Origin of the sequence: Evansella vedderi (assembly GCF_030813435.1) — a bacterium.
Lineage (GTDB): Bacteria > Bacillota > Bacilli > Bacillales > Salisediminibacteriaceae > Evansella > Evansella vedderi.
This window is the reverse complement of the sequence record NZ_JAUSUG010000012.1, coordinates 115,344-173,014: the sequence shown is the minus strand read 5'-3', so window position 1 is coordinate 173,014 and position 57,671 is coordinate 115,344. Positions and strand designations below refer to the sequence as shown.

At 38.1% G+C, this 57,671-nt stretch carries 52 protein-coding genes, 1 other RNA gene and 1 pseudogene (2 of these 54 cut by a window edge); 35 read left to right on the top strand and 19 right to left on the bottom strand.

All coding sequences use genetic code 11. From position 1 onward, the window contains the following. Positions 1 to 2,600, top strand: partial view of a GNAT family N-acetyltransferase gene (locus J2S74_RS15635; protein WP_307327007.1) — the 3' portion only. 505 nt of this gene lie to the left of the window's left edge; only the last 2,600 of its 3,105 coding nucleotides appear in the window; its start codon lies off the left edge, out of view; the stop codon is at positions 2,598 to 2,600. Between the two features lie 296 nt (positions 2,601 to 2,896). Beyond that, positions 2,897 to 3,763 (top strand): amidohydrolase family protein, encoded by an 867-nt coding sequence (locus J2S74_RS15630; RefSeq protein WP_307327005.1) that lies wholly within the window; start codon positions 2,897 to 2,899, stop codon positions 3,761 to 3,763. Positions 3,764 to 3,780: 17 nt separating this feature from the next. Here J2S74_RS15630 and J2S74_RS15625 read toward each other — a convergent pair whose 3' ends face one another. After that, complete coding sequence (locus tag J2S74_RS15625; RefSeq protein WP_307327003.1) at positions 3,781 to 4,143, bottom strand: YhjD family protein; 363 nt, start codon at positions 4,141 to 4,143, stop codon at positions 3,781 to 3,783. 145 nt (positions 4,144 to 4,288) lie between these two features. After that, positions 4,289 to 4,996, bottom strand: coding sequence for an iron-sulfur cluster repair di-iron protein (gene ric / locus J2S74_RS15620; RefSeq protein ID WP_307327001.1), 708 nt, complete (start codon positions 4,994 to 4,996; stop codon positions 4,289 to 4,291). Between the two features lie 118 nt (positions 4,997 to 5,114). On the opposite strand from ric, the gene J2S74_RS15615 reads away from it, so the two are divergent. Next, positions 5,115 to 5,906, top strand: coding sequence for a peptidylprolyl isomerase (locus J2S74_RS15615; RefSeq protein WP_307326999.1), 792 nt, complete (start codon positions 5,115 to 5,117; stop codon positions 5,904 to 5,906). A 147-nt stretch (positions 5,907 to 6,053) separates the two neighbouring features. Continuing rightward, complete coding sequence (locus tag J2S74_RS15610; RefSeq protein WP_307326997.1) at positions 6,054 to 6,305, top strand: hypothetical protein; 252 nt, start codon at positions 6,054 to 6,056, stop codon at positions 6,303 to 6,305. A 231-nt stretch (positions 6,306 to 6,536) separates the two neighbouring features. On the opposite strand, the gene J2S74_RS15605 is transcribed toward J2S74_RS15610, so the two are convergent. The 3 genes from J2S74_RS15605 to ilvD all read right to left on the bottom strand — a co-directional run bounded on the left by J2S74_RS15605 (position 6,537) and on the right by ilvD (position 9,410). Then, positions 6,537 to 6,986: a YndM family protein gene (locus J2S74_RS15605; RefSeq protein ID WP_307326995.1), complete on the bottom strand. Its 450-nt coding sequence runs from the start codon at positions 6,984 to 6,986 to the stop codon at positions 6,537 to 6,539. Positions 6,987 to 7,131: 145 nt separating this feature from the next. Beyond that, positions 7,132 to 7,503 (bottom strand): DUF2512 family protein, encoded by a 372-nt coding sequence (locus J2S74_RS15600; RefSeq protein WP_307326993.1) that lies wholly within the window; start codon positions 7,501 to 7,503, stop codon positions 7,132 to 7,134. 212 nt (positions 7,504 to 7,715) lie between these two features. Continuing rightward, a complete protein-coding gene (ilvD, locus tag J2S74_RS15595) occupies positions 7,716 to 9,410 on the bottom strand; it encodes a dihydroxy-acid dehydratase (protein WP_307326992.1) in 1,695 nt (564 codons plus the stop codon). A 269-nt stretch (positions 9,411 to 9,679) separates the two neighbouring features. Here ilvD and J2S74_RS15590 point away from each other — a divergent pair. From J2S74_RS15590 to J2S74_RS15570, 5 genes and pseudogenes are all read left to right on the top strand, one after another. Beyond that, positions 9,680 to 10,255: pseudogene (locus J2S74_RS15590) on the top strand (peptide-methionine (S)-S-oxide reductase MsrA); the annotation flags it as partial. 23 nt (positions 10,256 to 10,278) lie between these two features. Beyond that, positions 10,279 to 11,232, top strand: a complete 954-nt coding sequence (msrB, locus tag J2S74_RS15585; RefSeq protein ID WP_307326990.1) for a peptide-methionine (R)-S-oxide reductase MsrB — start codon at positions 10,279 to 10,281, stop codon at positions 11,230 to 11,232. A 223-nt stretch (positions 11,233 to 11,455) separates the two neighbouring features. Then, entirely contained in the window at positions 11,456 to 12,211 is a 756-nt protein-coding gene (locus J2S74_RS15580; RefSeq protein WP_307326988.1) for an exodeoxyribonuclease III, read from the top strand. 624 nt (positions 12,212 to 12,835) lie between these two features. Further along, positions 12,836 to 13,234: an IS200/IS605 family transposase gene (gene tnpA, locus J2S74_RS15575; RefSeq protein WP_307326986.1), complete on the top strand. Its 399-nt coding sequence runs from the start codon at positions 12,836 to 12,838 to the stop codon at positions 13,232 to 13,234. A gap of 11 nt (positions 13,235 to 13,245) precedes the next feature. After that, positions 13,246 to 14,361 (top strand): RNA-guided endonuclease TnpB family protein, encoded by a 1,116-nt coding sequence (locus J2S74_RS15570; RefSeq protein WP_307326984.1) that lies wholly within the window; start codon positions 13,246 to 13,248, stop codon positions 14,359 to 14,361. Between the two features lie 67 nt (positions 14,362 to 14,428). On the opposite strand, the gene J2S74_RS15565 is transcribed toward J2S74_RS15570, so the two are convergent. Then, positions 14,429 to 14,605: a hypothetical protein gene (locus J2S74_RS15565; RefSeq protein WP_307326983.1), complete on the bottom strand. Its 177-nt coding sequence runs from the start codon at positions 14,603 to 14,605 to the stop codon at positions 14,429 to 14,431. A gap of 365 nt (positions 14,606 to 14,970) precedes the next feature. Further along, entirely contained in the window at positions 14,971 to 15,510 is a 540-nt protein-coding gene (locus J2S74_RS15560; protein ID WP_307326981.1) for a hypothetical protein, read from the bottom strand. 217 nt (positions 15,511 to 15,727) lie between these two features. Between J2S74_RS15560 and J2S74_RS15555 the strand changes: the two genes are divergently transcribed. The 7 genes from J2S74_RS15555 (at position 15,728) to J2S74_RS15525 (ending at position 20,814) form a co-directional block, all read left to right on the top strand. After that, complete coding sequence (locus J2S74_RS15555; RefSeq protein ID WP_307326979.1) at positions 15,728 to 16,246, top strand: hypothetical protein; 519 nt, start codon at positions 15,728 to 15,730, stop codon at positions 16,244 to 16,246. A gap of 123 nt (positions 16,247 to 16,369) precedes the next feature. Next, positions 16,370 to 16,615 carry a DUF3231 family protein gene (locus tag J2S74_RS15550; protein ID WP_307326977.1) on the top strand — a complete coding sequence of 82 codons (246 nt, stop codon included), beginning with the start codon at positions 16,370 to 16,372 and terminating at the stop codon, positions 16,613 to 16,615. A gap of 193 nt (positions 16,616 to 16,808) precedes the next feature. Further along, a complete protein-coding gene (locus tag J2S74_RS15545) occupies positions 16,809 to 17,048 on the top strand; it encodes a DUF3231 family protein (protein WP_307326975.1) in 240 nt (79 codons plus the stop codon). 163 nt (positions 17,049 to 17,211) lie between these two features. Next, positions 17,212 to 17,412: a cold-shock protein gene (locus J2S74_RS15540; RefSeq protein ID WP_307326974.1), complete on the top strand. Its 201-nt coding sequence runs from the start codon at positions 17,212 to 17,214 to the stop codon at positions 17,410 to 17,412. Between the two features lie 384 nt (positions 17,413 to 17,796). Beyond that, entirely contained in the window at positions 17,797 to 18,969 is a 1,173-nt protein-coding gene (locus tag J2S74_RS15535) for a PstS family phosphate ABC transporter substrate-binding protein (RefSeq protein WP_307326972.1), read from the top strand. A gap of 442 nt (positions 18,970 to 19,411) precedes the next feature. Beyond that, positions 19,412 to 20,197: a peptidoglycan amidohydrolase family protein gene (locus J2S74_RS15530; RefSeq protein ID WP_307326970.1), complete on the top strand. Its 786-nt coding sequence runs from the start codon at positions 19,412 to 19,414 to the stop codon at positions 20,195 to 20,197. Between the two features lie 137 nt (positions 20,198 to 20,334). Next, entirely contained in the window at positions 20,335 to 20,814 is a 480-nt protein-coding gene (locus tag J2S74_RS15525) for an RDD family protein (RefSeq protein WP_307326968.1), read from the top strand. Between the two features lie 103 nt (positions 20,815 to 20,917). On the opposite strand, the gene J2S74_RS15520 is transcribed toward J2S74_RS15525, so the two are convergent. Continuing rightward, on the bottom strand, positions 20,918 to 21,094 hold the full coding sequence (locus tag J2S74_RS15520; protein ID WP_307326965.1) for a hypothetical protein: 177 nt from the start codon (positions 21,092 to 21,094) through the stop codon (positions 20,918 to 20,920). Positions 21,095 to 21,594: 500 nt separating this feature from the next. Here J2S74_RS15520 and yhfH point away from each other — a divergent pair, with 500 nt between their 5' ends. Then, complete coding sequence (yhfH, locus tag J2S74_RS15515) at positions 21,595 to 21,726, top strand: protein YhfH (RefSeq protein WP_307326963.1); 132 nt, start codon at positions 21,595 to 21,597, stop codon at positions 21,724 to 21,726. A gap of 235 nt (positions 21,727 to 21,961) precedes the next feature. Here yhfH and hcp read toward each other — a convergent pair whose 3' ends face one another. Further along, the gene (gene hcp, locus J2S74_RS15510; protein ID WP_307327027.1) at positions 21,962 to 23,260 is read right to left on the bottom strand and encodes a hydroxylamine reductase; all 1,299 of its coding nucleotides are present in this window, start codon (positions 23,258 to 23,260) and stop codon (positions 21,962 to 21,964) included. Between the two features lie 428 nt (positions 23,261 to 23,688). On the opposite strand from hcp, the gene J2S74_RS15505 reads away from it, so the two are divergent. Further along, the gene (locus J2S74_RS15505; RefSeq protein WP_307326962.1) at positions 23,689 to 24,447 is read left to right on the top strand and encodes a DUF3891 family protein; all 759 of its coding nucleotides are present in this window, start codon (positions 23,689 to 23,691) and stop codon (positions 24,445 to 24,447) included. 62 nt (positions 24,448 to 24,509) lie between these two features. Here the strand turns inward: J2S74_RS15505 and J2S74_RS15500 are convergent, their stop codons facing one another. Continuing rightward, complete coding sequence (locus J2S74_RS15500; RefSeq protein WP_307326959.1) at positions 24,510 to 26,810, bottom strand: thiamine pyrophosphate-dependent enzyme; 2,301 nt, start codon at positions 26,808 to 26,810, stop codon at positions 24,510 to 24,512. Then, positions 26,810 to 27,823, bottom strand: a complete 1,014-nt coding sequence (locus tag J2S74_RS15495; RefSeq protein ID WP_307326957.1) for a 2-oxoacid:ferredoxin oxidoreductase subunit gamma family protein — start codon at positions 27,821 to 27,823, stop codon at positions 26,810 to 26,812. The genes J2S74_RS15500 and J2S74_RS15495 overlap by 1 nt, the downstream gene beginning before the upstream one ends. Before the next feature lie 283 nt (positions 27,824 to 28,106). On the opposite strand from J2S74_RS15495, the gene J2S74_RS15490 reads away from it, so the two are divergent. Next, entirely contained in the window at positions 28,107 to 28,745 is a 639-nt protein-coding gene (locus J2S74_RS15490) for an HD domain-containing protein (RefSeq protein WP_307326954.1), read from the top strand. A gap of 206 nt (positions 28,746 to 28,951) precedes the next feature. On the opposite strand, the gene J2S74_RS15485 is transcribed toward J2S74_RS15490, so the two are convergent. Further along, positions 28,952 to 30,394: a C40 family peptidase gene (locus tag J2S74_RS15485; RefSeq protein WP_307326952.1), complete on the bottom strand. Its 1,443-nt coding sequence runs from the start codon at positions 30,392 to 30,394 to the stop codon at positions 28,952 to 28,954. Between the two features lie 167 nt (positions 30,395 to 30,561). On the opposite strand from J2S74_RS15485, the gene J2S74_RS15480 reads away from it, so the two are divergent. Beyond that, the gene (locus tag J2S74_RS15480) at positions 30,562 to 31,092 is read left to right on the top strand and encodes a type 1 glutamine amidotransferase domain-containing protein (protein WP_307327025.1); all 531 of its coding nucleotides are present in this window, start codon (positions 30,562 to 30,564) and stop codon (positions 31,090 to 31,092) included. 405 nt (positions 31,093 to 31,497) lie between these two features. Then, a complete protein-coding gene (locus J2S74_RS15475) occupies positions 31,498 to 32,475 on the top strand; it encodes an alpha/beta hydrolase (RefSeq protein ID WP_307326950.1) in 978 nt (325 codons plus the stop codon). Here J2S74_RS15475 and J2S74_RS15470 read toward each other — a convergent pair. Continuing rightward, positions 32,426 to 33,577: an MFS transporter gene (locus tag J2S74_RS15470; protein ID WP_307326948.1), complete on the bottom strand. Its 1,152-nt coding sequence runs from the start codon at positions 33,575 to 33,577 to the stop codon at positions 32,426 to 32,428. The two genes, J2S74_RS15475 and J2S74_RS15470, sit on opposite strands and share 50 nt — an antisense overlap. A 133-nt stretch (positions 33,578 to 33,710) precedes the next feature. On the opposite strand from J2S74_RS15470, the gene J2S74_RS15465 reads away from it, so the two are divergent. After that, a complete protein-coding gene (locus J2S74_RS15465; protein ID WP_307326946.1) occupies positions 33,711 to 34,835 on the top strand; it encodes a cysteine desulfurase family protein in 1,125 nt (374 codons plus the stop codon). 224 nt (positions 34,836 to 35,059) lie between these two features. Here the strand turns inward: J2S74_RS15465 and J2S74_RS15460 are convergent, their stop codons facing one another. From J2S74_RS15460 to J2S74_RS15450, 3 genes are all read right to left on the bottom strand, one after another. After that, a complete protein-coding gene (locus J2S74_RS15460) occupies positions 35,060 to 36,325 on the bottom strand; it encodes an L-lactate MFS transporter (protein WP_307326944.1) in 1,266 nt (421 codons plus the stop codon). Between the two features lie 830 nt (positions 36,326 to 37,155). Continuing rightward, positions 37,156 to 37,336: non-coding RNA, 6S RNA (gene ssrS, locus J2S74_RS15455), on the bottom strand. Positions 37,337 to 37,542: 206 nt separating this feature from the next. Beyond that, positions 37,543 to 37,674: a hypothetical protein gene (locus J2S74_RS15450; protein ID WP_307326943.1), complete on the bottom strand. Its 132-nt coding sequence runs from the start codon at positions 37,672 to 37,674 to the stop codon at positions 37,543 to 37,545. A 124-nt stretch (positions 37,675 to 37,798) separates the two neighbouring features. Between J2S74_RS15450 and J2S74_RS15445 the strand changes: the two genes are divergently transcribed. The 3 genes from J2S74_RS15445 (at position 37,799) to J2S74_RS15435 (ending at position 39,646) form a co-directional block, all read left to right on the top strand. Continuing rightward, positions 37,799 to 37,990 carry a hypothetical protein gene (locus tag J2S74_RS15445; RefSeq protein WP_307326940.1) on the top strand — a complete coding sequence of 64 codons (192 nt, stop codon included), beginning with the start codon at positions 37,799 to 37,801 and terminating at the stop codon, positions 37,988 to 37,990. A 118-nt stretch (positions 37,991 to 38,108) separates the two neighbouring features. Beyond that, positions 38,109 to 38,495 (top strand): DUF1360 domain-containing protein, encoded by a 387-nt coding sequence (locus tag J2S74_RS15440; protein ID WP_370876019.1) that lies wholly within the window; start codon positions 38,109 to 38,111, stop codon positions 38,493 to 38,495. Between the two features lie 83 nt (positions 38,496 to 38,578). Next, a complete protein-coding gene (locus J2S74_RS15435; protein ID WP_307326938.1) occupies positions 38,579 to 39,646 on the top strand; it encodes a C40 family peptidase in 1,068 nt (355 codons plus the stop codon). 527 nt (positions 39,647 to 40,173) lie between these two features. Here J2S74_RS15435 and J2S74_RS15430 read toward each other — a convergent pair. Next, positions 40,174 to 40,671, bottom strand: coding sequence for an erythromycin esterase family protein (locus J2S74_RS15430; protein ID WP_307326936.1), 498 nt, complete (start codon positions 40,669 to 40,671; stop codon positions 40,174 to 40,176). Between the two features lie 237 nt (positions 40,672 to 40,908). Here J2S74_RS15430 and J2S74_RS15425 point away from each other — a divergent pair, with 237 nt between their 5' ends. From J2S74_RS15425 to J2S74_RS15390, 8 genes are all read left to right on the top strand, one after another. Beyond that, positions 40,909 to 43,659 carry a response regulator gene (locus J2S74_RS15425; protein WP_307326935.1) on the top strand — a complete coding sequence of 917 codons (2,751 nt, stop codon included), beginning with the start codon at positions 40,909 to 40,911 and terminating at the stop codon, positions 43,657 to 43,659. Next, the gene (locus J2S74_RS15420; protein ID WP_307326933.1) at positions 43,652 to 44,524 is read left to right on the top strand and encodes a CheR family methyltransferase; all 873 of its coding nucleotides are present in this window, start codon (positions 43,652 to 43,654) and stop codon (positions 44,522 to 44,524) included. Before J2S74_RS15425 ends, J2S74_RS15420 begins: the two co-directional genes overlap by 8 nt. Before the next feature lie 20 nt (positions 44,525 to 44,544). Next, positions 44,545 to 46,140 carry a response regulator gene (locus tag J2S74_RS15415; RefSeq protein WP_307326931.1) on the top strand — a complete coding sequence of 532 codons (1,596 nt, stop codon included), beginning with the start codon at positions 44,545 to 44,547 and terminating at the stop codon, positions 46,138 to 46,140. Positions 46,141 to 46,163: 23 nt separating this feature from the next. After that, entirely contained in the window at positions 46,164 to 47,657 is a 1,494-nt protein-coding gene (locus J2S74_RS15410; RefSeq protein WP_307326929.1) for a helix-turn-helix domain-containing protein, read from the top strand. 164 nt (positions 47,658 to 47,821) lie between these two features. Then, entirely contained in the window at positions 47,822 to 49,489 is a 1,668-nt protein-coding gene (hutU, locus tag J2S74_RS15405) for a urocanate hydratase (protein ID WP_307326927.1), read from the top strand. Between the two features lie 71 nt (positions 49,490 to 49,560). Further along, positions 49,561 to 50,850, top strand: coding sequence for an imidazolonepropionase (hutI, locus tag J2S74_RS15400; RefSeq protein WP_307326925.1), 1,290 nt, complete (start codon positions 49,561 to 49,563; stop codon positions 50,848 to 50,850). A gap of 209 nt (positions 50,851 to 51,059) precedes the next feature. Next, positions 51,060 to 52,382: an amidohydrolase family protein gene (locus tag J2S74_RS15395; RefSeq protein WP_307326923.1), complete on the top strand. Its 1,323-nt coding sequence runs from the start codon at positions 51,060 to 51,062 to the stop codon at positions 52,380 to 52,382. 136 nt (positions 52,383 to 52,518) lie between these two features. Further along, a complete protein-coding gene (locus J2S74_RS15390; protein WP_370876017.1) occupies positions 52,519 to 53,856 on the top strand; it encodes a YjiH family protein in 1,338 nt (445 codons plus the stop codon). A gap of 595 nt (positions 53,857 to 54,451) precedes the next feature. On the opposite strand, the gene J2S74_RS15385 is transcribed toward J2S74_RS15390, so the two are convergent. After that, a complete protein-coding gene (locus J2S74_RS15385; RefSeq protein ID WP_307326921.1) occupies positions 54,452 to 54,973 on the bottom strand; it encodes a hypothetical protein in 522 nt (173 codons plus the stop codon). Positions 54,974 to 55,121: 148 nt separating this feature from the next. Between J2S74_RS15385 and J2S74_RS15380 the strand changes: the two genes are divergently transcribed. Further along, on the top strand, positions 55,122 to 55,979 hold the full coding sequence (locus tag J2S74_RS15380) for a polysaccharide deacetylase family protein (protein ID WP_307326919.1): 858 nt from the start codon (positions 55,122 to 55,124) through the stop codon (positions 55,977 to 55,979). A 117-nt stretch (positions 55,980 to 56,096) separates the two neighbouring features. Continuing rightward, on the top strand, positions 56,097 to 57,329 hold the full coding sequence (locus tag J2S74_RS15375; RefSeq protein ID WP_307326917.1) for a CapA family protein: 1,233 nt from the start codon (positions 56,097 to 56,099) through the stop codon (positions 57,327 to 57,329). A gap of 12 nt (positions 57,330 to 57,341) precedes the next feature. Here the strand turns inward: J2S74_RS15375 and J2S74_RS15370 are convergent, their stop codons facing one another. Beyond that, positions 57,342 to 57,671, bottom strand: the 3' end of a protein-coding gene (locus J2S74_RS15370; protein WP_307326915.1) for an ATP-binding protein. 768 nt of this gene lie beyond the right edge of the window; 330 of the gene's 1,098 nt are visible here — the last part of the coding sequence; its start codon lies off the right edge, out of view — the gene reads right to left on this strand; its stop codon occupies positions 57,342 to 57,344.

The following is a 57,671-nucleotide window of genomic DNA, read 5'->3' as shown; positions in this document are numbered from 1 at the left end:
ATTGGTATCGTGATAGCGTCCGTGAAATTAAGGTGGAACCTGATGGGAGAAAACAAAATGATTTTGAGATTTATGAGTACTGTTGGAAAAAGGATGCTCGGTTTTTAAATGTAGCCATTGAGAAGACAAGTCGTGGGATTTGCGCTTTAGAAAACGAGGAATTTACACTTCGCATGGAACTGGATCAACATAAATTGGTATTTGGTAAATCCTATCCCGTTCGGTTCTTGGTTGAAAACCATACAAATAAAGCCATATCTATTTCTATCAAAGGGGAAGCTCACCGCAATATTCAATTTGATTTTGCTGCTTCTACTAGGGTGTCAGAAGCGAAGTGGATAGAGGGGAGCTTTTATATTGATCCAACCCATGATGAACAGGGTAGTAGAAAAACGCACCCTTCGGTAACAGCTGTTGTTACCGTTAATGGGAAGGCAATTACCTTAAAGACTGGTATTTTACCTATGGCACCAGTAAAATGCCGAGGGAAATTAGATGGTATGTTCAGCCCATTACATGTTAAACAAACGGCATATGTTGAGCTGGAAAATAACTGTCCTTCTCCAGTGAAAATGAAGTTTCAGCTTCCTGCCAAGGAAAATGTACGGTTTGAGCAGCTTCATTGGGAGGTGCCATTGAGTGAGAAGGAGAAATACACACTGTCTATTCCTTATATTCTTGAACAGAGCGCTTTTTTTGATGAGGAGCTTGAAATAGAGGTTCAGCTTGAAAATGGAGAGGTAATAACCTATCATCAACGGCTTAGTTTTCCATTTAACGCTATTGGGAGTAAAATTTACGGAGAATGCCACGAGTATTATCATTTATTCAGCGGGATGACCCACATTGCCTTGAAGAAGGAAAATAACGGCCTTTTATATGAACGGGGACGATTAAATAAAAGTGATTACTGGCTTTTTTACCCGAAGCTTGGGAAACCTTTCTCAGAAGAGTATTCCATCATGAAGCCGGATAATGTTTCCTTTTACGAGGATCGTAATAAGGTAGGCATGAAGCTAACGTATCCTTCCCATGACTTCCCCGGGGCAGTTCTCCATCGAATAATTGAGCTTTCAGGGGAAGGATTAATGAGTCAACATTATGTGATCGAAAATACGGGGAAAACCTCTTATGCCGATGTACATTTGAACTTTCAACTTTCCTTTCCCCTGGCAAATACGTACTTGCCATATGGGGAAGAGGTAGTGTTTAGTGAAGGCACGTATAATCATGAAGTAGGAGTTTGGGAGGAGAAAAAACTTTCGGAAGGCTGGCTGTTTTCAAATACCGACGGAAAAAATGCTGCTTTAGTTTGGAACAAGGAGATCCCTATTCACTTTTTACATTGGCACATCCAGTTTTTCGAGGAGAAATGGGAAACGTTGTCTCCAAATACATCCGTCCAGTCGGAGAAGGTTTGGTTTGGTCAAAATGTATTTTCTACAGTAGAAGAGGTTCGTGCCTTTTCATTAGGAGTTAATCAAACGGTAAAGCACTCGCCAGTAAGTACTTTAACCTTTGAATCGAAGGATGGCTCCTTTATTGGAGAAAAGGAAGGAATTGTTTCCTTTAAGTCTAATGTGACCCGTGGGGCGGAGGTGGATCTTGCCGTCACAGTGGATGATACACACGTGAAGTCCTTCATACAGGATCATTCCGAGGAAATCCCCGAGTGGGACGTTACCATTCCTTTGGAGGAAGGAAAAACAATTACAGAAGTAAAATTGCAAGGCTCCCTTTCTTCACAGGTTATTGATAAGAAGGCCCTTGTTTTTCAAACGACCGGTGAGAAGATAAAGGAGGAAGTGCTAGAGGTGGATGGCCACCAGTCCTTTGAGGTGAACAATGGTTTATTCACTTTTAAAGCGGCACCTAGTTTTTATCCGGGGATCTATTCCTTAGGGGATAAGGAAGCGGAGTGGTTGGATTCCTCCTTTCCAACGGCCAAACCCAAATCATGGTGGAATCCATGGGTTGGTGGAATGAACTACGGTTTGGAGAAATTGATTGAGAGGAAGATGATCGACCTTCCGTCAGAAGCACAATTTGTCAAGGTCACAGACCAATTTCAAAGGGAATGGACAGGAATTCAAATTACCACAACCGTTACGGACCATGAGACATACGGTGGCTTAGTGTACCATCAATATGCCGTCACGCAGCCTGGATTACCAGTGCTGGCTCTTTTCTCCTCTATTGACCAAGGGACCGGGTTCCATTTTTATGGAGTGGTGGAGCATATTATGTTTAATCTGTCTCCCGGAGAATCGTTAGGTGATTTGGGAGTATTGGTAGAAGGGAACGAAACGAATTATTACCGACACCATCAACACGAAACGAACCTATATCAATTAGAAGGCGGTATTTTTGAACGCAAAGGTGTCAAAAATAAATTACACTTCATTCCTAATAGACAAACAGTGGATATGGAAGTTTACATGAACCAAGACGTCATTTTATGCGCTACCGATGAATTACACCATACGAAAGCAGGAGACCTAGAAGTATCGGAACCACATCTCTTCGTATTATCAGAGAAAACCTATCCACTAGAAAAATTCAAGGAACTCCAATCCTTGCGATTTAATACTGGCAATTAAAATAATTATTAATTTTTTAACTAGGTCGATTGGACGGGAAGGCACGAGTATCCTGAACCGAAAATCAACAACAAAGTTTAACAGAGCCCCCATGGAAACGAAAATTGCCTCCATGGACAACGGAAATTTTAGTCTGCATTGGAATGAGCGAAGGTCCACGACACTCCTGCGGAAGAACGAGCAAGCCAAGACCACACAGGGCAAAGCCCGTGGGGGCTTGACAGGTCGTCCGCGGAAAGGGAGTGGACCGTAGCGAATGACAACCAGATTCGAAAAAAAAGAAAGGAAGGATAAGGGTGAAAATAATTGATGCCCACATTCATTTATCACATATAGATTCCTTTCACCATACAGCCAAAAACCTCTCCCATCTCGATTATTCTATTCGTGGGCTAAAAAAGGAAATGGAAGAAAACAATGTGGTACTTTGTATTGGTATGGGAGTAAGGGAAATTGAAGGGGGAGAAGGGTTTCCTGACTCCCAGCCTTCTACTCCTATGGGATTGGATATGCTGCAAAAACCGCAAAAGGATATTGTCTATTGTGCAGGAGTAAATCCCTACCGTTTAGGAAAACAAGAGCTTTCCAATTTGGAGAAGGCGCTGTTACAGCCTGATGTTGTGGGGATCAAGATATATTTAGGGTACTACCCTTATTATGCATACGATAAAGTGTATGAGCCCGTTTATGAGTTAGCGAAGGCGTACAAAGTACCGGTTGTGTTTCACACTGGTGATACTTACTCGGAGCGGGGGCTTCTGAAGTATGCCCACCCCCTGACCTTAGATGAGGTGGCCGTTCGCCACCGGGATGTAAAGTTTGTTATGGCCCATTTTGGTGATCCATGGATGCTTGACGGGGCAGAAGTCGTTTACAAAAATAGCAATATGTTTGCTGATTTATCAGGATTGATCGTTGGAGATGGCAAGGAAGTCAATAGGATTATGAATACGCCTCACTTTTTTAATCATATGAAGCATGCTATTGCCTTCTGTGATCATTACGATAAATTTATCTTTGGTACCGATTGGCCTTTAGTACAAATGGAGCCGTACATTAACTTTGTAAAAACGTATATGCCCCCCTCAAGCTGGGAGGACGTCTTTTACAACACGGCGTTGCGTGTCTTTCCAAAAATAAAAAGCCGGATAGCTGAGCTCTAATGGGAGCATAGCTATCTCTAATCCGCCTTTGCGCCAGTGAACAGCTTTGCTATTTGCTGGCTTACCTGGTTCTTTAAATGGGCATTTAAATACTTTGCTGTAAGTACATAGCCTCGAAAGAAGATTGTATACTCGGAGAATGTATCATCATGCTCATTTAATTGTACCTTTAAACCGAGCTTCTTCATATTTGCCTTAATGCTGTAAAGCTCTTTACTTAGGTGACCAAGGGTTTGCTCTAAAAGACGGATGTACGGGTCTTTCAGTTTCATTGGAGACTGGGCAATTTTAGACAAATCCTTTTCCAAAACCTTACGGGCCAACTCAAATAAGATGTATGACTCACTTAAACGCTCTTCTTCCACAGTGAGTTTGGCCATGGACGTCACTCCTTTTCAGTTTCCTTAAGGTGAGAATAAAATCGAACACTAGTTCTGTTTATTATATTACTCCTTTCCGGAAAATAGTCAAGAAAAAACAAAAAAATTCGGGGACCCGGTCCCCGAACTTTTTGTGAACATTCCCTTAGCTTCCTATTAGGCGTGGGAACATAATGTTATTTTCTAAGTGAACATGCTGGAACATATCCGATTCTAATTCCTCTAATCGTTTAAACGTCATTTTATAGGTTGTACAAGCACCGGGTGGTAATGTAAAATCAGAAGTGACTTCACGAATGCGTTTCAGAAGGGAGCCCGCTTCTTCGTGTTCCGCTTCCAGTTCATCAATACGGCTGATAGCAAGGTCACGGTCTAGCTGTCCTTCCCTTTCTTCGTATTGAAGAATGGCAGGGAAGACGACTTGCTCTTCCTTGATCATATGCTGCTCTAGCTCTATCTTTAAATCATGGTATAGACGATGGAGCTCAGCAAGTTCTGGATGGGCTTGACCATGAACTCGGAAAATTTTTGTTACATAAAAGCTAAGGTCAGGAAGTTCTTCCGCTAGATAGCCATGGTGGCGTTGCACGATATGGGAAATAAGGTCAGAATAAGGCGCTTGTGTCCAGTCTTGCTGATCTAAAGATTTCGATTCTAAGGATTGATTGTAAAGGGTTTGAAGACGCTCCAGGAATGTATCTTCATCAAGTCCCTTTTCATCAAGGGCCTCATGAATAGGGCGGTTTCCACCGCAGCAGAAGTCGATTTTATATTGCTTGAATAATTCGTCAGAACGTGGTACTTGTATGACAATATCCCGTACCTTCGTTTCACGAGTAAAAACTGAATTCATCATAATTCCTCCTTATGCTAAGTTATCTCTATCATAAGAGAAGAAGCGCAGCTTGTCGGTGATATGGCTCACAGCAGGAGGAATTGAAAAAAACAAAATGTATAGGAGTAGAGAAGAAATGAAAAGATGGATGATTTTTTTAATTATGTGCTTTAGTTTTATGATGCTAGTTGGTTGTGGAGAGGGAACAAACGAAGATGAGGCTCAAGGATCTACGGAAATTGAATTGGAGCCTGCTGAAGAAGAGGAAGCAGCTGAGGAAGAAGAAGCTGAAAGGGAGCCAACAGAACGGGAGATTGCTCCGGAAGAATATCCGCAGTTTAAGGATGAAGTCGCAGCAAATGAAGTAGAAGCAGTAATCCATACTAATATGGGGGAAATTCGCATCAAGCTTTTCCCAGAATATGCACCTTTGGCAGTAGAGAACTTTATTGGTTTAAGTGAAGAAGGCTATTATGATGACGTTATTTTTCACCGCGTCATAAATAACTTTATGATTCAAGGGGGAGACCCAACAGGTACGGGTACCGGTGGAGAAAGTTATTTTGGAGAGCCCTTTGAAGATGAGTTTACGACAGCATTAGCCCATTTTCGTGGAGCCCTTGCTATGGCGAACCCAGGACGTCCAGATTCTAATACAAGTCAGTTTTACATTGTTCAAGCAGACAATGCTCAATTGAGTATGGATTGGTTTCAAATGGCAGCAGAACATGAGATTACTTTCCCTGAAGAAACAATGGAAAGATATTTAGAGGTTGGTGGAACACCACACTTAGACTTTGGTCATACCGTATTTGGTCATGTTATTGAAGGCATGGATGTAGTAGACGCCATCGCCCAAGTGGAAACAGCAGCGGCTGATAAGCCAGTGGACGATGTGGTTATTGAGTCTATAGAAATTATCGAGTAATAAATAAAAATTCAAGCGCATATGTGCTTGAATTTTTATTTATTTAAGAACTAAATTACCTAAAAGTTAGGTTGGTGGCGATTAAAGAGAATGATCGCACCGTGGATAAGGGTAACGGATTATTCATTTCTATTCGGACCCTTTTTTGTGGGAACAATTTGGATCTTCCATCTTACCTATAAATTCGGCTTTTATGTATATATGCTTTCTAATATGATCTTAGATGGATTTTTCGCATTTGTCGTCCTACCTTTACTAGAAAAAATAAAGGTTGTTAAGCTAGAAAAAATATCAAGGTCTGGAATTTGCGGCTTAATGCTTTTCATAGCAATCCTTATATACCCTTATCAGAAGTGGCTAGAAAGTGAAGGGATCAGCTTTAAAAAATCTTCTCGGTAATTAATAAAATAGAGGGGCTCAACAGGTATTGTTGAGCCCCCTTTTTTCTTGATTTAGGAAATTATATTTTTCACTCTTGTAGAAAAGTTATTTATTATTAATCACGTATAGCTTCAGCGCCTTCTCGCTCGAGGTTAAATGATCTGCCCGATTAAAAGTAAAAAGCACTTTTTATCGGGGCAGATGCATTTGCTGGTCGCTCGTGGACAAGGCGCTTGCGCTTTTGTTCGTCTATCTTTTCTTTTTATCAATGGAAGATTTAACATCCACTTCTTCGGAAAATTCCGTTCCAAACTGCGGTCTTAGTGAATATGCCTCTGTGTTTTCCTGTTCCCTATTTGTAATTTTTGAAATATAGAAGGCGTGATACAATGCTTCTACAAAGGTAACAAATATGGCTGTAAAAAAGGCATTTATGGCATTTGTTGTTGGTGTGGTCGCCACAAACATGGCCATAAAGAGCCAAACAGCTGCTGTAAAAAAGGCAAAATCCATGATAGAAGCAACTAAATTTCCAAAGCGTGGATAAATAAACAGATCTCCAAGGAGGTAAGCTGGAATAGTCAGCACTAATGTCGTTGTGAGGATAACCGAAACCGGCACCTCAAATAACGTCAAGGTAGACAATAAAACAATCGCTACCATCCCAAACTTTATGGCAAAAGCCTTCAAGTGTTTCATATCTATGCTCCTTTTGGTTATAGTTATCTTTAGCATGTCACTTAGAAAAAAGAAATATGACTGTTTTTTTTTTAGCATAGGACCAGACTCAAGAATTAGAAAAAGCATTTATCAGCTTATGGACTGGATAAATGCTTAAAAGAAATTATGATTGTGGGGAAGGGTCTGCATTCTTTTCAAGGACATGGTTGGCAATATAAATATGGTAGATGTATTCAATCACACCGATCATGATGGCTGCAAAAATAGCAACGGCAAAAGACACTCCAATACCGTAAAAAAGTGGGCCGATGAGCCAAATAACGATAGCTGTTAAGCCCAAATCCGCAGCGGTAGCAACAATATTGTTAGAAAATCGCAAAATTCCAATATCCCCTAATACATAGCTTAACGCTACAATCACGACGGAAAGTCCAATGGTAGGTAAAAATGGGTAATTGTAAAATCCAGAGAGAACAATTAAAAGAATAAACGTAACAGCTGCTAATTTTATGCTTAATGCTGCAATATGTTTCACAAAATCACCTCCCTAAAGTACAAAATCCTCTAATCTTGTACCGTTAACATTCCCAGTTGGAATGTCTAACATTCCTTAAAAAGAGAGGGAAGATTTAGGGAGAACTAATTATATCATACACCTAGGAATAGATTTCCAATAAATTTCACTTTAATATTGTTGAATGGTACAAAAAAACAACGCTAGTATTGGAGCTAGCGTTGTTTATGATATTAATTTAAATCTGTAACTGCACCTTTAGAAGCACATGATACAAGTCTTGCATACTTATTGAGAATTCCTCTGGAGTATCGAAGTGGCGGTTGCTTCCAGTCCTTTAATCGGGCTGCCATTTCTTCCTCTGTAAGGTCAACGGTAATCTCTTGTGTTTCACTGTCGATGGTAATGAGGTCCCCGTTTTCAAGTAGGGCAATTGGTCCTCCTACTTGTGCTTCTGGACAGACGTGACCTACTACTAACCCGTGAGTTCCTCCAGAGAATCGACCATCGGTAATTAATGCGACACTTTCCCCTAATCCTTTCCCGACAATGATCGCCGTGATGGAAAGCATCTCTGACATTCCCGGTCCACCTTTTGGTCCTGCATAACGGATAACAACAACATCACCGGCTACAATTTCATTGTTTAACACAGCTTTCGTTGCCTCCGATTCAGAATCGAACACTTTGGCAGGACCAGTAATCTTCTTAATTTTAAGTCCGCACATTTTGGCAATTCCACCGTCTGGAGCTAGGTTACCACGTAACACGACCAGTGGCCCGTCGGAGCGGAAAGGATTGTCTAGTGGACGGATAATTTCTTGTCCTTCTTTTAATGGCTCCTGTTCTGCTAAGTTTTCTGCTAGTGTTTTACCCGTAACAGTTAAACAATCACCATGGAGTAATCCCGCTTCAAGTAAAACTTTCATGACGGCAGATACTCCTCCAACTCGATGAAGGTCACTCATAACAAAACGTCCACTTGGTTTTAAGTCAGCAATATGCGGCACCTTCTTACGGATTCTTTCAAAGTCATCTAAGGAAAGGTCCACATCTACCGAATGGGCGATTGCCAGGAGGTGAAGGAAAGCATTTGTAGATCCGCCAAGAGCCATAACAACGGTGATGGCATTTTCAAAGGCCTCTTTCGTCATAATGTCCTTCGGATAAATTCCTTTACGTAAAAGTTCTACTACTGCTTCTCCTGCTCGCTCGCAATCATCTAGCTTTTCGTCAGTTTCTGCTGGGTGGGAAGCACTACCTGGTAAACTCATTCCCATGGCTTCAATGGCAGAAGCCATCGTATTGGCCGTATACATTCCGCCGCAGGACCCAGCTCCTGGACAAGCATTACATTCAATATCCTTTAATCCATCGTGATCCACTTTTCCAGCATTGAATTGTCCCACTGCTTCAAAAACAGATACAATATCAATATCTTTTCCTTCTCTTGATTTTCCTGGGGCAATCGTTCCACCGTATACAAAAACGGCAGGGAGGTTTAAGCGTCCAATGGCAATCATACATCCAGGCATATTTTTGTCACATCCGCCAATGGCCACAACACCGTCAAGGCGTTCTGCCCCTACAACCGTTTCAATGGAATCGGCGATGACTTCACGACTCGGCAAAGAATAACGCATTCCTTCATGTCCCATAGAAATACCGTCGGAAACCGTAATGGTGTTAAAAATTAGGGGAGCCCCGCCACCATTTTTCGCTCCGTCCTTTGCCCTAATTGCCAGCTTGTCTATGTGTACATTACAAGGAGTTACCTCGCTCCACGTACTGGCTACACCAATCATTGGCTTCTTGAAATCCTCATCTGTAAATCCTACTGCCCGAAGCATAGCACGGTTCGGGGAACGATTTTCGCCTTCACTAATATCAATGCTGCGAATTCTTAAGTCTTTTTTATTTTCACTCATTATTTCGTCTCCTTTTAACAATAAGCTTTTTTTCTAATAATAATGATAATTCTATATTATGAAAATTTTTTTGTAAAGATATTTTATTAATTTAATAGAGTAAATTTTTTTTAAAAAGTGGAAACTTGATTGAATTCATTGAATTCCTTAAGATGAAAATAGTAAAAAAACAGGTGGGTGAAATTATGGAAGAGTGTAATGAATTACAATATTTACAACATAATAATTTTGAGACAGCAACCTTTGGAATGGGATGATTTTGGGGGCCAGATGCTCAGTTTGGGCATTTACCTGGAGTAATAAGAACTCGTGTTGGCTATGCCGGAGGAACGACAACGGATCCAACGTATCGTCAAATGGGAGATCACACAGAAACGATTCAAATTGATTTTTTACCAGAGACAATGTCTTATAGTGAGCTTTTAGAGATTTTTTGGAAAAACCACAATCCACGTATTGGCAGTTATAAAGGCAGGCAATATTTATCGCTCCTCTTATTCCATAACCATAAACAATTACAGGCTGCGTATGAAAGGAAAGACATGATAGAAAAAGAACGAGACATCACGATAGAAACAGAAGTTTCTCCTTACACTAATTTTACCTTAGCAGAAGAACGCCACCAAAAGTATTATTTAAAAAGGTATCCCCATGCAATGGAGAAACTAAAGGAACTTTATCCTGATGATCATTCATTTGTAAATTCAACTGTTATAGCTCGACTAAATGGTTTTGTAAAAGGTTACGGATCACTGTCAAAAATCAAGGAAGAAATAGGAAGTTGGGGCTTAAGTAAAGAAAGGAACACTAGACTAATGTCAACAATAGATAGCATCCGTTGGTAGTGGTCCAAAGGGGAGTGATAGGTATGGGGAGAAAGGTGAAATACGAGCTAGCTACATTCGCGGGAGGACATTTCTGGCATATGGTGGAACCTTTTGAAAGGAAGGGTGTATTGCAAGTTATGTCAGGATATACAGGCGGGCAGGAGGTCCCCCTCAACCATAAAGAGGCTTGCTCTGGTGAGACAAGTCATTATTTAGGGGTGCAAATCACTTTCGATCCTGAAGCTATCACCTATCATGAGTTGCTAGAAATATATTGGCGACAAATTGACCCTACAGATGGGGAAGGACAATTTACTGATCGGGGCAGTTGTTATAAAACAGCCATCTTTTATCATAACCATCAGCAAAAAAAGGATGCAATGGTAACGAAAAAAGCACTGGAGAAAATAGGGCCTTTTGAGCGTCCCTTAGTAACAGAAGTTCTACCTTTTATTTCCTTTTATCCTGCTAAGGAATTTCATCAGTATTTTTATAAGAAAAATGAGTTTCGCTATAAGCTTCACAGGCTTAGGTCCGGCCGAGATGATTTTTTGAAAAAGATGTGGGTGAATAAGGAGCTGGAGCAAAAATTAACACCTATACAGTATAGGGTAACACAGTTTGGTGTAACGGAAGCTCCATATGATAATGAGTATTGGAATAATAGGAGAGAAGGGATTTATGTAGATGTAGTTTCTGGAGAACCCCTATTTTCTTCTAAAGATCAATATGATGCTGGCTGTGGTTGGCCGAGCTTTACAAAGCCGATAAAGGCTAGTTATGTGAGAGAAGAAATGGATGTTTCTCATGATAAGTTGAGAACAGAGGTACGGAGCAGGAAGGCTGATTCCCATTTAGGACATGTATTTGAAGATGGACCGGTGGAAAAAGGCGGGTTAAGATATTGTATTAATTCAGCTGCTCTGAAGTTTATACCTATGGACCAGTTGGATAGAGAAGGGTATGGGAAATATTTACATTTGTTTAAAAGGTAAGATTCTAGTATTTTTCAAAGGGAAATTGATATAATGGCAGAGTCGTTTTAAGTTTAGATTAAGTTATGGATTTCTGATGCCCGATAAGGAGCAGAGCTGTGGTGGAAGGTCGCCATGAAGGGTTCATGAAGCCCGAAACAAAGAAAAGCAGCAACAAAAGGTCACCATAAGATTTTAAAAATAAATTATATTAAGGATTAATAAATAAGGGGTATTAACAACTATGAAACTCATATCTTGGAATGTTAATGGCATTCGTGCATGTGTGAAGAAAGGATTTTTAGATTTTTTTCAAGACATCAATGCAGATATTTTTTGCATTCAAGAAACGAAGCTGCAAGAAGGTCAAATTGAACTGGAATTAGAGGGATATCATCAATATTGGAATTACGCTGAAAGAAAAGGGTATTCTGGTACTGCTATTTTCTCAAAGGTAGAACCTCAATCCGTTCAATATGGTATTGATATGGAAGAGCATGATTCAGAAGGACGTGTTATTACTTTAGAGTTTGATAGGTTTTACTTGATTACTGTTTATACGCCAAACTCAAAAAGGGATTTATCGAGACTGGAGTATCGTCTAACGTGGGAAGATGATTTTAAAAACTATATTCATAAACTAGAGGAGAGTAAGCCTGTAGTTGTTTGTGGCGATTTGAATGTTGCCCACCAAGAGATCGACCTTAAGAACCATAAAACGAACGTAGGTAACTCTGGTTTTACAGATGAAGAGAGGGCTAAAATGAGCTCTTTACTAGAATCTGGTTATATCGATTCCTATCGACATCTTTATCCCAATCAAGAAGATGTGTACAGCTGGTGGTCTTATATGAACAAAGTTCGGGAAAGAAATATTGGCTGGAGAATTGATTATTTTCTTGTTTCTAAAAAAATGAAAGAAAGTATCCATGAAGCAGAAGTGCACGGACATATTTTAGGCAGTGACCATTGTCCTGTTGGATTAGAATTAAAGCTATAGTATATAGAAAGAAAAGCGAGACTGGGACATAACTAAAGTGTTTAGATGAAAATACGAACAATGTATTATCGTAGCGGAGGAAATATACGTAGACTCCTCGAAAATGTTAGCACATTTTCTTCGTGTGTGGGCAATCTCAAGGATGTGTAATCAGTGTCCTGCGGGAGCAAAGGCAAAGGTGAGACCACACGTGCGTAAGCACGAGGGGGCTCACCAGCCGCCCGCGGAAAGGGAAGTATATTTCCGAAGCGATTTATATGCTTCGTTCGGAATTCTCATTGACAAAACGCTTTTATCCCAGCCTCGTTTTTTTATGAAGAATTTGGAAAAGATGTTAAACTAGGATAGTGAATCTTAAATCAATCATTAATCGTAACTCAAAAATAAAACATTATGGAGGTTGAATATATGGCCGTGGATATGCTATACCAAATAATGGCTTTTTTCCCTAATTATTTTAACGTACTTCCGAAAGAAGTCTCCCTCTTCAAGCGTGTGAAGGGCGTAGCCCAACGGTAAGGGGGAGATGAATTTCGGTTGGGCGATAGCCCAATGACTTTTTCTTTTGTCTTTTTTCTCGTCGTGATATAATCAGTCTTATAAAGATTAAGGATTGATATAACCATGAAATTAGATAGTAATAACCATTCAGTATTCTTGATGTATTATCACCTTGTGTTGGTTGTAAAATATCGTAGAAAGGTCATTGATGACACAATTTCAAACTATGCAAAAGACAAGTTTGTGTCCTTGAGTGAAAAATACAATATTACATTAGTCGAGTGGAACCATGATATTGACCATGTACATATTCTTTTCAAAGCGCAACCTAACAGTGAATTATCAAAATTCATCAACGCATACAAAAGTGCGAGTTCAAGACTCGTCAAAAAAGAGTTTCCTCTCGTTCGTAAAAAGTTGTGGAAAGAAATGTTTTGGTCACGAAGTTTTTGCTTGTTGACCACAGGTGGTTCACCTATTGAAGTAGTGAAGCAGTATATTGAAAAGCAAGGGAAAAAGTGAGGTGATTTGATATGGCTAAACAAAATAAAGCGTATAAATTCAGGGTTTATCCAACAGATGAACAGGCTTTGATGATACGCAAAACTTTCGGGTGTGTTCGTTTTGTCTACAACAAAATGTTAGCAGAGCGAAAGGAAACATACGAAAACCTAAAAGATGAGAAAGAAGCGCTGAAAAATGTAAAACATCCTACTCCTGCTAAATATAAAAAGGAGTTTGTGTGGCTAAAAGAAGTGGACTCTTTAGCGTTGGCGAATGCGCAATTAAACTTAGATAAGGCTTATAAGGCCTTCTTCAAAGGAAATGCCAAGTTTCCAAAATTCAAAAGTAAACGACACAGACAAAGTTACACAACGAATGTAGTAAATGGAAACATTCAGTTGTTGGATGGTCATATCAAATTACCTAAACTTAAAACGGTTAAAATCAAACAGCATAGAGAAATCCCTTCGGAATACAAAATCAAATCTTGTACCTTATCTATGACTTCATCAGGAAAATACTATATTTCTATTCTCACAGAGTATGAGAAGGAAATTGAAAGCAAAGAAATTGAAAAAGTTGTTGGTTTAGATTTTGCGATGGATGGATTATTTGTAGATAGTGAGACAGGTAAGAAAGCCAATTACCCACGGTTCTATCGACAAATGCTTGATAAATTAGCAATCGAACAACGTAAACTTTCTCGTAAAAAGAAGGGTTCTTCGAATTGGAATAAACAGCGTATTCGAGTAGCTAAAATTCAAGAGAAAGTCGCAAATCAACGTAAGAACTTTCTTCACCATAAATCAAAGGAGTTAGTGTCTAACTTTGACGCTGTTGTGATTGAAGATTTAGACATGAAAGGTATGTCACAAGCTCTAAAGTTGGGCAAAAGTGTCTCCGATAATGGTTGGGGAATGTTCACTTCTTTCTTACAGTACAAACTAAAAGAACAAGGGAAACAACTTATCAAAATAGATAAATGGTTTCCATCTACAAAAACCTGTTCGAAATGTGGTTCAGTAAAAGAAATCAAATTATCAGAACGTACTTATCAATGTACTTGTGGACTAAACCTTGATAGAGATTATAATTCAGCACTCAATATCAAAAAAGAAGGCATTCGCTTATTAGTAACTGCCTAAAGGCAATAAAAACTCTTGGAACAAGAGGGTTAGCTTGGTCAATTTCGTCAGCTACCAAAAGTGGCGATTACCCAAGAAGCCCCCACTTCAAGCAACCCGCAAGGGTGGTAAGTGGTGGGAGTAGTTCACTAACACTACTTTTTTCTTCTATCATTGGCATCTGGTTATATAAAAAGTTCAAGAATAAATGGATAGGTTTAGCAGCAGCTTTTTTTGCTAACTCCCTTTTTTTATTTCTCTCCATAGAAATGGTTTATATGACAGGTGTACCTAGGGATATAAAGAAAATGGAATTAGTGGCACTTTTACCTTTGGTCGTGCCAATTTATACTTGTTTAAATTTTTATTTGTTAGAGTATGTAAGATTCAAAGAACTTATATCTAAATAATGTAATGAGCTTGAAGCAATTAAAGAACGAGATGGGACAAGAAAAGCTTCCAAATGCGTTACAACCCATGCCTTAGCAACGCGAAGATCACTCCCCGCCACGATCTCGCGTTATAGAAGAAGACGTAGGAAGTCCCATTGGCTTCCACTTCAATAACATCATAATCCATAAAAAAAGGTGACTTCCGGCGCATTACGCTCCTAAGTCACCCTTTTCATAATTAAAAATGATATTCAATGTCTTCTTCATATTTAGTTAATAATTGATCTTCAAAATTAGCAATTGCGGCAGCCACTTCCTCATCGGATTTTCCAGCAAAGCCAATTTCGTGATCTAAATGATTATTTACAATTAACCTCGTTCGTAAATAATCTTTCCAAACTGTCTCAATATATTCCATTGGTTCTAAGTTGTTTAACTCACTTTTTTCTGTGATAAAGGCAACGGCTTCCTCATCAAATTCATACAGTTGTAATGTTTGGTCCACTAAAACCATTAAATCATATTCGTCATAACTTGTACCAGCAGCATCTGCTTCTACTAAAACAATTTCATGAAATAGAACACTTTTAGCGACCTCGTGAATATCTTGATCCGGATAAAGAGAAGCGTTTTGAACATCAAACTCCGTAATTGTTTTATCTTGGAATGTTATTAGGACATCACTATCATTACCTGCTTCACTCATATTCTCGTCATTGCAAGCAGCTACTAAAAGTAAAAATATAATAAGAAAAGCAGTAGCTAACATTTTTTTCATATGGGGAATCCTCCAATACTTTAGTAGATATAACATTTCTATTGTAGCATAACTTCTAGTAAGGATAAATGAAAGGTAGGCTACTAGTTAAATAAGCCATCAAAATAATTGGTTGAGAAATTGTAACATATGGTGGATCCTAAACGTCTTATAAATTACAATCTAATCTTCTTTTAGAACATCTCCTTCACTTCAATTACAAAAAGGGGGTAACTTCGTGACTTTTAAGAAAAGCCTTTCCGTTGTTGTTGCTATATTATTTTTCCTTATCTTATATTTATGGTATTGGGGGCTAAATCCAGCAAGCGAACTAAAAACCAGTAATATTACGGAAGTGGGAGTCTATTCGTTAATGTTTCCTTCAAAAACTTTGTGGGATATAGGTTTTAATCCAGGAGATTGTATTGCACCAGAGGGAGATTTTTCTCCTGAACAAAATTGTATTTTTATAGGAAAAGCGAACGATCAAATTGCAGAAGCTCTACACTCTAATGGGCGCTCTTACTACTTCCTTGGAGAGCCAGAATGGGATCATGCCCTATATACGTTAGTCATCCATTTAGAGGATGGGTCGGGCTTTAGTCTCATTATTGGGGATCTTCATGAAATGGAAAAGGGGAAATTTACCGGAAAAAAATATACGAATGATCAAATTTATAAAGAGGATAAAATGAGGTTTATTTATCATAATCCTCAATTGGGAAAGGCGTTAAAGGAATTGATGTCAAATGAATAATCGTTGTTCCTCCATTTGGAAATAAAATCTAATCAAAGAAAAGGCCCTTCCGGATACTTTAAGTATATATAAATTAACATCTACAAACATTTTTAACAGATGTTACTGGAGGGCAAAATAGAAATGAACAATAAACTAACTGCATCGGAAAAGGGTTATTTATGGACTACTTTCATGGTTGATAGTATGGCGGTTTGCTGCCTAAAATATTTTTTGGATAAGTGTGAAGACAATGAAATCAAGGACATAATTACATTTGCACTTGAATTATCTATTCAACATATGGACTCAGTGAAAGAAATTTTTACGAAAGAAAATCATCCAATACCAATTGGTTTTACGGCCGTTAACTTCCTTAGAAATATCTAATATGTTCTTTAATCTACAGACTATTGAAGTGGTTAAGACGTTGTTGATTGTTTTTTCACTAAGTGGCAAAGTCAAAAGAAGTCCAAAATTACCTTACTCGTGGGAAAGAAATAAGCTTAAAAATGTCTCAACAGTTTCGTAAGATTCTCGACGAATATGATTTGTCCAACGCTACACACCATGGTATACGTTAGTGACAGATACGAAAGTGTCTCCCTTTTCAGGTAAACTTCTTATGTTTCATGGGGGATTGTTGACTGGAGTAGGGATAGAGCAATACGGATTTAGTCTTGCTACTGCCATGAGAAGGGATATAGGTGCGAAGTACAGTCAGTTAATCACCGAAATGCTAGGCTACTCCGATGATGGGGTAAACTTAATGATAAAAAATAATTGGCTGGAGCAGCCACCAATGATAGAAATAATAAGATAAATGCCTTTTGACTATTAAAATGAGTAAACGTATTCATCAATTCCATAAAATAAAATTGGTACAATATGTTTAAAAAAGATTCTGCTGGGTACTATAAATATGCAAGCTTAATTTGAAGGACAAGCTTAATACAATTATTTGCAACATTCAAGGAGGAACAGAAGTGGAACAAGGTAAAGTAAAATGGTTTAACAGTGAGAAAGGCTTTGGATTTATTGAACGTGATGGTGGAGACGATGTGTTTGTTCACTTTTCAGCAATTGAAGGTGAAGGATATAAATCTCTAGACGAAGGTCAAGAAGTTACCTTTGACATTGAAGATGGCCAAAGAGGCCCTCAAGCTACTAACGTACGTAAAGTATAATCCAATATAAAACGCCACAACAGACCTATCATGTGAGAACTATTCACATGATAGGTCTGTTTTTATTATGCAAGGCTCTGTTAAGGATAATGTTGATTTTTTAGACTTTTGATTTGAGGGGAAGATCCGAGACTGTCTCTTCCTCTGCAAGCTTAGCTTTGTAGTGTATCCGTCGAGACAAATCGACGTTATTTCGAAGAAGCAATGTCCACGGAATCAGATAAATAGCCTTATGCAAAGAGAGGAACATAAAATATGTATTATCTTATAAAGAAGGTATAAGGATCCTAGCTGGAGAATAGTTCAATATGGATATAAAAGGTATTTTTTTGTAATCTTTCAAAAGAAGTACGTTATGGACGAAAGGAATGAGGAGAAATTGCTATGAACGATTCAATAGGAGTAAAGTTTGTTTATACCGTTTTTTTCACAGGTCTATTTTTATTTGCTGGTTTCGTTGCTATTATTTATGCTTCCTTTACTAGTGCTAATCGTTTTTTAATCCCTATTATTATCATTACTGCTCTAGGCTGTATTCTCTTTTTTATACTTGCAGTATTTAATATCCTGAGCAAGAAACCCCTTCGAATAAGCAGCATAAGTTTTTTCAGCATATGTATTTTAAGCTTTCTGAGTATATGGATGTATGAATCCTATCAAGAAAGCCTCGTTATGGTTGAGGAAGGGGAGGTTAATTTATACGAATATCAGCCGTTTCGTGAAGGGACAAAAGCGGTGTCTCTCGAAGAAGAATCCACATTAAAAATAGAAAATGATCTTCCAATCTTAGATGGTGCAACGGCACTTTATCCAGTTTATTCTGCCTTTGCTAGAGCTGTATATCCAGAAAAGGATTACGACCCTTATTGGGAAGGCTCTAGTGAAGTTCTCGCCACTAAAACTAACCAAGCCTACACAAATTTAATTAATGGCAGAGTCGATATTATTTTTGCAGCGGGGCCTTCAAACCGACAGCTCCAAATGGCGGAAGCGAGGGGAGTGGAGCTGGAATTAACACCAATTGGCCGTGAAGCATTTGTGTTTTTTGTCAATGCTAGAAACCCGGTAGAGGGGCTGACCATCGAACAAATTCAAGGGATCTATTCTGGAGAGATTACAAATTGGAGTGAGGTCGGTGGAAATAATGAAGCAATCAGGGCCTTCCAACGACCAGACGACAGCGGGAGTCAAACAGCATTGGAAAACTTAATGGGAGATATTCCTTTAATGGAAGCACCTACTGAGGATGTTGTGGGAGGAATGGGAGGTATTATTAATCAAACATCTAACTATCGTAATCATAGAAATGCCATTGGTTATTCCTTCCGCTATTACTCCACAGAAATGGTTCAAAATGGAGAAATTAAACATCTAGAGGTGGAAGGCGTTTTCCCAGATAAGGAATCCATTCGCAACGGTCAATATCCTATTGCAGCAGAATTCTATGTCATAACAGCAGGAACAGAGAACCCCCATGTAGAGGAATTAATCGAATGGATCCTATCAGACCAAGGTCAATATATTATAGAAAAAACAGGTTACGTTCCTATAAATTAAAAATTATAGGTAGACCTCCAATAGGAATTTTGCACCATGGAGAATGAAAATTTTAGTCTGCATTGGAATGAGCGAAGGTCCACGACACTCCTGCGGAAGAACGAGCAAGCCAAGACCACACAGGGCAAAGCACGTGGGGGCTTGACAGGTCGTCCGCGGAAAGGGAGTGGACCGTAGTGGATGACAACCAGATTCGAATTCTCAGAGTAGACCTCCATGCAAGTTAAAATTTGCACCATGGAATATGAAAAGTGCCGGCAATGGCTCCGCTCGCCGCGCGGTTGCTCCTGCGGTTACTCGTCGCAAAAAAGATAGCTATGAAAACCCACTCCTAGCTACCTTTGTAAAGATTGCGGCCAAGGATAAGTAAGTGTAATAGAAGACGTAAGAATGAACCTCTGCCTAACTCATGCATACACTAGATGGGAAAGGAGGAGGTTTTTTGTTTTCTTTATACCCCCCTAATTTTAATGTTTACAGTAATCGTCCATACATTATTATCCGACCTAAACCTAATACATTTTCATATATTCATGTTTTTTTAGATGAGCTAAAACTGAAAACATTTGGTACGGATGATGATATTTATTTACGTAAGGATAAGCTTCCAAAAGGAGCACATATCCTACGTTTAATTGGTGAGAACAAGATTACCCAATATGAGGAAGAAACCTTTTACTCTATTGACGTGGCTAGGGAGAAGTTAGTGAGGGAGCCCCAAAAACATGATTATAAGACTGGAGATATTATTGTTGCAAGTGACAATAAAAAAGGAATCCCTGACGGTTACATGGGTCATTCTGCACTAATTATCGATGAAAAATATATGTTAGAATCGGACTATAGCGCCGATAGCATTGCCATAAATTCCATCAATAGCTTTTTTAAGGATCATGAGTGGTATGCCCTTTACCGTCCGCTTGATGAAAAAATGGGACAACAGGCGGTGGAGTGGGGGTTATCTTATTACGAAAAATATCAAGAAAATTTGAAAAAAGGCATTAATCGTCCGGTATTTTCTTTTATTCCCTCCAGTATGAAAGACCTGTGGAACGCCATCTATTGTTCAAAACTTATTTGGGTTTGCTATTATTACGGTGCAAATTACAAATTCGAACATGATGGTTTATGGTTTTCCCCACAAAATTTAGATGAGCAGCTAAAGAAAGATAAGAACTTTACACTTATTTATGAACATCCAGATCATTCCTTTAAAATTAAATTTTGATAAGTGTTAGGCTGCACCTGGATGGTAGTCTATTTTATTTTTGTTACATTATGGTAAAACTGAAAACTTGCTATAAGGATGAAACCTTTTTGTTCTTTATACGTAAAAATAGAAAAGGGACAAAAGGGAGAGATTAGATGGAGGATAAATGGGTAAAGAAAATGCTTGATGAAAGATATTACGCTGGATTTTCTCAGCGAGTCATTGCATTTTTTTATGATATGTTCTCGTTACTTGTGGTCCTTTGCTTAGTTGGTAGTGTTTCAACCTGGTGGGTCGTTTCTAGAAGTAATGCTCCGGATGATGCTACGTTAACACAGTTAATGGATTATATTTATGAATATGAATTTCATTTAGTAATCATAAATACTGTAGTATTGAGCCTTACAGCTATCGTGTTCCACTTTATTTTGCCAGCCTTTAAACGTCAAACCATTGGAATGAAAATGGTAGGGTTATATTTATTAGACGAAAACGCAAACGAAATAACAAAGGGACAATATTTGAAAAGGGAGTTGCTCAAGCTTGTCCTGTTCCCAACATTATTTATGTTGTTAATTGGTAAAGGAAAAAGACCATTGTATGATCGAATGACAGGTGTCTATTTATTAGAATAGTATGAAGAAGAGAAGCTGTTTCATTGTGACGGCTTCTTTTTTGTGCAGAAAAAAACAGAGACCTAAAAAGGGAGGTCTCTGCTCTTTATGTACAACATTCCAATTAATCGCGGAAACAATAATAAATCATGATAATTATTGTTGCGAAAGCTAAAATAACAAAGGGTCCTTCCATAAGAGATGCACCACCGTTATCTGCCCCTGCAGCTAATGCTGTAGAAATTGGTGTGACCAGAAGTAAAAGTAAAATTAGTGATGCAGATAAGAAACGTTTAAGCATATTTATAAATCCCCCTATTCTTCCTTTCAGTCATACATATTTTATTATAGATTGCTTTTAAGAAACAAGCAACATTTGTAAGAAAACGTAGATAAGAGATATGATTTCAATTTTAAATGGCTTACTTTCCAAAAATAATTACTCCTTAAGCTACCCAAAACTTCCATTAGTATTAATAATATAAATGGTTTCTATTGAACATAATAAGGGAGAACTTAATTGTGAAAAAGGTAACATATATTTTTTAAAGAACAATGTAATTATTCAATGACAAGAGACATATACTGTTATATAATAATAAAAAACATAAGTCGTTGTAATTATCACAGTAATACTGTTAGTAACATAATTATGTTATTAATAGTGGTGAATGTAGTTGTATTTTTAAACAAACATTCACATAATGTTCATTTTGTCATAGGATAGTTCGTTGTTTTGATGGTGTTGTTATACTACAATAAGAGTGTAAAATGAACTTTAAGGGATGGAGGGAATTTACGATGATCATGTCCAGTACTGAGTTCTTTAGAAATTTACCACCAAAAGAATGTGCAAAATGCGGGGAACGAATTGAAGAAATGGCTGATTGCTATTCTCACCACTGTGAGAATTGCGAAGGGGAAATCCGTTAAAAGAATGTACCCGCTTTCTGTATAACAGAAGGCGGGTATTTTTTGCTTAAATATGTAAAACTGAAATTTTTTAAAAAGAAAAGGTGCCTTTAAATGTATTATAGAGGGTTCATGAAACAGGTAAAGGAAGGGGCTAGAGACTTCCCCGTCTTATAATTCCAGTTCGAAACGGATAAGCCCACTATGGGTAGCTTTCTCATAGTGGGCAATGTAGTGAATTTTTGCAGTTGAGTAATTAAGCTCTAACTAAACCTAGCATATTTTCCATATCTTCTTGGGCATTTCCAATGAGCTGCAGGTTAAAGGTTTCTTGTAGGTGATGCAAAACACCTTCAGAAATAAATTCTGGTGGCTTCGGTCCAATACGAATATCTTTAATTCCTAAGCTGAATAATCCAAGGAGGATAGCTACTGCTTTTTGCTCAAACCAAGATAAAACAATGCTTACTGGCAATTCGTTAACTTCACAGTCAAATGCATCAGCAAGGGCCATGGCAATCTTTACTGTTGAACCAGAGTTATTACATTGTCCAAGATCAATATATCTTGGAATATCAGTGCCAGGAACCTTACCATAGTCCACATCATTGAATCGGAACTTTCCACAGGAAGTAGTTAAAATAACTGTTTCTGGAGGGAGAGATGTTGCTAACTCCCGATAATATTCTCCACCCTTTCCTGGTGCATCACAGCCCGCTATTACAAAGAAACGCTTAATCTTCCCAGCTTTAACAGCATCAATTATTTCAGGAGCAATTCCAAGGACCGTTTCATGATGGAAACCGGTAGTTAACTTTTCCTCAGATTCCATATTAGCTTCTGGAAGCTCTAAGGCACGATTGATAAGAGGGGTGAAATCATCATTTACGATTTTGGCTACACCCTCAAGACCTGCGATTTCATAAGAGAAGAATCGATCAGCATAGGAACCTTTAATAGGCATAACACAGTTCGTGGTTGCTAAAATAGCCCCTGGAAACTTCTCAAATAGCCGTCGTTGATCGAACCAAGCTTTACCGATATTACCTTTCAAGTGAGAATATTTCTTTAGATGTGGATATCCGTGTGCAGGTAACATTTCTGAGTGAGTGTAAATATTAATACCTTTTCCTTTGGTTTGCTTTAATAGCTCTTCTAAGGCAAAAAGGTTGTGACCAGTGACAACAATGGCTTTACCTTCTACTTTATTTTGGCTGATTTCAATAGGCTCTGGAATACCCAAACGATCTGTATGGGCTTTATCTAAGAGATCCATTACGCGTACGGTTGCTTCCCCAACCTTTAACGCCATTTCCACATGCTCTTGCATGTTAAAATTTGAGTTTGTTAAGGTTAGATAGAGTGCTTCTTGAGTAATCTTTTCAACTTCAGGGTCCGTGTAGCCCAATTGTCTTGCATGAGTAGCATAGGCTGCAACTCCCTTTAAACCGAAGATAATAGTATCTTGAAGGCTTGCAATGTCAGGAGCCTTACCACATACTCCCATAATTGTACATCCCCCAGTAGGTGTTTGTTCGCATTGGTGACAAAACATATTCATTTATGAAATCCTCCTATAAAATGGTTAAATAAGATTGTTCAATCGTAAACTAATTTATATATGTATATAATACAGTGTAAATATATCGTTGACGGTGAAAAAAATCACAAAATCGAGGCTTCACAAAACCGTCATAAATAAGGAATTTTGTATAACTTTCTAAAAGATTGTGAATTGAAACAGAATCTATGAATACATAAAACACACTTCAGTCGACTCCCCGAGTGAAGGCTGTTTTCGTAAACGCTATTGCTTTTTTTATAGCTTGGAGAGGAAGAAGGGGGTGACTCCAGCGTCGCAAAGCTTCCGCCTGTAAGAGATTCAAGCCATGTACTTTTCAGATTAACTTTTTCAGTGACCTCGGGATATAATGGGAAAAGATAGTTATTCCGTGATGTCTATGAAAAGGGGAGATGGAAGGAATGATTGTGAGGGAACAAAATGGGGAATATATGTTGATTGAGCAGCACGACCATGCTCTTATATCCGGTATTCTAGCAAAGGAATGGAATGAGGAATTATTTATAGGAGAGGGGAGAAGGTGTTCTGTTGAATTAGCAATAGAACAACATGATGCCTGCTGGAAAGAGCTTGATAAAAATATTGTTTTTGTAGCAGGAGAACCGGCTTCTTTTACAGATTATCCGTTGAAGGATAAGATTGCCGCTTATCGAAGAGGTATTGAGGAAATGATACTTGTGAACCCATATGCAGCCCTTTTGATAAGCCTTCATTATAGTAGTTTTTTCCGTGGGAAGTTGGATGAGGCTGGAGTAATATTTAAACAGGAGGAGCTGGATCGACAAAATCATTTATATAAATTCCTTTCCGTAAAGGAAGAGGAGGTTCACTTTCAATTTGATTTACTGCAGCTCTGTGACAATTTATCCTTATATCTTTGTATGAATGAATGGGGGAGCTCAAAAGAAAAGGAATATCCTTGGTTTAAAAATGGATTCCCTCAGCAGCTAGCACCAGTTGGTAATAATAATTTCTACACCAAATGGATAGGGGAGGATAAGGTTGGGATCACTCCTTATCCATTCAAAGGGCCGAATGTAGAAGTGACTATTCCATATAAAACGATAGAAAAAGGAAATGTAAGTGAGAAGGATTTTCAAAATAAATATAATAGAGAAAATAAACAATACCATTCTATTGCATTTGTACCTATGGAATAAAGGGAAAGTAGGCTTGGAGCGTCGACCTCTCCAAGCCTTTTTCCATAAAGCCCGTAACACTATTAGATAAATGGTGTTTCGTGCTTCACTTTTAACTTTTTCCAACGACGTTCCACTTCGTTTTCAAAGTCAGCTAACACATGTTTATTCTCTTCTTTCAACAGATGCTTCGTTTTACCCATATACTTTAACCATTCTGTTAACTCAATACGCTTGTTTTTCGCTTCAGGGTTATACGTGATACTAGTTTCTCCTTGCTCAATTTCATATAGTGGGAAGAAGCAAGAATCTACAGCTGCCTGCATGATTTTTTCACCATCACGGTCGTCGGACTTCCAGTTTAACGGACAAGTGATCAATATTTTACCGTATACTAATCCAACGTTTTGTGCATACCATTGAGCTTTTGCAGCCTTTTTAATTAAATCTTGAGGGAAAGCTTCTGTTCCAGTAAATACATAAGGAATGTTTGTTGCTGCCATAATTTGCGCCGTATCCTTATGATGGAAAGCTTTACCTGGCTTATTTTTACCAACGGTTGTCGTACTTGTCATATGACCGATAGGGGTAGAGTAAGACATCTGAGAACCTGTATTCATGTACCCTTCGTTATCATATTCCAAGATGATCATTTTATGGTTACGTAAAGCAGTACCTATGGCTGATCCCATACCAATATCCATTCCGCCGTCACCCGTTACCATAACAAAGGTAAAATCATCGTCGATATCCACTTCACCTCGGCGCTTCATTTCCATAAAGGCTTCTACAGCACCGGACAAGGTGGCAGGGCCATTTTGGAAGAGGTTGTGAATGAATGACTGTTTATGAGAAGTGTACGGATAAGCACTTGTTACCACGTACCCACACCCAGTTTGGAATAGAATGACACAGTCGCCTTCAATTCCCTTAAAGAATAACTCCAACCCAGGGAAGATTCCGCAGCCAGGACAAGCGCCATGACCAGATGCGAAACGCTTCGGCTTCGTGGTTAATTGACGTAATGGAGGTATGCGCACCTTCAACTTTCCAGATTCTTCATCTTCCGTCACTTTAATGAGACCAGTTTTATATGTGTCACCTGTCATTGGTTTAATAACTTGCTCTAAACGCTTTTCTGGCTCCCCTGGCGTTTTCCCATAATAGTCGAAAGGCTTCAATGCGTAGCCAAGTTCGGCAGCATCTATTGCCATTTGGAAAAACTTTTCTGCGTCGTCTGCATAGAAATCTTTTCCGCCTAAACCAAAAACTCTGCTTAATACAATGGTTTTGTTATCCTTATCATCTTGCAGGGCAGATTTTACTTCATGTGTTAAGTTTGCACCATTTCCACCGTACGAATCAGCGCGCTCTCCAACGAGTACAGCTTTCACATTTTTCAATGCGTTACGAATCTCCTCAGCAGGGAAAGGGCGAATAATATTTGGGCTGATGACACCAGCCTTAATACCTTTAGCACGTAAACGGTCTACAACATCCTTTGATGATTCTGCAGCTGAGTTTAGTAAGAACAAAGCTATCTCAGCATCCTCCATACCATATAAATCCAGCACCTCGTATTTACGGCCAGATAACTCTTCGTACTCAGCACTGATTTCTTTATATACATCATAAGCACGATACAACGCTTCCGATTGTTGGAAACTATTATTTAGTAAATCGTCCCCGTTCATATGAGCACCGATTGTAACAGGGTTATTTTTATCTGTAGCAATTGGGTATCCTTTAGGTGTCTCACCTACAAAGGCTTGCACATCCTTGCGTTCTTTAAAATAGTTTACTTTACGTTTTTGATGGGATGTGTAAAAACCATCATAAGCAACGATAACAGGTAAGCGAACATCTTCATGTTCTGATAGTTTCAAAGCCATAATGTTCATATCATATACGGCTTGAGGTGTCCGTGCCGTTAAAATAACCCAACCCGTATTTAAACCATAATAAAGGTCCGAGTGGTCACCACGAATATCTAATGGACCACTGACGGCACGAGTGACAAGATTCATAACCATTGGAAAACGTAGTCCAGATTGAACGGGAAGTTGTTCGATCATATAAAGGAAGCCATTAGCACTTGTAGCATTAAATACACGGGCCCCGGTCGTTGCAGCACCGAAGCAAATTCCGGCGGAACCGTGTTCTCCGTCTGCAGCAACTAGTTCAATATCATGTAATCCTTTCGATTTCATTAAGTCCAAATATTGTGCTACTTCTGTCGATGGTGTTATAGGGAAGTAACCCATTAAGTGATAATTTATTTGAGCCGCAGCAGTTGCTGCCATTTCGTTACCAGATTCAAAGGTAGTAATCTGTTCTGCAGAACCTGTTTTCTTATTCTCTAATTGATTTTCTAAAGTTGCCATTATTGAACACCTCCTGTTACAAGTGAGAAGCTATGCTTTACTTGATGTTTGTCAGCGTAACCAAGTGCCTCTTCCATATCCTTTAGTGCATCCGTTGGACAGGCATCCACACATTTGAGGCATCCTTTACAATATTGATAATCAATTCCTTTAAGAAACATTTGCTTACGGCCTCGTTTGTCTTCTCCCTCTTCCCATACAAAACAGTAGTCTGGGCATACCGTATCACAGGCTGCGCAATGAATACATTCTTCTGCAGCGTAGGAAGGGAGGAAGCCTTGACGGGAACCACTTAAATCCTTTTGAATGCTATTTGCTTGTGCTGTTATAATACCGCCCATTACTTGCGTCTCATATCCAAGTCTAGGCTGAAATCTAGTAAACTCCTTACTTTTAGCTCCAGGAGGAACTTCATAGGTTTTAAAGGCAACCTCATTGTAACCCCGTTCAAATGTGCGGATATTTGGTTCCACTAGATGAGGATACTTCTTTTCGAAAGTGCGGCGAATAACACTTTTCATTTCCTCTGGATCTAAGAAATCAAGAATACGGTAAAGTGCCCCAAGCATAGCTGTATTAACTTTTGTTTTTTCTTCATTAGCAATCTTCAATGCATCCACAATCGCTAGCGTTCCATAATCCAGTTTTAAATCTTCCTTTACGACGTCAAAATCACGCTTCGTATTTACTAGAACAATACCATCTGCGTTTAAACCGCTTACAACGTCAATCATTTTATAAAGTGCTTCATGAAACACTCCTATAACATGCGGTTGCTCAATTGGCGAGTGATCGCGAATTTCTGTTTCTGCATCACAGAAGCGTACAAATGATTTAACAGGTGAACCCTTTTTCTCTGAACCATAGGAAGAGAAATTGGAACCGTTTAATCCTAATCCGAGTACACCGGCTTCTGCTAACATTTTTCCTGCTAAGTTAGCTCCTAATCCGCCTATCGACTCTAAGCGAATTTCAAAAAAGCCAAGCTCGTTCTTTTTTGGTAAAATAGACATTTAATATCCCCCTCGAAAAAAATGAGATAACTCCCTATTAGCATTATAGAAAATACAAAAAGGGAATGAAGTGATTTTCCTCACATATTCACAAAACGTTAACAAATATTTATTAATACACTTTTTTCACTAAGAGGAAACCTCTTGATTTTTGTGGATTTAATTACTATCTTTAATGTAATACAGATTTGTGCATTGTATAACACAGGTTGATACAGTGATTGGTTACATAAAAGGGGTCTTAATTTGATTGTATAATCATACAAAAAAGGAGTGATTAGGAATGGAAAGTAAAATTGTTGAAAATGCAGAGTTGTGGGTAAAGGAGTTGTTTGTAGAGGACTCTACAGGGCATGATTGGTTTCATACAGACCGTGTCAGGAAGAATGCATTGTATATAGCTAAAAAGGAAGGGGCTAATTTATTCGTTTGTGAACTGGCGGCATTACTCCATGATGTAGCTGATGAAAAATTTAATACTAGTGAGGAAAAAGGGATGGATAAAGTTAAGGATTGGTTGGAGGAACAGGGAGTTTCCCCATCCATTTCAGAACAGATTATGTCATCTATCAAAACTGTTTCCTTTAAAGGAGGAAATAATACGGAACCAACTTCATTAGAGGGGAAGGTTGTTCAAGATGCTGATAGGTTGGATGCAATCGGTGCTATCGGAATAGCACGATGCTTTATGTATGCTGGTGCCCATGGCGATGCCATGCATCTTTCTGATATAGAACCCCGTGAAAAAATGACAAAGGAGCAATACCGAGAAAAAGGGGCAGCAATCAATCATTTTTATGAAAAACTGTTTAAGCTCAAAGATTTAATGAAAACGGAGACGGGAATACAACTGGCCCATGAAAGAAATCAATTCATGGAAAACTACGTAACACAGTTTTTAAACGAATGGAATGGAATTTGAAAAAGATAGCTATAAACCCCTCTCCAGTTTTAATGTATGGAAAGGGGTTTATTAAAGCTATTATACTTTGATGTTGATTTCGCTTCAGCCTCCTCGTTCCTGCGGGGTCTTCAGTCGTTGCTTTCCCCGCAGGAGTCTTGCCCCCTTCCGCTTCAATCAACTGCTGTTTTAAAATAAACACATTCCTTTAAAAGAGTCTATTAAAACTAAAATCTTTTCGCACCTAGGTATCTTCTTTCCCAATACGTTTCATTTAAATATGAAATCTGTGTTCCAGATGAGCCTGTATGAATAAAGGCACCGTCCCCTAAATAGATTCCTGCGTGAGATGGGCCCGGCTTATACGTTTCGAAAAAAACTAAGTCCCCTCTTTTAGGAGAAGAAACGGAACTTGAAGCATTCCAAATATCGGCTACTGTTCTAGGCAATTCCTTTCCTGCGTGCCTGTAAACATAAACTAAAAATCCGCTGCAGTCAAAACCTGCTGGTGTTGTACCTCCCCATAGATACGAGGAACCAATGAGTTCCTGTGCTCTTGAAATAATTTTTTCGACAGTAGAAGAGGAAGTTGAGCTTTCTTGTCCTTCAACGGAAGCACTTGTACTAGTGGTAGTAGCTGCAGACGTGCTAGTACTTTGCTGTACTTGTTGCCGATTCTCTGCTATTTTCTTCAGATCATTTGACCTTAAAAAGGTGAATACTTGATTACCTGCTAGACCGTCTACTGTTAAGTTTTGTTCCCGTTGAAGCATTCTGACTGCTTGTTGTGTGCTGCTCCCATATATTCCGTCAAATACACCTTCGAAATAACCGGCTTTATTTAAAAGCTCCTGTAATTCTATAATTTCTTCATGTACGTCACCGTATTTATAGTAACTTCGATCATCTATGTCGTTATCTTTCTTTTGTATACCATCCGTGCTATTTTGATTTGTAAAAACAGTAGTCTCACTGTTTTCGTCAGGAAAAAAAACATTTGACCCTTGATCATATTGAGCAAACGTAATATCTGAGGTTACAACCTGTTTTGTTCCTACTAAATGAGTAATTGTCTCATTTCCAACAATCCCGTCAATCATTAATCCATGATCCTTTTGATAAAGTCGCACAGCATTTTTTGTCTTGGTATTATATACACCATCTACATCATGAATAAAATAGCCTATTTCCTTCAAAAGTCGTTGGATTGTCTCCACCTTTGGACCTTCATCACCCACATTTAAAAGGGTGTCTTCTGGCCAGACACTCCTCATCTCCCTTATTTCTGAGGCAAGGTTAAATTCTTCAGAGTCACCCCTTTCCTCAGAAACTAATCTAAGTGGAGGAAAGTCATCAAGTGAGTCAATTTTTTTGTTAAAGGTTATATTTCTTTCAGTGTGTGCAGATGCAGTTAAAGTTTTGCTGCTTGATTCACTGGTCCTATTCCATTGTTCTCTTGCATTTTGAAGAGGATGGATTGGGTTTATTCTATGCTGGTTTATTGTCTCTACTGGAGCATTTGATGTGAGAGGTTTACGAATTTCTGTGTTTTTTTCCTGTTGTCCTTCATGGTGGAGCTGACCAGTAAGAATTGGTGCTAGAGCTGCGCCTGCTACGACAGATGTAAATATTACTGTACCCTTATGGTCTTTCAAGTTGAACTTAGACATTTAAAAATAACCTCCCGTTTCTTCTCTTACTAAAGCCTTGATAAATGTCTGCTGAAATTATTTTATGTTTTTCAATAATAATTAGAACAAATAGGGTAAGTGGATTGGAAAAAACAAAAAAAGGGAAGAATGACCTAGTAAGGAAATTTAATAGAAAGGATGAGAGCATGTCAGTAACAGAAGTGAAGGTTTTAACAGTCATTGAGGATGAATTTGAAGATTTAGAGCTTTGGTATCCCCACTATCGATTACAAGAAACAGGAGCCATCTGTCACTTTGCTGCAAAAGATGCGAACAAAATTTATACAGGTAAATATGGAGTGCCATGTAAGCCTGATTACAGTTTTCAGCAAATTAACATTGAAGAATATGATGCTTTATTAATTCCCGGCGGATGGGCGCCAGATAAATTGAGAAGATACGATGAAGTGTTGAGTATGGTTAACTATATGGATCAGCAGCAAAAATTGATAGGTCAAATTTGTCATGCTGGATGGGTGTTAATATCTGCAAATATTGTACAAGGTCGTAAAGTGACTAGTACTCCTGGTATCAAGGACGATATGGAAAATGCTGGAGCAATTTGGCATAATGAAGAAGTTGTTGTGGATGGACATATTGTCTCCAGCCGAAGACCACCAGACTTACCAGCCTATGGTAAAACACTTGCAGAAAAGCTTGGCCATTTGACAAAATAGACACAACGGAAACTAACCTATACTTAGATAAATAGGACAGGATGATTTAAAAGAGAAAGATTACGTCGTAAGACATCTTATTTTTAATATAATCTCTATTTTCGCATAGATTTGTTGCTTTTCATTAACTCGAAGGAATGAATGGCGGTGACTCCACCGACGAAGGAGGCTTCATAAAACAGCTACCTGTTGTCTCGACGTATGTGCTACAAAGGGATGCTCGTAGAGGAAGAGACAGGAATACATCTGAAGACCCTGGAGGGTGGGTTTCCCGAGGAGACGGAAGCGTTGCAACCAGGACATGGGCTGCCTTTAGGCGTGATTGGTCCGCCTGTAGCGTATCCAAGTCGCATTATATTCTCCTAAACAGCAATAAGCCTTAAAAGAAGCAATGGGGAAGGAAGAGTGAAATCTATTATGCTTGCTGAGGAATATAATTGGATTTCTCAAATAAAAGAATCAGATATTGTTCTTTCTGAATGTAATCCTCATTATAAGAGTGAGGCGTTGCAGAAATATTTAGCCTTTTATCACCTTTCTGTAGATAAAATAGAGGATTACCGCTGTGGCTTTATCCTTGTAAAAGGGAAACGTCAATTTCTTCAATGCTTCCTAAAGGATAATCCAAAAGGAACTGTTTATTTAGTACATGGATACCTAGACCATAGTGGTGGGTTGAGTAGAACGATTAATGTATTACTTCAAGAAAACTTCCAAGTTATCGTCTTAGATTTACCTGGGCATGGTTTTTCTGAGGGAGAAAAGGGTATGATTTCTAGCTTTGATGATTATATTGATGCTATCTGTAAAGGATATGAGACTATTTTAAGTATTCTTGGTGATGTGAAAATTATCGGTTTAGGCCATAGTACTGGTGCAGCCCTATTATTTCACGCTTGTGCCGAACAGAAAATCAAGCTTGAAAGGCTATTATTAGTTGCACCTCTATATTATCCCTTTCAGTGGAATTTATTTAGGGGCCTGTTGCTCCTTTCGGGTAAAGTTTTACCTCAACAAAAAAGAGCCTTTAAAAAGAACTCTGATGATCTTGTGTATCGTCAGTTTGTTAAACACGACCCCCTTCAAGTAAAAGTGTTAAAAGCAAATTGGATCCGGGCATTGCAGCATTGGCAAAATGAATTTACCCATTGTCCTTACACTACAGTGCCCGTTTATATATTACAGGGGACAAAGGATACTACAGTAGATTGGAGGAAAAATCTCCATTTCTATAAACGAAAATCTCGAAACTTTCAGGTAGCCCTTTTTGAAGGGGCCAGACATCAGCTTTTGAACGAACGGTTTGAAATCAGAGAACTAGTACATGGGAGAATTAAGTCATTTTTAAATGACTTGACCACTGGAGCAGAGCCCAAAAGCTAATGGATAGAAACATCATTACTATTCCTCCAATGAAAAATGGCGTACTAACGGAGGTGGATGTTGCCCCTGATAGGAGGGATCCGAAGACTACTCCTAATGAGAAAGAGGCATAGAAAATTCCAAAGGCTTTTCCTCGGTCCGCTTCAGATGAAATGTCAACAACAATTCGGTTCATGGATGGAAAGACAAAGGAAAATCCAATTCCATATACAATCATTACTGCCACCATTAAAGGTAAACTATTGACCACTGTTAAGCATAAAAGGGCGAAGCTTATTAACGATAATCCCCCTAAAATAAAGCGCTGTGGGATAAATTTATCAAATATATTATTAATAGGCGTAAGGAATATAATTAATGCAACGATCCCGAAACTACTAAGGAGCATCCCTGTAATGGCGGAGCTTAAGTATAGGCTCTGCACCTTTAAGGGAAGAGCATGTGCAAGAATACCCATGCTGAACATTAATGCAAAAGCCCCGTTAATGGCTTGAAACATAGTGGGATTTCTTAATAATAGAAACAGGTCCCTTATATCTACCTTTTCCTTTTGTTCTTTTAGTGGAACAGTCTCCTTCAAGCCTAGCATTACGCCTATGAAGGCAGCAAAAAATAAAAAGGCAACTAAATAGAAAACTATATCAATGGTATATCTAGCAGAGATGATTCCACCTATAGCTGGGCCAATGATTGCTGCTATTCCGATTGATGCACCAGAGAAAGCCATCCTTTTTCCCCTTCCCTTTTCCGGAGATAAATCCCCTAAATAAGCAAAGGCGGCAGGGATCAACGCCCCTCCAGCAAGTCCATGGATGAATCGAATAAGAAATAATCCCCACCCTGAACTTACAGCAGGATAGAGTAGAAGTATAATTGTAACGAGCCCCATGCCAACTAGGAGGAGCTTTTTTCTTCCATAACGATCGATTAAGTGACCGCAAAAGGCATTTCCGATCATGTTTGTTAAGGAATATACGGCAACAATCATCCCAGTTAAAAATGCTGAGGCACCAAGTTGTTGAGCATAAGGTGAGATGATAGGCAACTGAATGAAAGTATCTAAAAAGACTACGATAATTATGGCATATAAAAAGAAAAGCATCTTATTCCACCCTTTAAATTCCCATGTTTTTTATATCAATAATATACCTGAACTTTACAATTACACCAAGTGATAGTCAAAATGGGACATTATGATAGAATAAAGAAAAGTAATTAATAAAGAAGGTGATCCCATGAATCGTATTTATTTAGATTATAATGCCAGTACACCCATCGATCCGGAAGTTATTAAGGTAATGACCCCATTATTAGAAAGTAATTTTGGTAATCCATCTACTTCCCATTGGGCTGCAAAAAATGCAAAGGAGATCCTAAATCAAGCAAGGTCCCAAGTTGCTGCACTGTTATCAGCAAAAAATGACGAAATAATTTTCACAAGCGGTGGAAGTGAATCGAATAATCATGCCATAAAGGGTGTTTATTATGCTTTAAGGAATAAGGGAAAGCATATTATTACATCATCCATAGAACACCCTGCAGTTAAGAATCCTCTCCGTTTTTTAGAAGGGGAGGGAGCAAAGGTAACGTATCTTCCTGTAGACTCAACGGGAAGAGTACATCCTGCCCAGGTAGAAGCGGCCATCACAAAGGAAACGATCCTTATATCAATTATGCATTCTAATAATGAGGTAGGTACCCTTCAACCAATTAAGGAAATTGCAGCAATTGCTAAGAGAAATGACATCCTTATCCATACTGATGCTTCCCAATCCATTGGGAAAGTACCCGTTTCTGTAAAAGACTTAAATGTGGATTTACTAACTATAGCTGGGCATAAGCTATATGCACCTAAAGGATTTGGGGCGTTATTTATTCGTGAAAATACCCCAATTGAAACTTTTATTCATGGTGCTGGCCATGAAGGGGGTAGAAGGGCTGGAACAGAAAATATCTTCCTTGCAGCAGGACTTGGTAAAGCATGTGAACTGGCGAAAAAAGATGCTGAAGAAAATAAGATTGAGCCTTTAAGAAACTATTTTTGGAAGGAGTTATCCTCCCATTATGGCAGTAATATTGTCCTAAATGGGGAAATAGGCTCCATTTTACCCAATACGTTAAATGTAAGTTTCAAAGGCTATATTGGACAAGACGTATTGGAGCAAATTCCTGAAATAGCTGCATCAACAGGAGCAGCCTGCCATTCTGGAAAGGTCCAATTATCGGAAGTTTTGGAAGCGATGGGTGTCACAAAGGACATGGGAAAAGGGACGATTCGTTTTAGTCTTGGCAGATACACTACAAAAGAAGAAATAGATCAAACATTAGCATTATTAAAAGACAGAATACCAAAATTATAATGAAAAGTACTAAGAACAGTGGTCTGTCCTTAGCACTTTTTTCATGGTTTAGGAAATTATATTTTTCACTCTTGTAGAAAAGTTTATTTATTATTAATCACGTCTAGCTTCAGCGCCTACTCGCTCGAGGTCAAATGATCTGCCCGATTAAAAGTAAAAAGCACTTTTTATCGGGCAGATGCATTTGCTGGTCGCTCGTGGACAAGGCGCTTGCGCTTTTGTTCCTAGCTTGCTAGTACTTTTTGTTCTGCTGTTTTTTGTTCCTGTTGAATTTTCTTAATATCTGAGCGAACTAACAAGGTTATGCCCAAAGCCAGTACAAATAGGCTTCCAAATACATAAAGCATACTTTGGTAGCTGCCTGTTGTTTCCCTTACCCATGCCGTAAGGATAGGACCAACAAGACCTGCAGCAGCCCATGCGGTTAGCATATAACCGTGAATAGCACTTAACTGCTTGGTACCGAAAAGGTCTCCAATATAAGCGGGTATAGATGCAAAACCACCACCATAGCATGTCATAACCAAGAATAAAATAACTTGGAAGAGTAGAACATGGGATATACTTGGTAATGTAAAGTAGGCTACAATTTGAATGATAAAGAATGCCATATAGGTGTTTGTTCGTCCGATATAATCAGAAAAGGATGCCCATGCAATACGTCCTATCCCGTTAAATACTCCTATAAGCCCAACCATTGTTGCTGCTGCAGCTGTATTTAAACCGACTGTTTCCTGTGCGAGGGGAGAAGCCACGGAAATAATGGCTATTCCGCATGTAATATTAATAAAGAGCATTCCCCACAAATACCAGAATCGTTTTGTTTTAATGGCTTCATTTGCTGTTAATTGTGCGAGATCTTGTTTAACCTTTTGCGTATTATTCCCTTTAGCTTTGAATCCCTTTGGTACCCACCCCTTTTCCGGTGGAGCTAAATATTGGGCAGAGCTGATAATGATAACGAAATAGGAGAGTCCTAAAATATAAAAGGTATTCATGAGACCTACGGAACTAATAAGCATATTAATAATAGGACTGCTAACCATGGAAGCGAAGCCGAATCCCATAATGGCTAATCCTGTTGCTAATCCCCTTCTATCTGGAAACCATTTAACTAACGTTGAAACTGGTGTAATATAACCAACTCCCAACCCAATTCCTCCAAATACACCATAAAACAAATAAAGTAAGTAAATGTTTTCCAACAAAACCGCTAAGCCCGAACCAAATATTCCAATTCCGAAGAAACATGCAGAAAGGATTCCTGCTTTTCTGGGGCCGTACTTTTCAACAAAATGACCTAAAAAAGCTGCTGAAAGACCGAGAAATAAAATAGCTATACTAAAGGTAAGCTGAACATCTGTTAAGCTCCAACCAAATTGCTCTATGATAGGAGTGGTATAAACGCTCCAAGCATAAACAGAACCAATGGATATATGAATACCTACTGCTGAAAGGGCAATAAGCCAGCGATTTTTTGTTTTATTCATTTTTATTCTCCTTATCTCACCAAAGTGGGAAATTAATCTAATAGCTATTAGTTCTCAATTACATTGTACACTATTTCACAAACTTACCCCTTCAAAAATAAGGAGTTTTTATGAACAACCAAAATGAAAGGAGAAGTAACAGTCTTGAGAAAGGACTATGAAGGATGGAACAGGTAAGGGGATATGGAAAAGGCTTACCTGTTTCATAAGTCGTTCATGAAACAGGTAAGGGAATAAAGAAAAGCTTACCTGTTCCATAAGTCGTTCATAAAACAGGTAAGGGAAGAAGAGAAAAGCTTACCCGTCTCATAAGGCGTTTATAAAACAGATAAGGGAAGAAAAGAAAGGCTTACCTGTCTCATAAGTCGTTCATGTTACAGGTAAGGGAAGAAGAGAAAAGCTTACCCGTCTCATAAGGCCAGTTATGAAACAGGTAAGGAAAGAAAAAAAGGCTTACCTGTTCCATAAGTCGTTCATGAAACAGGTAAGGGAAGAAAAGAAAAGCTTACCTGTCTCATAAGGCCAGTTATGAAACAGGTAAGGAAAGAAAAAAAGGCTTACCCGTCTCATAAGTCGTTCATGGAACAGGTAAGGGAAGATGAGAAAGGCTTACCTGTCTCATAAGGCGTTCATGAAACAGGTAAGGGAAGATGAGAAAGGCTTATCTGTCTCATAAGTCTTAATTACTGGCAGTAAAAATAAAAGACACCTCATTTATAATGAATTTAGGTGTCTTTTAGTATAAAATATTAACTTTAAGCTCTCGTAATAGAACTTAATAGTATCAAAAGGAGTTGATTTCTTTTTGCACTCCTGAAATTATGTAAAACAATGCTCCCACTCTGTCGTTACTCTAAGTGTCTTAAAACCCGCTCTCGCAGGTGGGCATTCGCACCAAACCTTCCAATGTCCCCTAGCAATCAAGGCCTATTGTCTAGTTCAGATTATAAAATTCCCTAAAAAACAACATCGGTTTAAGACATCCTGAGTTGACGATCATCGCAGGATTAATCGAACATCTTATATGTTTAATATAACATCAAATACACGTAAAAAACAAAAGTAACTATTGGTAATAAAGGTAAATGGATTCAGTTGACTGTATATCCAAAAACAGAATGGACAAAGGGGAAAACAGGAAAATAAAAGGTCATCATTTACTTATTGGAAGGTACCCAAAGGAACCATATACCTTTATAGTTACCTTCCTTTTTTCGTTATTTTTTGTTTTTCTTGTTCTCTGTTTCGCCAGTTTCGTTACCACTTGTATACTCATAATTTGCTTTAATATTACTGTCTTTTGCTTTTCCCCTTGTAACTTTGTATTGTTTCATACTACGATATGGCATTCTTTTTTACCCCTTTCTATGATTGATTACCTCTAATTTCCCAAACCTGTACACTTCTCATTCATTTCTCTAATGATTTTGGATCATACTATAGATATTCATTTTTAGAAAGGGGATTGTTTAAATGGAAAAATGGAATGAAGAAGGGGTACCAAATTTAAATTTAACCTCTGCAGATGTAAAAGCATCGAAGCTTGTTTCGAAAAAGGATGTAAAGGACCATGAATTTTCTGAAGAGCTATCTGATGGGGGAGAAAGGAATGAGGCGATAGAAGATCAGATTCAAGGGGGTATTTTGAGAGGAGATGACGATTAACCTCCTTTAAAGGGTGTCTTAAAAAAGTTATGAACTTTTTGAGGCATCTTTTGTTTATTTACATGTTTCCCTTTATTTATTGAAAAAATGAAAGGAAACGATGATGGGGGTTAATTAAATGGTTGAAATAGAAAGCTTATGGCTTATTTATATCATGCTTATATTGGCAAGCTACCGCTTTACTCATCTTATTGTATTTGATAAGATAACCGAGTTTATTCGAAACCCATTTATGAAAGAAGAGACAATAACAGATAGTAATGGTAAAACAAAAAAGAAAAGAGTGCCGAAGTCGAAGTTCGGCTATTTATTAAATTGTTACTGGTGTACAGGAGTTTGGAGCGCCATTATTTTAGGTGCAGGGTACCTGTTATTTCCGAAAATTTTTATTCCTATCATTTTTATTTTTTCTATAGCTGGTGCTCAAGCTATCCTTGAAACCTTTGTGGGAGTTGGAACCAAAGCAATAGCCCTCTTAGATCGTTATGCCGATAAGTTAAAATAATGCACATTCATGTATAAAAACCCCAAGTTTACAAATTATATATTCGATTAAAATATAGGGTAAAAAATTTAGGAGGTTTTTTCATGAAGAATAATATAAGACTTGGCTCACGAATTCTTTTCGTCAGCTTATTTGTACTTATATTTTCAACCCAATCCATTTTTACGGATACTGTAAGTGCGTATGAAAATGTACCAACAGCAGGAGTAGCTATTAACGGTAAAATGGTTGATGGGATTGACCCAATCAAAATTGGTGGAGACTACTTTGTTCCACTCACACATCTAGCTAGAATACTTGGTTATAACCATATACAATTTGAAAAGCAAACGAAAACATATGAATTAACGGATGGTTCCACAGTTGTCAGAACAACAATGGGGGGAACCAGGGCTAGAAGAGGGGATGAATTTATCAATATAAATCCCCCGCGATGGATAAATGAAACTGGATACGTACCGCTTGATGCGGCAGGTGCTTTGTTTAATGCAAATATTTATTTTAAACCGGAAAATGGATCCATCCAAATTGAAAAGCCTGCAAGCAAGTACCTTGTACAACATGGAGATTCTTTATGGCGTATAGCAGAAGCCCATCATACGACCGTTGATGCTTTAAGGAGAGTTAATGAGTTAGGGTCAAATGTTATTTATCCTGGACAGTATTTAAAGCTCCCGCCAAGAGAGCAAATGAAAGAAACGGAGCCGGCTAAGGAGCATCGACCAGTAGAAGAAAACAATCCCGCTCCAGCAGCAGATGTTAGAAACAGTATCATTGCGGAAGCTCAAAAATATATCGGTGCAGGCTATAAATTTGGGGCAACATTAGACGAAGCACCAAATTTATTCGATTGCTCCTCGTATACAATGCACGTATTTGCACAGAACGGTATTCAGTTGCCACGTACTTCACGAGAGCAAGCAGCCTTAGGAACAACCGTTTCATTAGATAACTTACTTCCTGGAGATTTAGTTTTCTTTAGTACTCCTGATCTGTACTCCGATGGAAGAGTTGGTCATTTAGGTATTTATATGGGTAACGGAGATATGATTCACGCATCCTCCTCTAGGGGAGTTCATATATCCGAGAACTTCATGAGTATTGGTTATTGGCAGGAGAATTACCTATTCTCCAAGCGTGTAATTGATTAAACAAAAAGGATGTGTCCCACCGGACGCATCCTTTTTTATTAATGTTGTTTTCTATAAGTGTTGTTTTTTAAGAATAAATTTAGCTTGGATACGCTACAGGCGGATCAATTAAGCCTAAGGGCAGCCCACGTCCTGCGTCTGCGATTACTCGACGCAAACTAATCAAGGAAGCGTCTCAGGTCCCGCTTGTGGGCAACGACGTAATGTCGCCATCCTGGCTCCCGCGGGCAACGCTTCAGTCTCCTCGGGCCATGTCTCTTCCTCTATGAGTATCGCTTTGGAGCGGATCCAAGAGTCATCGTAAACGAATACGCTCCGAGACAACTCGTAGCTTACTCGTGAAGTAAACGCTCGTCGCTGGAGTCGCTGCCTTCCACTTCTCCAAGCTTTCTAAAAAAGCAACTGAGTATACAACAAGCCTATATTAAAGAGGATTTAATGCTGTTGTTTTATCGATATGGATGAACGCGTTGTAGCGTTTGGATATTTGAGACGGGACATAATTACCTAAATATTCTCTGTCTGGGTCATATAGCATCTGGTGATTTTACTTCTTCTAAGCATTCAATTATCTTCTCCATGGATTCCCATAAACTATAAACATCTATACCGTAAAAACCAATTTTATCTTTCGACATACTCATGTCATTAAAATCCTTTAACCAATCCACAAGGGAGCAAACTTCTTTGTTATACCACATCCACTGTGGCCAGCGTTTAAAACTATTTAAAGGATCTTTAGCATTTGTAAACTCATTTGTATACTCCTTTATAAAACGATTAACTTCATAACATGATGGCCAATCTCCTTCAACGGCAATAAAATTAAAGCCCTTTTCTTGGATCAACCATTTGGAAATCTCTGCCCGTAACGTATAAAATTCAGAAGTACCATGTGTTGATTCTCCCAATAGAACATACTTTGATTTACTTGCCCGTTCAAGTAGTAAATGTAGGTCCTTTATCTTATTAAAGGCAACAGAATTGGTTTCGATTGATTTAATTTTTGTTTCAATATGAAGCATTGATTGCAGCCCCTTTTCGTATTTTTTTAGTATCACCTTTATCAAAAAACTATTTACGAAAATATGTGGATTAGTCTCACTTTCTTCGAGTATTTTATCGTCTAGTTTTAGAATTATTAGAAGTTATGACAAAAAATATAGAAGTTAATGGTACTATCATTAGATTCGGCAGGGGAAGTTTAGTAGAATTATAATTAGTAAATAGAAATAATTCTAAATTAAGAAAGGTATTATAGTATGAAGATTAAAACGAAGCTTTATTTGGGATTTATTGCGATCATTTGTTTATTAATGTTTTTTGGTACAAGTGTTTTATACATATTTAATCAACAAAGGGACAACATCTCTGAGGTTGTAACGGAAAATTATGAACGGGTCCGACTGGCTAATGAAATTAAATACATAACAGAAGCAACTGCTACAAATATAAGAGAAGTTTTATTAGCTGCTCCCGGTGAAGTTTCAGAAGATCAAATACAATTGATTCGAGATTATCGGAGGGAGGCAACGGTAGCAATTGATGCGTTGCAATATACAGCAAAAGAAGATACCTTGATTTTGGTTTCCTCTATCCGTTTGTTGAATTCTGAATACGATAGCAGGATAGAATTTATTTTAGACCAATCACACGGCCTTACTTTTTCTGGCTTGAATGAATTTTCACCACAAGAGAGAGAAGTAGTTGAACTAAATAACGAAATTAGACAGGCACTTATCACTGAGATTGACGCCTTTACTTTAGCAGAAGAGGAAAGTATGGATTTGGCACTTTTAGAATCAGAACAAACTTACCAGAATGCTATTTCTATATTTACGACTTTAGCTGTCATAAGCATCCTCTTTGTTATAGGAATATCTCTTAGTGTTACAAGAAGTATTAATCGAAGTATTAATAAAGTACGTAGTGTAATGACAACAATAGGGGATCACACCACAGGGAAGTTGCCTAGAATTGATGTTAGAAGAAAAGATGAAATTGGGGATATTGCCAAGGCTTATAATCATATGGCTGCATCCCTTGAGCAGATTACGGAAAAGGAAAAGCAGCTGAATGACTCTTTGATTTCTGATAATTGGATCAAAACAGAATATGCAAAAATAGCTGATTCCTTACAGGGGGTTCAGGAATTAAAGCGGTTTGAAGAGCTCTTCCTTGAGAATATTGCCCCCACTGTAAAGGCTGTATTTGGTGTCTTTTACTTAAAGGAAGAGGGAAATATATTGCGAAAACAAGCTAGTTATGCAACGGAAGATGAAGTGATTGGGGAAGAGACAATTAAGCTTGGACAAGGTCTTGTTGGACAATGCGCTGCTAATAATAAAGTTATGCACTTAGAAAACCTTCCTTCTGATTATATAGCTACAACCTCTGGATTAGGAAAAGCTCAACCTACTTCCCTCATCCTATTACCTATTGAATTTGACAGGGGTGTTATTGGTGTTTTAGAGCTAGCAAAATTTGAACCTTTTACTCCTTTACAAGTAGAATTATTAGAACAAATCTCTCAGTCCATTGGAGTCAGTATCAATCAAATTTTAAATCATATTAAAATCAGTGATTTGTTGGCAGAATCTCAAATGACTACAGAGGAACTGCAATCCCAGTCGGAGGAGCTGCAGCAGCAACAGGAAGAATTGAAGTCCATTAATGAGAAACTCCATGAACAATATAAGAAATCAGATGAAAAGACGAAGGAATTAGAGCAAATAAAACTTGATTTAGAAGAGAAGAACAGAAATATTGAATTAAGCTCGAAGTATAAGTCGGAGTTTCTGGCTAATATGAGTCATGAGTTGAGGACGCCCCTTAACAGTATTTTAATTTTATCTCAGCTCTTACATGAAAATGAGAAGGGTAACTTAACAAAAGATCAAGTAGAGCATGCAGAAACTATTTATACATCCGGAAAGGATTTATTAGAGCTAATTAATGATATCTTAGATTTATCTAAAATAGAGTCTGGGAAAATAGATGTTTACGCTGAGGAAGTGGAAATCAAGGATGTTAAAGCTTTCGTTAAACGTCAATTTTCCCCTATTGCAAAGCAAAAGGGACTAGACTTTAATATTTCCATTCATCCAGGGACCCCTAGATCCGTACTAACGGATGATCAAAGATTAAAACAAATTTTAAAAAATCTCCTTTCCAATGCCTTCAAATTTACCACCGTTGGCAGTGTAGAATTTTTTGTGAAAAGGGAAGAGATGGGTTCCGACTCCAACTTAGTTTTTTCCGTCAAGGATACTGGTATTGGCATCTCTAATGAGAAGCAGCTGGCAATTTTTGAAGCCTTTTATCAAGGGGATGGAACGACTACAAGAAAATACGGTGGTACAGGACTAGGATTATCCATTAGCCGTGAATTAGCACAACTACTAGGTGGTAGTATTGAGGTACAAAGTAAAGAAGGGGAAGGGTCTACCTTTACTTTATATTTACCTAATAGTTGTGAAAATACGGATGATCTATTTATTGATTTTGGAAAAGCAGCTGTTACGAATGAGTCAGAAATAACGAATGAAGAAAGTCTTTCACGAGAAGAACCGGAACAAGAAAAGGCACAGCAAGTTGATTTTGAAAAAATAAAGTCCAATAAACCACTTGAGAATAAACGTGTCCTTATTGTTGACGATGACATGCGGAATGTCTTTGCCTTAACTACAGTTTTGGAAAATCACCAGATGAAGGTGCTCTTTGCAGAAAATGGGAAAGAAGCTATTGAAATGCTGGAGGAGTACCAAGACATTGATATTGTTCTCATGGATATTATGATGCCAATAATGGATGGATATGAGGCAATGAAAGAAATCAGAAAGAAAGAATGCTTCAAGGAGTTACCGATCATTGCCTTAACTGCTAAAGCTATGAAGCATGATAAAGCAAAATGTATCGAAGCGGGAGCATCAGATTATATTAGTAAACCAGTAGATAAGGAGCAGCTACTTTCACTAATGAAGGTTTGGGTTTACCAGTTAGAAGGTGTTTAAAATCAATAATGCACGGAAAGATTCGAAACAAATACAAAATGAAATCGAAAAATTAGAGGTTGAGTTATTTTTAGAGGGGCTTTACCAGCATTATGGCTTCGACTTTAGAAATTACGCCTATTCTTCTTTGAAGAGAAGGCTTTCTCTTCGGGCGAATTTGGAAAATGTAAAATCTATTTCAGAACTTCAGGGAAAAGTTTTTAGGGAACCAGAGATAATGAAAAGGCTGTTAAATGACCTTTCCATAAATGTTACGGAAATGTATCGTGATCCAAGCTTTTTTAAGGCTTTCCGAACAGAGGTGGTTCCCCACCTTCGTTCGGAGCCGTCTATTCGTATCTGGCATGCTGGTTGTTCCTCAGGGGAGGAAGTTTATTCCATGGCCATTCTCCTTCATGAGGAGGGGTTACTTGAGAAATCACAAATTTATGCCACCGATATGAATGAAACAATATTAGAAAAAGCTATAGATGGTGAAATAAGCATTAGGCACATGAAAAGCTATACGAAAAATTATCAGCAAAGTGGTGGGGAGAAGGAATTTTCAGAATACTACACTGTTAATGATGATTATGTTTCAATCAAACCTTTTTTAAAGGAAAATATAGTGTTTGCCCATCATAATCTTGTAACAGATCATTCCTTTAATGAGTTTCATGTCATTGTATGTAGAAATGTATTTATTTATTTTAATGCTGAGCTTAAAAACCGAGTCTATCATTTGTTTAATGAAAGTTTAAGTGACAACGGTTTTTTATGCTTCGGGAATAAAGAAACAATCACAGATAGGGATGCCCTTACATTTTTTAAAGAGGTAGATCCAATAGAGAAGATTTATCGAAAGGAAAGCTTTAAGAAATCTTAAAAGATAAGAGGGTAATATAGATGGATAATGCAGATAAGGTAAATATTTTAATTGTAGACGACAGACGTGAGAATTTAATAGCGTTACAAGCTGTTTTAGATTCAGAAAAATACGAGCTCATCTTTGCACACTCCGGGGAAGAGGCTTTGAAATATGTATTACAATATGAATTTGCTGTCATTCTAATGGATGTTCAAATGCCTGGTTTAAGTGGTTTTGAGACAGCTGAAATTATTAAAGAAAGGGAAAGCTCTAAGCATATCCCAATTATTTTTATTACTGCCATAAGTAAAGCTAATGAGCATGTGAATAACGGTTATTCAAAAGGCGCAGTTGATTATATTTTTAAACCATTTAACCCTAATGTGTTAAAAAGCAAGGTTGCGGTATTTGTAGATATTTTTGAAAAACAAAAAGAAATAGAGGGCAAGCATAAAAAACTCCAAGAGGAAACGAAGGAACTTAATGAAAAATATAAAAATCTGGAACATATTATTGATGCAAAAACGAAGAAGCTTGTGGAAACAAACGAAGAATTGAAGTTGTCTCAGGAGCAGTTTAAAAAGGTGTTTCAATTTAGTCCTAATTTGATGGCCATTCGTTCTTTAGAAACAAGGAAATACATAATTGTAAATAAAAGTTGGACAGAATTTACCGGTTATTCGATGGATGATTTACATGGATTAAATGAACAAACAATTGAAATTAAGCCAACTACAAAGGGATTTATTAGCCTAAATCATACTCCACTTGATTTAACGGATGGATTGTTTAATGAGAAAATTAAGTATAAGACAAAATCAAATGATATTAGGGAAGGGCTTCTTTCTACAGAAACTTCCATTATTAATGGTGAGAAATGTATAATAAGTGCCATTACCGATGTTACCGAAAAACAAAAATTAGAAAAACAAATTGCCCGTTTAGAACGTTTAAACCTTGTTGGGGAAATGGCAGCGGGGATTGCTCACGAAATAAGAAACCCAATGACAACCGTATTAGGTTTTTTACAGCTTACTAAAAATGATGAAAATCAGTCCACAACTACGAAGGATTATATTAATTTAATGATCGATGAGCTTAATCGGGCAAATTCAATTATTACGGAATATTTATCTTTAGCAAAGGACAAGGCTACGGACAAAAATTTATTAAACTTAAACAGTGTCATTAATGCCCTTTATCCGTTGTTACAGGCCGAAGCATTAATGGGAAATAAAAATGTGGTTCTTGATCTAAATGGCTGTCCAGAAATTTACATAGATGAAAAAGAAATAAGACAACTTATCTTAAACATTGGAATAAATGGTTTAGAAGCCATGTCTGAAACAGGAAAATTGACCATAAGAACCTATTGTGAGGAAGAGGAAGTGGTTCTGCAAATTAAAGATGAGGGTCATGGAATTAAAAAAGAATTAATTGAAAATATCGGCACACCTTTCTTTACAACCAAAGACGAAGGAACTGGCTTGGGACTTGCCATTTGCTTTAGTATAGCCTCCCGTCATGGAGCAGAAATAGATATAGACTCTTGTAAAAGTGGGACGAGTTTTTATATTCGTTTTCCTTTAAAATCCTTTATTAAATCACCACTTAATCTATTTGAACAGCATTAGTTTCTTTAGAAAGGGGTCTTCTAATGGGGAAAATACTAATAGCGGATAGGGATAATACAGAAAGGATTGGAATTCGTTGGTTCATTGAATCGTACCATCTGCCATTTAAAACTATTTTTGATGCAAAAAATATGGAGGAATTCCTTTCTATTGTTGAAAAGGAAAAGCCCGAAGTTGTTTACCTTGAATTAGAAATGATACCGAAGCAGCAATTGGAGAAGGTAATACAATTGATGAGAATGTATGTCCAAAAGGTGATTTGTATTACAACGGAACCTGTTTTTGAAAGGGCATTGCAAGCTATTGAACTTGAAGCTATTTCATTGTTTGTAAAACCTGTTTCTCCTGATACGTTAAAGCCTGTTTTCTATCGGGCAGCAAAGGAAAGTCAGTCGAAGGAAAAAAGTTTCCCAATGATATCAAAAATAAATGAATTTTCCTATCACTCCCTTTTTATAAAACAACCTTTAGAAAAAGAGTGTCCAAGTTTTGCATTATTAAAATCGGAAAACACCTTCTATAATAAAAGCCTTTATTATTGGCTTCAGGAATATTATTTTCCATTCCCGGTCACTTGTTTTGCCCTAAGTAACATGATTGCTTGTATATTGGAAGTCCCGAAGGAGCATGAGGTTTCTGTGCTGCAGGAAGAATTTCAACGGATAACGGAAAGATGGCAGACCCAAAGACAGGGGAGGTTAAGCATAGCGATCCACCCAAGTACAATACCAGCATCTAGCTTACATGAAATATATTTACGCTCTAAAGAAACGTTAAAAATGGAATTCTTTAAAGGAAACCAGCAGTTGCACTGGGTTGATGAAAAACCCCCTTTTATTCAAGTAGACCCCTTTTTAAACCCGGAGGAGCAAAGATTATGGGTATCAAAGATGGAAGAAAGGGATAAAGAGAGTATTAAAAAATGGCTTTATCACACATTTACACAATTTCCAAAGGGTTACCCAAATCCTGATTTAATGAGGATTAAACTAACCAGCATTCTAGCACAGTTGCGGAGGTTTATGTATACGTACAAGCTTCATAAAGAGGAGGAAGTAGAAAGGAAATATCACGATGTTTTTCAAACGATAATCTATGAACCCGTGTTATTCAGTATCGTCCAAGAAGTATTGTTATTCGCCATTGAATTGGTGGATTATGCCGAAGAGCAGCAAAGCAAACATGTTTTTGATGTGGTAGAAAGGGGATTACAATACATTGAAAATAATTTTCGCAGACACGATATTTCCTTAGAAGATGTTGCTCATGCAGTTGACCGTAGCGCTGGCTATTTTAGTACAATTTTATCAAGAAAAAAGGGGAAAACGTTTCGTCAAGTGTTGAATGAGTATCGAATGAAACATTCTAAAAAATTATTGCTCGAATCTAGCATGACGATTCAGGAAATCGCTCATCAAATTGGTTATAAGGATGCCAATTACTTCAGCAGATTATTCAAAGAGATGGAAGGGGTTACTCCAAGAGTTTATCGTCGCCAAAAAACAGGAATTATTTAATATTTCGTTAAATATAAGCTGGAAAATATAAAATAAATCCAGTTATGTTGGGTTTATTATGCATTTAATCTTATATAAATCCTATTTTTAAATATTCTGTAATCTATAAATCCCATTCCTTGGTTATTACAATGTAATTGTAGACTAAAGGGGAGGGATTTTTTATGCTTTTAGATCTTAAGAACATTAAAGCGCCAACCGGTAGAGAATTAAATACACAGGGTTGGGTACAAGAAGCAGCTTTAAGGATGCTATTAAATAATTTAGACGCTGAGGTAGCGGAGCATCCGGAACAACTCGTTGTTTATGGGGGAATTGGTAAAGCTGCCCGGAATAAAGAAAGCTTTGAAAGAATTGTAGAAACGTTGAAAAATTTAAATAATGATGAAACCCTGTTAGTACAATCTGGGAAACCTGTTGCCGTGTTTCGAACCCACACAGATGCCCCAAGGGTATTAATTGCCAATTCAAATTTAGTTCCAGCATGGGCTAATTGGGAGCATTTCCAAGAATTAGACAGAAAAGGGTTAATGATGTATGGGCAAATGACAGCGGGAAGCTGGATTTATATTGCAAGTCAAGGTATTGTCCAAGGAACGTATGAAACATTTGCTGAATGTGCTCGGCAGCATTTTGGTGGAAGCCTAGAAGGAACCATTACATTAACTGCAGGATTAGGTGGGATGGGCGGAGCTCAGCCATTATCTGTTACGATGAATGGTGGAGTTGTTATTGCTATTGAAGTGGATGAAACGAGAATTCACCGCCGTATTGATACGAAATACTGTCATGTCTACGTTCGCGATTTAGATGAAGCTATCAAACTCGCTTTAAATTCAAAAGCAGAAAAGAAAGCGTTATCAATTGGACTGTTAGGGAATGCTTCTGAATTGCTGCCAAAAATGATTGGTAAAGGATTTATACCAGATATTTTAACGGATCAAACATCTGCACATGATCCACTTAACGGATATATTCCAGCAGGTATGTCGCTGCAAGAAGCAAAGGAAATGAGAAATAGGGAACCGGAAAAATTAACCCAATTGGCAAAGGAGAGTATTGCAGTACATGTGAAGGCCATGCTGGAAATGCAGAAATCAGGTGCTGTCACCTTTGATTACGGGAACAACATTCGTCAAGTAGCAAAGGATATGGGGGTTTCTAGTGCCTTTGATTTTCCTGGGTTTGTTCCTGCTTATATTCGCCCTCAATTTTGTGAAGGAAAAGGTCCATTCCGTTGGGTAGCCTTATCTGGTGACCCGGAAGATATTTATAAAACAGATAAAGCCATCTTACGGGAGTTTAAGGATAACGAAGGTCTTTGCCGTTGGATTAAAATGGCTCAAGAGCAAATTTCCTTTCAAGGACTACCTGCTAGAATTTGCTGGTTAGGATACGGGGAAAGGGCCCGCTTTGGGAAAATTTTAAATGATATGGTCCGTACAGGAGAGTTAAAGGCACCGATTGTCATTGGGCGGGATCATCTGGATTCAGGGTCCGTTGCTTCCCCGAACCGTGAAACAGAAGCCATGAAGGACGGCAGTGATGCAGTTGCCGATTGGCCAATTTTAAATGCATTAATTAACTCTGTTGGTGGAGCAAGCTGGGTTTCAGTCCACCATGGGGGAGGGGTTGGTATGGGTTACTCCTTACATGCTGGAATGGTCATTGTGGCCGACGGGACAGATGAGGCGGAAAGACGTTTAGAACGTGTGTTAACAACGGACCCTGGAATGGGTGTCGTTCGCCATGCCGATGCGGGCTATGATTTAGCCATTGAAACAGCTCGTAAAAAAGGGATTCATATGCCAATGCTCCAAAAGGAAGAGTAATTGGTTATACCGTTTAATAGAGTTTATTTAATATTATGGAAAGCTGACGATAGAAAATGGAGGCGAATTACGTGGTAGGAAAAAATAGCAAACCCCTTTTCATTCGAAAAGCAAATCAATTAGTAACTTTAAAGGGTAGTTCAGATGCTCCCTTAACAAGGGAAAAAATGAATGAATTGTCCATTATCGAAGAAGGTTCCGTTTGGGTGGAAGACGGTAAAATAGCTGCTGTTGGTCCCGATGAAGAGTTGATTGAGAAGTATGGGGAGAAATTAGAAGAAGCTCATGTGGTGGATGCTACAGGTAGATTAGTAACTCCAGGCTTAGTGGATCCCCATACTCACTTAGTTTTTGCTGGGAGTCGTGAAAATGAATTTAATATGCGCTTAAATGGTGCAAGCTACATGGAGATCATGAATGCAGGCGGGGGCATTCACAGCACCACGAGGTCAACTCGGGAAGCAAGTCCAGAGGTTTTGTATAAAGAGAGTTTTGGCCGTTTAGATAAGTTTCTCCTCCATGGGGTTACAGCAATGGAAGCTAAAAGCGGCTATGGATTAGATCTTGAAAACGAATTGAAGCAGTTATATACAGCGAAGGAATTAAATAATGATCATCCAATTGACATTGTTTTAACCTTTATGGGTGCCCATGCGATACCTATGAATTTTAAAGAAAATCCCGATGAATTTGTAGATTTAGTTGTGTCAGAAATGATACCGAAAGTAGCAGAACTAGGTCTTGCAGAATTTAACGATGTATTTTGTGAAAAAGGAGTTTTTACACCTGAACAATCGGAGAAGATTCTAGAAGCTGGGAAAAAATTTGGTTTGTTGCCAAAAATCCATGCTGATGAAATTGAGCCATATAAAGGGGCAGAAGTTGCGGCAAAGGTTGGTGCAGTTTCTGCGGATCATTTGTTAAAGGTTTCAGATGCAGGTATGGAAGCAATGGCAGAGGCAGGAGTAGTAGGTGTATTGTTACCTGGAACGGCATTTTTCCTAATGGCTGAGTTCGCAAATGGAAGGAAAATGATTGATGCAGGTGTTCCAGTTGCCTTGTCCACTGATCGTAACCCAGGCTCCAGTCCAACAGAATCTTTACCTCTGATCATGCAGTTAGGTTGTTTAAATATGGGGATGACACCAGCAGAGGTACTGACAGCTGCTACCATAAATGCCGCCCATGCCATCAAGCGAGGAAATGAAATTGGCAGCATAGAGGTTGGAAAAAAAGGAGATTTTGTTATTTGGGATGCCCCGAATTATTCCTATATTCAGTATCATTATGGTGTGAATTTAATAGGATCCGTGATTAAGGATGGGAAGGTTGTCGTGGAGTCTGGGCGGATTGTTCGTTAGAGATGCTAGATGCAGGATGTAATTATTGTGGTAGAAATATTAATGTTGAACATGGTATTTGTTGAAACGCGAAAACAGAGGAATAGGAAGAGTTCGCGTTTCAATACGGGACTAGACTACAAGAAAGCTAATAGAAAAGGTAGCGAATGTAATACTGCATACCATATTAGCTTTGGATGAACAACTGTAGAATGAAAGGAGTGTCATCGATGAAACAGTTATTTGTGGCTGATTTTGTTTATACAAATGATCGTTTTCAAAAAAACTATGCTGTTTTTGTGGAAGAAGGTGTTATTAAGGACGTTGGCCCAAAACGAAAACTGCAAGAAAGATACAATGGAGTGGAGGAAGTAGATTGGTCTGGCAAAGCAATCATTCCTGGAACGATTAATGCTCACAATCATTCCTTTCAAAGTTTACTAAGGGGCATTGCAGTGGATCGGCCTTTTTTAGAATGGCGAGATGAAGCCCTTTACAAATATACACCATTATTCGATGAAGAGGCGATTTATACAGGGGCATTATTTGCCTTTGGGGAAATGCTTAAGTATGGTGCCACATCAGTGAGTGACTTTTTCTACGTCCATAATAACGGAACTTCAACGGATGAAGCGGTCATTCAAGCAGCTAAGGATTTAGGGATTCGACTCGTTTTTGCAAGGACGATGTATGATTGGGACGGGGCTCCAATTAGCTACCGCGAAACAGTGGAGGAGGCAGTAGCGAGAACTCGTCAACTAGCCGTTAAATACCAAGGAGATCCGATGGTTTCCGTTCAACCTGCTCCCCATAGTCCACATGCTGCATCACCTGAAATGATAAAGGCTGGGCATCGTCTAGCGAAGGTATTGAATACGCCATTCCATATTCATGTAGCAGAAGAGCAATTTGAGGTGGAGGAGACGTTAGAAAAATACGGATTAAGACCTGTGCATTATTTGGATTCCTTAGGAGTCGTTGATGAAAGCATGATCGCTATCCATTTAGTTTGGCTTGAGGAATCAGAAATCCGCTTACTAGGAGATAAAAAAGCAGGATTAGCCTACTGCCCATCCAGTAATATGTTCTTATCTGATGGAATTACTAGAATTCCTGATTTGTATAAATCGGGAGTAAGAATCTCGTTAGGTTCCGATGGGGCATGCAGTAATAACCGAATCAGCGTTTTAGAAGAAATGAGGATGTGTTCCTTATTGCAAAAAGTCGCAACCTTAGATGGTACTTGTATTCATGCAAAACAAGTGTTTGATATGGGGACAAAAATGGGGGCTGAATTATTACAATTAAAAGCAGGAGAAATAAGAGAGGGGTTGAAAGGGGATTTTGTTTCCTTGAAATTAGATGACCTTTCCCTTTCCCCGAAGAAAGAGTTGTTTGCTAATGTTGTTTATTCTTTACAGCCAACCGCTATAAAAGATGTAATAGTGGATGGGAAAACAATAGTGAAAGATGGAGAATTACAAACAGTAAATGAGAAAACAATCATAGACAAAGTGGACCGTTTATTTGAGAAATGGGAGGGGAAGGTGTAATAGGATTTAGGAAGAGATAGCTAATTATGATAGTTATCTCTCTCATTATATAATTATTTATCAGAAAATTAGAAAAAAATAGAAAGGAGGATCTTATATTTGTAAATCTTAAATCTAATGAAGGGGATGATTTAATATGGAAAAGGTTAGTCAAGTAAACAATCAAGAAGTTGTTGTGAAGAAGCCAAATTATAATCTTGCTATGTTCCGGTTCTTCTTGTTCAGTGCTATTGGTATCTTTATGTTTTTCATTCCTATAACGTATAATGAACGAAGCTCTATTACATTAGACCATATCGTTACAGCTATTCGGAATGGACTCCCATCTGTATTGCCTTATTATGCCCTAGGGGTGATTGCTCTTGGTGCAGCCTATCCATTCGTTGCAAAAACATGGAATAAAGACAAAGTGAACATGACTTTGTCTGGATTAAAGGTTCTTGGTTTAATCGTAACGATTATGCTTGTGTTTGGATTTGGGCCGGCTTGGTTATTCGATCCAAGTATGGGGCCATTCTTACTTAATTCATTAGTCACACCAGTCGGATTACTTGTTCCTATTGGTGCCGTTTTTCTAGCCTTACTAGTAAGCTATGGACTTCTTGAATTTATTGGAGTTCTCATGCAGCCAATTATGAGACCCGTTTGGAAAACTCCTGGACGATCTGCCATTGATGCAGTAGCTTCCTTTGTGGGAAGTTATTCTATTGGACTTTTAATAACAAATCGAGTTTTTAAAGAAGGGAAGTATTCAGTAAAAGAAGCTACGATTATTGCAACGGGTTTCTCTACAGTTTCTGCTACCTTTATGATCGTTGTAGCGAATACATTAGGATTAATGGAAATGTGGAATACGTATTTCTGGACCACATTGTTTGTTACTTTCCTTGTGACGGCAATTACTGTTCGAATTTGGCCATTAAATAAAGTTAGTGAGGAATATTACGAAGGTCAAGAGCCTGTAGAAGAGGAAGTAACGGGAAATCGCTTTAAAGCTGCTTGGGAAAAGGGTTTGGAGCGTGCACAATCTGCCCCTAGCTTATTTACTAGTATAAAAGTAAATTTGAAAGATGGTTTTATTATGACAATGGCCATTTTACCTTCCATCATGTCTGTAGGTTTAATTGGTCTTGTATTATCTGAATATACACCATTGTTTGATATTTTAGGTTACTTATTTTATCCATTCACGGCACTTGTACAGTTGCCTGAGCCTTTATTAGCAGGGAAAGCCGCTGCTATATCCATTGTAGAAATGTTTTTACCAGCAGTTCTAGCAGCAGATGCCCCTTTAGTTACTAGATTTGTTGTTGGTATTATTTGCGTATCATCCGTCTTGTTTTTCTCTGCTGTAATCCCATGTATTCTTTCAACTGAGATTCCAGTAAGCATTCCTAAACTTATTGTCATATGGTTTGAAAGGGTTGTACTATCCATCTTAATCGGTGCACCATTAGCCTATTTACTTCTTTAATAAAAGCTCTATTAAAGGATAGTGTTGATTTTTTTAACACTGTTGATTTGAGAGGAAGATACGAGACTCCTGCGGGAAAAGCAAGAGGCCACTGAAAAAGGGCGTTTTTTGAGCCCACTGAAAAAGATCGCTTTTTATCTTTTTCAGTGGGCTTGAAGCAATGAGCGGAGCCGTTGCAATGTTTCGAAGCCTGATATGAGTGGGTTTCTCATATCAGGCTCGCAACGCGCGGAGCCATTGCCACTGTTTATATTGACTTTTTCAGTGGCCTCCGTTTTTTCCCTTTTTCAGTGGCCTCGAAGCAATCAACGAAGCCGTTGCAAGTTTTTAAAGCCTGCTATGAGTGGTTTTTTCATAGCAGGCGCGCAACGCGCGGAGCGATTGCTATTTTCTCAGCGAAAAATATATGACTTTTTCTGTGGCCGCGAAAAGCGAGTATCTGAAGCGAAACTCAACATCAAAGTTTAACAGACCTTAATAAAAGAAGGCTGTTTTCGGAAACTTTTTAAAAAAGCTTAGAGTAGCGAAAGGCGGCCACTCCTAAATAAAGTACTCCATTCTTTTCTTAGAGTGGGGTACTTCCTTTTAATCTAGTTTAATGGTTTCCACCTCCAGCAGATGAATTCCGCTTACGGTTTCGCTTATTAATCATATTAACCCCCATCACCATAGCAATGACTTCTTCATTACTTAAATCTTGTGACTCGTTAGCTAGCTGGTAAACTGGTGATTCAAAAAATCCATTGATCTTCTTAAAAAGGGCAACTTTGTCACCTTCCTCGTTAAATATTTCATACTCCCTCGAAAATGCTTCAGACTCAATGGTAAAAATTCCACATCCTTTAGCTTCGTACTCATATTTCTTTGTAAAAAAGGAAAATCTCTGCCTTAATAGCCCAAGTTCCATCTCTAATCCATCAGTAATAACCCACTTTCCAGAAAAAAATGGGAAGTAACCCTTAGAAACGACTTTTTGTTCCTTATCTAGTACATCTACACTTGATGTAAAGGCACTTTTTAAATCTAATGAACCGATTCGTTGTTTGTTTCCATTAAAAATTTCCGTTATGCCTGCTGAAAAAAAATTATCTTTAAAATAAATTTTTGATTCTGCCATTTTATCCTCTCCCTTCTAAAAATACCCTACATGTAATACGAGATTTTCCTAAAAAAGTTTCAAGTTGAAAAATATTGTCTTCAAACAATGAATAATTGAAAAGTTTTAAATAAAAATAATAAGGATTTTTACAAAAGGAGATGAATCTATGAAGAAGGTTTTATTTAAATTAATGGCAGTATTCCTTTTGATGTGCTTTTTCTCAGCACAATTAGGTACTACGGAAGCACATGCAAAAATGATCGAACCTCAGTGGTGGTGGGGGAAAGAGAAAAACGAAGAACGACAAAATGAAGAGCTTCCTGATCCTGAAGGAGGTCCAGAACAAACGGAACGTATTAGAAACCCTGTGTCTAATATCGTTCTACAACAGAGGTTTCCAAATATCGTAGTATTACGGGGACAAGCAGATGATAACCGTGTTGCTCTCACCTTTGATGATGGTCCAGATCCACGTTTCACACCACAAGTGTTAGACGTATTAGCTGAATATAACGTACCAGCAACATTTTTTATCATGGGAGCTAGGGCTGAGAAACATCCAAATATTGTTTCGCGAGCAGTGGAAGAAGGGCATGTAGTCGGGAACCATACATATTGGCACCCCAATTTAATGGAACAAGATTTAGCAACCCTTGAAAGGGAAATTACGCAGACGGAGGATACCCTAGCTGAAATTGTTGGTTACCGTACAAGTTTATTCCGGGCGCCATATGGGTTTCTTGATGATGAGCGGGTAGAAAGAATTGGAGAACTTGGATATACAGTAGTTGGATGGTCAGTAGACTCATTAGATTGGCGAGAGTATCCACCAGAAGAAACAGCATATAACGTTTTAAGTAATACTCAACCAGGCTCTATTATTTTAATGCATGATGGTGCTGAATGGGATGGGGATCGAACAGGGACCATTGAGTCTTTGCATCAAATTATCCCAACCTTACAAGCCCAAGGAATAGAATTTGTAACAGTACCTGAATTACTTAACATTCCTTATCAAAAATAAATTATAAAAAGGGTGACTCAAGATGTTTTTTTAAACTTCTGAGTCATCCTCTTTTCTTACATTATTGTTCTTTATAAAGAACAATAATGGATACAAAGGTGACTATTTTGTAATGAAATGAACATGGAGGAATATATTCACCATAAAAGAGAGTTTTTTAATAATATTGGGGGAGAAGATGGGGGAATAATGAGAACAGTAGTAAATGACCATAAAAAATTAGTTTTTTACATTGGGATATTCAGCATGGTAATTTTATTGGGAGGGTTATCTGCTATTTTATTTTTTCAGGAGCATGAGCCCGCATTAAGTACTGTTAATGATAAAATAGCTTATGATAAACAAATGAGAAATTATAGCCTCCCTATAAAAAGTGAGATTTCGTGGAACAGAGGACACGACCCTATCAGAATTACATTTGTCGGGGATTTAATGATGGACTGGTCTGTAAAGGAAACAATGGATACTAAGGGAGTAGATTATCCATTTCTATACGTAAAGGAGGATTTACATAAGGCGCATATAGCAGTGGCAAATTTGGAAACAGCTGTCACAACAAGAGATTCAAGCTATAAGGATACGAATCAACGATACAATTTCAAATCAAAGCCTGAGCATCTTCAAGGATTAGTTAATGCAGGTTTTGATTTAGTGTCATTAGCAAATAATCATGCACTTGATTATGGGGAAGAAGGTCTTATGGATTCCATGGAGGCATTGAAATACTATGGGTTGGACTACATAGGAGCAGGCAAAACCCTAGAGGAAGCTTTTCAATCACAAACATATAAAATCTATGGTAAGAAAATAAATATTATGGCCGCAACTAGATTTGTTCCAGCTGCTGAATGGTATACATTTCATTCTAATACAAAAGCTGGGGTTGCAGGAGCTTATGACTTAGATTTATTAATAGATCAAGTTAAAAAGCAAAAAGAAGGATGCGATTATTTAATCTTATACATACATTGGGGAATAGAAAGAACCGATAGACCAGCCCAATATCAAAAATATTACGTAGAGAAATTAGTGGAAGCGGGAGTGGATGCCATTATAGGCCATCATCCGCACTGGTTACAGGGATTTGAATATTTTGAAGGAGTACCCGTTGCTTACTCTTTAGGAAATTTTTTATTTCCTGATTACGTAACTGGAAATACAGCAGAAACAGGACTTCTCACTTTAACGATACATGAAAGTAAAATGACAATGGGATTTAAACCATATTATATTTATAAAGACCAAATTACCCCATTGTCAAAAGAAGAGGAAAATAGAATTTTAAAGAAACTAGAGAATATTTCATTTGATGTAAAAATAGAAGGTTATGAAATTATTCATCAAAGATAACGGAATTTTATTTTAGGAATCTAGTTTAGGTTTAATCGGTAGGGTGATAGTAAATGTAGTACCTTCATTTATTTGACTCTCTACCGTAATTTTACCTTTATGGTGATTTTTAATGATATTATTTGTTACCATGATCCCTAGTCCCGTGCCATTTTCTTTCGTTGTATGGAAGGGTTCACCAAGTTTTTCTAAGATACATGGTGGTATCCCCGTTCCTTCATCAATGATTTGTATGACAACTTCTTCCCCTTGCTTAATTAAGTTAATCGTGATAGTACCGCCTTTTTCCATGGCTTCAATAGCATTTTTAATTAAATTAATAAAAACCTGTTTAAGCTGATA

Coding starts and splice junctions, on each gene's coding strand:
- J2S74_RS15550 (WP_307326977.1), top strand. CDS start 16,370: ATGAACAATAAACTAACTGCATCGGAAAAGGGTTATTTATGGACTACT.
- hutU (WP_307326927.1), top strand. CDS start 47,822: ATGCTTTTAGATCTTAAGAACATTAAAGCGCCAACCGGTAGAGAATTA.
- J2S74_RS15490 (WP_307326954.1), top strand. CDS start 28,107: ATGGAAAGTAAAATTGTTGAAAATGCAGAGTTGTGGGTAAAGGAGTTG.
- J2S74_RS15385 (WP_307326921.1), bottom strand. CDS start 54,973: ATGGCAGAATCAAAAATTTATTTTAAAGATAATTTTTTTTCAGCAGGC.
- J2S74_RS15440 (WP_370876019.1), top strand. CDS start 38,109: ATGGTTGAAATAGAAAGCTTATGGCTTATTTATATCATGCTTATATTG.
- J2S74_RS15410 (WP_307326929.1), top strand. CDS start 46,164: ATGGGGAAAATACTAATAGCGGATAGGGATAATACAGAAAGGATTGGA.
- J2S74_RS15565 (WP_307326983.1), bottom strand. CDS start 14,605: ATGGAGAGAAATAAAAAAAGGGAGTTAGCAAAAAAAGCTGCTGCTAAA.
- J2S74_RS15430 (WP_307326936.1), bottom strand. CDS start 40,671: ATGCTTCATATTGAAACAAAAATTAAATCAATCGAAACCAATTCTGTT.
- yhfH (WP_307326963.1), top strand. CDS start 21,595: ATGATCATGTCCAGTACTGAGTTCTTTAGAAATTTACCACCAAAAGAA.
- tnpA (WP_307326986.1), top strand. CDS start 12,836: ATGAAATTAGATAGTAATAACCATTCAGTATTCTTGATGTATTATCAC.
- J2S74_RS15535 (WP_307326972.1), top strand. CDS start 17,797: ATGAACGATTCAATAGGAGTAAAGTTTGTTTATACCGTTTTTTTCACA.
- ilvD (WP_307326992.1), bottom strand. CDS start 9,410: ATGAGTGAAAATAAAAAAGACTTAAGAATTCGCAGCATTGATATTAGT.
- J2S74_RS15625 (WP_307327003.1), bottom strand. CDS start 4,143: ATGGCCAAACTCACTGTGGAAGAAGAGCGTTTAAGTGAGTCATACATC.
- hcp (WP_307327027.1), bottom strand. CDS start 23,260: ATGTTTTGTCACCAATGCGAACAAACACCTACTGGGGGATGTACAATT.
- J2S74_RS15605 (WP_307326995.1), bottom strand. CDS start 6,986: ATGAAACACTTGAAGGCTTTTGCCATAAAGTTTGGGATGGTAGCGATT.
- J2S74_RS15465 (WP_307326946.1), top strand. CDS start 33,711: ATGAATCGTATTTATTTAGATTATAATGCCAGTACACCCATCGATCCG.
- J2S74_RS15390 (WP_370876017.1), top strand. CDS start 52,519: ATGGAAAAGGTTAGTCAAGTAAACAATCAAGAAGTTGTTGTGAAGAAG.
- J2S74_RS15570 (WP_307326984.1), top strand. CDS start 13,246: ATGGCTAAACAAAATAAAGCGTATAAATTCAGGGTTTATCCAACAGAT.
- J2S74_RS15470 (WP_307326948.1), bottom strand. CDS start 33,577: ATGCTTTTCTTTTTATATGCCATAATTATCGTAGTCTTTTTAGATACT.
- J2S74_RS15375 (WP_307326917.1), top strand. CDS start 56,097: ATGAACATGGAGGAATATATTCACCATAAAAGAGAGTTTTTTAATAAT.
- J2S74_RS15450 (WP_307326943.1), bottom strand. CDS start 37,674: ATGCCATATCGTAGTATGAAACAATACAAAGTTACAAGGGGAAAAGCA.
- J2S74_RS15485 (WP_307326952.1), bottom strand. CDS start 30,394: ATGTCTAAGTTCAACTTGAAAGACCATAAGGGTACAGTAATATTTACA.
- J2S74_RS15495 (WP_307326957.1), bottom strand. CDS start 27,823: ATGTCTATTTTACCAAAAAAGAACGAGCTTGGCTTTTTTGAAATTCGC.
- J2S74_RS15380 (WP_307326919.1), top strand. CDS start 55,122: ATGAAGAAGGTTTTATTTAAATTAATGGCAGTATTCCTTTTGATGTGC.
- J2S74_RS15415 (WP_307326931.1), top strand. CDS start 44,545: ATGGATAATGCAGATAAGGTAAATATTTTAATTGTAGACGACAGACGT.
- ric (WP_307327001.1), bottom strand. CDS start 4,996: ATGAATTCAGTTTTTACTCGTGAAACGAAGGTACGGGATATTGTCATA.
- J2S74_RS15445 (WP_307326940.1), top strand. CDS start 37,799: ATGGAAAAATGGAATGAAGAAGGGGTACCAAATTTAAATTTAACCTCT.
- J2S74_RS15435 (WP_307326938.1), top strand. CDS start 38,579: ATGAAGAATAATATAAGACTTGGCTCACGAATTCTTTTCGTCAGCTTA.
- J2S74_RS15580 (WP_307326988.1), top strand. CDS start 11,456: ATGAAACTCATATCTTGGAATGTTAATGGCATTCGTGCATGTGTGAAG.
- J2S74_RS15395 (WP_307326923.1), top strand. CDS start 51,060: ATGAAACAGTTATTTGTGGCTGATTTTGTTTATACAAATGATCGTTTT.
- J2S74_RS15615 (WP_307326999.1), top strand. CDS start 5,115: ATGAAAAGATGGATGATTTTTTTAATTATGTGCTTTAGTTTTATGATG.
- J2S74_RS15480 (WP_307327025.1), top strand. CDS start 30,562: ATGTCAGTAACAGAAGTGAAGGTTTTAACAGTCATTGAGGATGAATTT.
- J2S74_RS15425 (WP_307326935.1), top strand. CDS start 40,909: ATGAAGATTAAAACGAAGCTTTATTTGGGATTTATTGCGATCATTTGT.
- J2S74_RS15460 (WP_307326944.1), bottom strand. CDS start 36,325: ATGAATAAAACAAAAAATCGCTGGCTTATTGCCCTTTCAGCAGTAGGT.
- J2S74_RS15525 (WP_307326968.1), top strand. CDS start 20,335: ATGGAGGATAAATGGGTAAAGAAAATGCTTGATGAAAGATATTACGCT.
- msrB (WP_307326990.1), top strand. CDS start 10,279: ATGGGGAGAAAGGTGAAATACGAGCTAGCTACATTCGCGGGAGGACAT.
- J2S74_RS15520 (WP_307326965.1), bottom strand. CDS start 21,094: ATGCTTAAACGTTTCTTATCTGCATCACTAATTTTACTTTTACTTCTG.
- J2S74_RS15500 (WP_307326959.1), bottom strand. CDS start 26,810: ATGGCAACTTTAGAAAATCAATTAGAGAATAAGAAAACAGGTTCTGCA.
- J2S74_RS15505 (WP_307326962.1), top strand. CDS start 23,689: ATGATTGTGAGGGAACAAAATGGGGAATATATGTTGATTGAGCAGCAC.
- J2S74_RS15560 (WP_307326981.1), bottom strand. CDS start 15,510: ATGAAAAAAATGTTAGCTACTGCTTTTCTTATTATATTTTTACTTTTA.